Source organism: Kitasatospora sp. NPDC059722, from assembly GCF_042733235.1.
Taxonomy (GTDB): Bacteria; Actinomycetota; Actinomycetes; order Streptomycetales; family Streptomycetaceae; genus Kitasatospora.
The window spans coordinates 8,477-62,010 of the sequence record NZ_JBHWGD010000016.1; the positions used below are offsets into that span (position 1 = coordinate 8,477).

65 protein-coding genes and 1 pseudogene (1 of these 66 cut by a window edge) are annotated in these 53,534 nt (G+C 71.0%); 9 read left to right on the forward strand and 57 right to left on the reverse strand.

Translation table 11 applies throughout. From position 1 onward, the window contains the following. The 3 genes and pseudogenes from ACFV4F_RS12980 to groES form a co-directional block, all read right to left on the reverse strand. Positions 1–715, reverse strand: a pseudogene (locus ACFV4F_RS12980) (LysR family transcriptional regulator); the annotation flags it as partial. Between the two features lie 152 nt (positions 716–867). Further along, positions 868–2,502 carry a chaperonin GroEL gene (gene groL, locus ACFV4F_RS12985; protein ID WP_380435955.1) on the reverse strand — a complete coding sequence of 545 codons (1,635 nt, stop codon included), beginning with the start codon at positions 2,500–2,502 and terminating at the stop codon, positions 868–870. A 116-nt stretch (positions 2,503–2,618) separates the two neighbouring features. Further along, on the reverse strand, positions 2,619–2,924 hold the full coding sequence (gene groES, locus ACFV4F_RS12990) for a co-chaperone GroES (protein ID WP_014136232.1): 306 nt from the start codon (positions 2,922–2,924) through the stop codon (positions 2,619–2,621). 278 nt (positions 2,925–3,202) lie between these two features. On the opposite strand from groES, the gene ACFV4F_RS12995 reads away from it, so the two are divergent. Further along, entirely contained in the window at positions 3,203–4,369 is a 1,167-nt protein-coding gene (locus ACFV4F_RS12995; protein WP_380435953.1) for a methyltransferase domain-containing protein, read from the forward strand. Between the two features lie 51 nt (positions 4,370–4,420). On the opposite strand, the gene ACFV4F_RS13000 is transcribed toward ACFV4F_RS12995, so the two are convergent. From ACFV4F_RS13000 to tsaB, 5 genes are all read right to left on the reverse strand, one after another. Then, entirely contained in the window at positions 4,421–5,323 is a 903-nt protein-coding gene (locus tag ACFV4F_RS13000) for a polysaccharide deacetylase family protein (protein ID WP_380435952.1), read from the reverse strand. 74 nt (positions 5,324–5,397) lie between these two features. Further along, complete coding sequence (locus ACFV4F_RS13005) at positions 5,398–5,658, reverse strand: hypothetical protein (RefSeq protein WP_380496074.1); 261 nt, start codon at positions 5,656–5,658, stop codon at positions 5,398–5,400. Beyond that, complete coding sequence (gene tsaD / locus ACFV4F_RS13010) at positions 5,655–6,761, reverse strand: tRNA (adenosine(37)-N6)-threonylcarbamoyltransferase complex transferase subunit TsaD (protein ID WP_380502150.1); 1,107 nt, start codon at positions 6,759–6,761, stop codon at positions 5,655–5,657. Before tsaD ends, ACFV4F_RS13005 begins: the two co-directional genes overlap by 4 nt. Further along, a complete protein-coding gene (gene rimI, locus ACFV4F_RS13015) occupies positions 6,754–7,251 on the reverse strand; it encodes a ribosomal protein S18-alanine N-acetyltransferase (RefSeq protein WP_380435988.1) in 498 nt (165 codons plus the stop codon). Before rimI ends, tsaD begins: the two co-directional genes overlap by 8 nt. A 23-nt stretch (positions 7,252–7,274) precedes the next feature. After that, a complete protein-coding gene (gene tsaB, locus ACFV4F_RS13020; RefSeq protein ID WP_380502152.1) occupies positions 7,275–7,931 on the reverse strand; it encodes a tRNA (adenosine(37)-N6)-threonylcarbamoyltransferase complex dimerization subunit type 1 TsaB in 657 nt (218 codons plus the stop codon). 154 nt (positions 7,932–8,085) lie between these two features. Here tsaB and ACFV4F_RS13025 point away from each other — a divergent pair, with 154 nt between their 5' ends. After that, positions 8,086–8,652, forward strand: a complete 567-nt coding sequence (locus ACFV4F_RS13025; protein ID WP_380435986.1) for a hypothetical protein — start codon at positions 8,086–8,088, stop codon at positions 8,650–8,652. A 54-nt stretch (positions 8,653–8,706) separates the two neighbouring features. On the opposite strand, the gene ACFV4F_RS13030 is transcribed toward ACFV4F_RS13025, so the two are convergent. From ACFV4F_RS13030 to ACFV4F_RS13050, 5 genes are all read right to left on the reverse strand, one after another. After that, the gene (locus tag ACFV4F_RS13030) at positions 8,707–8,901 is read right to left on the reverse strand and encodes a hypothetical protein (protein WP_380435946.1); all 195 of its coding nucleotides are present in this window, start codon (positions 8,899–8,901) and stop codon (positions 8,707–8,709) included. A gap of 129 nt (positions 8,902–9,030) precedes the next feature. Next, complete coding sequence (gene tsaE / locus ACFV4F_RS13035; protein WP_359962313.1) at positions 9,031–9,525, reverse strand: tRNA (adenosine(37)-N6)-threonylcarbamoyltransferase complex ATPase subunit type 1 TsaE; 495 nt, start codon at positions 9,523–9,525, stop codon at positions 9,031–9,033. A gap of 106 nt (positions 9,526–9,631) precedes the next feature. Beyond that, positions 9,632–10,804, reverse strand: coding sequence for an alpha/beta fold hydrolase (locus ACFV4F_RS13040; RefSeq protein WP_380496068.1), 1,173 nt, complete (start codon positions 10,802–10,804; stop codon positions 9,632–9,634). Then, positions 10,801–11,988: an alanine racemase gene (gene alr / locus ACFV4F_RS13045; RefSeq protein WP_380496066.1), complete on the reverse strand. Its 1,188-nt coding sequence runs from the start codon at positions 11,986–11,988 to the stop codon at positions 10,801–10,803. Before alr ends, ACFV4F_RS13040 begins: the two co-directional genes overlap by 4 nt. A 615-nt stretch (positions 11,989–12,603) precedes the next feature. Continuing rightward, positions 12,604–14,079, reverse strand: a complete 1,476-nt coding sequence (locus tag ACFV4F_RS13050; RefSeq protein ID WP_380502154.1) for an NAD(P)H-hydrate dehydratase — start codon at positions 14,077–14,079, stop codon at positions 12,604–12,606. A 105-nt stretch (positions 14,080–14,184) separates the two neighbouring features. Between ACFV4F_RS13050 and ACFV4F_RS13055 the strand changes: the two genes are divergently transcribed. Beyond that, complete coding sequence (locus tag ACFV4F_RS13055; RefSeq protein ID WP_380435938.1) at positions 14,185–14,709, forward strand: Uma2 family endonuclease; 525 nt, start codon at positions 14,185–14,187, stop codon at positions 14,707–14,709. A gap of 30 nt (positions 14,710–14,739) precedes the next feature. Here ACFV4F_RS13055 and glmS read toward each other — a convergent pair whose 3' ends face one another. After that, the gene (gene glmS, locus ACFV4F_RS13060; protein ID WP_380435936.1) at positions 14,740–16,596 is read right to left on the reverse strand and encodes a glutamine--fructose-6-phosphate transaminase (isomerizing); all 1,857 of its coding nucleotides are present in this window, start codon (positions 16,594–16,596) and stop codon (positions 14,740–14,742) included. Between the two features lie 99 nt (positions 16,597–16,695). On the opposite strand from glmS, the gene coaA reads away from it, so the two are divergent. Beyond that, positions 16,696–17,691: a type I pantothenate kinase gene (gene coaA / locus ACFV4F_RS13065; RefSeq protein ID WP_380435934.1), complete on the forward strand. Its 996-nt coding sequence runs from the start codon at positions 16,696–16,698 to the stop codon at positions 17,689–17,691. 86 nt (positions 17,692–17,777) lie between these two features. Here coaA and glmM read toward each other — a convergent pair whose 3' ends face one another. The 41 genes from glmM to rfbB form a co-directional block, all read right to left on the reverse strand. Beyond that, entirely contained in the window at positions 17,778–19,142 is a 1,365-nt protein-coding gene (gene glmM / locus ACFV4F_RS13070) for a phosphoglucosamine mutase (RefSeq protein WP_380435932.1), read from the reverse strand. A 164-nt stretch (positions 19,143–19,306) separates the two neighbouring features. Then, positions 19,307–19,816 carry a 30S ribosomal protein S9 gene (gene rpsI, locus ACFV4F_RS13075; RefSeq protein WP_049649053.1) on the reverse strand — a complete coding sequence of 170 codons (510 nt, stop codon included), beginning with the start codon at positions 19,814–19,816 and terminating at the stop codon, positions 19,307–19,309. Between the two features lie 45 nt (positions 19,817–19,861). Then, positions 19,862–20,305 (reverse strand): 50S ribosomal protein L13, encoded by a 444-nt coding sequence (gene rplM / locus ACFV4F_RS13080; RefSeq protein WP_030055846.1) that lies wholly within the window; start codon positions 20,303–20,305, stop codon positions 19,862–19,864. A 243-nt stretch (positions 20,306–20,548) separates the two neighbouring features. After that, complete coding sequence (locus tag ACFV4F_RS13085) at positions 20,549–22,207, reverse strand: ABC-F family ATP-binding cassette domain-containing protein (RefSeq protein ID WP_380496056.1); 1,659 nt, start codon at positions 22,205–22,207, stop codon at positions 20,549–20,551. 68 nt (positions 22,208–22,275) lie between these two features. Next, a complete protein-coding gene (gene truA / locus ACFV4F_RS13090) occupies positions 22,276–23,187 on the reverse strand; it encodes a tRNA pseudouridine(38-40) synthase TruA (RefSeq protein WP_380435927.1) in 912 nt (303 codons plus the stop codon). Positions 23,188–23,276: 89 nt separating this feature from the next. After that, positions 23,277–23,756: a 50S ribosomal protein L17 gene (gene rplQ, locus ACFV4F_RS13095; protein WP_359962289.1), complete on the reverse strand. Its 480-nt coding sequence runs from the start codon at positions 23,754–23,756 to the stop codon at positions 23,277–23,279. A 129-nt stretch (positions 23,757–23,885) separates the two neighbouring features. Next, entirely contained in the window at positions 23,886–24,908 is a 1,023-nt protein-coding gene (locus ACFV4F_RS13100) for a DNA-directed RNA polymerase subunit alpha (RefSeq protein ID WP_030055844.1), read from the reverse strand. A gap of 131 nt (positions 24,909–25,039) precedes the next feature. Further along, complete coding sequence (gene rpsK / locus ACFV4F_RS13105) at positions 25,040–25,447, reverse strand: 30S ribosomal protein S11 (RefSeq protein ID WP_030232513.1); 408 nt, start codon at positions 25,445–25,447, stop codon at positions 25,040–25,042. Positions 25,448–25,519: 72 nt separating this feature from the next. Continuing rightward, positions 25,520–25,900: a 30S ribosomal protein S13 gene (rpsM, locus tag ACFV4F_RS13110; RefSeq protein ID WP_097237495.1), complete on the reverse strand. Its 381-nt coding sequence runs from the start codon at positions 25,898–25,900 to the stop codon at positions 25,520–25,522. Positions 25,901–26,081: 181 nt separating this feature from the next. After that, positions 26,082–26,195: a 50S ribosomal protein L36 gene (gene rpmJ, locus ACFV4F_RS13115; RefSeq protein WP_003956441.1), complete on the reverse strand. Its 114-nt coding sequence runs from the start codon at positions 26,193–26,195 to the stop codon at positions 26,082–26,084. A gap of 32 nt (positions 26,196–26,227) precedes the next feature. Continuing rightward, entirely contained in the window at positions 26,228–26,449 is a 222-nt protein-coding gene (gene infA / locus ACFV4F_RS13120) for a translation initiation factor IF-1 (RefSeq protein ID WP_003956442.1), read from the reverse strand. Between the two features lie 179 nt (positions 26,450–26,628). Then, positions 26,629–27,054 carry a large conductance mechanosensitive channel protein MscL gene (gene mscL, locus ACFV4F_RS13125; RefSeq protein ID WP_380435925.1) on the reverse strand — a complete coding sequence of 142 codons (426 nt, stop codon included), beginning with the start codon at positions 27,052–27,054 and terminating at the stop codon, positions 26,629–26,631. Between the two features lie 128 nt (positions 27,055–27,182). Next, positions 27,183–28,022, reverse strand: coding sequence for a type I methionyl aminopeptidase (gene map, locus ACFV4F_RS13130; RefSeq protein WP_380496090.1), 840 nt, complete (start codon positions 28,020–28,022; stop codon positions 27,183–27,185). A gap of 109 nt (positions 28,023–28,131) precedes the next feature. Then, positions 28,132–28,785: an adenylate kinase gene (locus ACFV4F_RS13135; RefSeq protein ID WP_380435923.1), complete on the reverse strand. Its 654-nt coding sequence runs from the start codon at positions 28,783–28,785 to the stop codon at positions 28,132–28,134. Next, positions 28,785–30,095 carry a preprotein translocase subunit SecY gene (gene secY, locus ACFV4F_RS13140; RefSeq protein ID WP_380435921.1) on the reverse strand — a complete coding sequence of 437 codons (1,311 nt, stop codon included), beginning with the start codon at positions 30,093–30,095 and terminating at the stop codon, positions 28,785–28,787. Before secY ends, ACFV4F_RS13135 begins: the two co-directional genes overlap by 1 nt. 321 nt (positions 30,096–30,416) lie before the next feature. After that, positions 30,417–30,869 (reverse strand): 50S ribosomal protein L15, encoded by a 453-nt coding sequence (rplO, locus tag ACFV4F_RS13145; RefSeq protein WP_380435919.1) that lies wholly within the window; start codon positions 30,867–30,869, stop codon positions 30,417–30,419. 2 nt (positions 30,870–30,871) lie between these two features. Continuing rightward, positions 30,872–31,054 carry a 50S ribosomal protein L30 gene (gene rpmD, locus ACFV4F_RS13150; RefSeq protein ID WP_030055835.1) on the reverse strand — a complete coding sequence of 61 codons (183 nt, stop codon included), beginning with the start codon at positions 31,052–31,054 and terminating at the stop codon, positions 30,872–30,874. Next, entirely contained in the window at positions 31,054–31,677 is a 624-nt protein-coding gene (rpsE, locus tag ACFV4F_RS13155) for a 30S ribosomal protein S5 (RefSeq protein WP_030055834.1), read from the reverse strand. Before rpsE ends, rpmD begins: the two co-directional genes overlap by 1 nt. Positions 31,678–31,725: 48 nt before the next feature. Then, positions 31,726–32,109 carry a 50S ribosomal protein L18 gene (rplR, locus tag ACFV4F_RS13160; protein WP_030280785.1) on the reverse strand — a complete coding sequence of 128 codons (384 nt, stop codon included), beginning with the start codon at positions 32,107–32,109 and terminating at the stop codon, positions 31,726–31,728. A 3-nt stretch (positions 32,110–32,112) separates the two neighbouring features. Further along, positions 32,113–32,652: a 50S ribosomal protein L6 gene (rplF, locus tag ACFV4F_RS13165; RefSeq protein WP_380435917.1), complete on the reverse strand. Its 540-nt coding sequence runs from the start codon at positions 32,650–32,652 to the stop codon at positions 32,113–32,115. 22 nt (positions 32,653–32,674) lie between these two features. Beyond that, the gene (gene rpsH / locus ACFV4F_RS13170) at positions 32,675–33,082 is read right to left on the reverse strand and encodes a 30S ribosomal protein S8 (protein WP_030280781.1); all 408 of its coding nucleotides are present in this window, start codon (positions 33,080–33,082) and stop codon (positions 32,675–32,677) included. Between the two features lie 268 nt (positions 33,083–33,350). Beyond that, positions 33,351–33,536, reverse strand: a complete 186-nt coding sequence (locus ACFV4F_RS13175) for a type Z 30S ribosomal protein S14 (RefSeq protein WP_030055830.1) — start codon at positions 33,534–33,536, stop codon at positions 33,351–33,353. A gap of 4 nt (positions 33,537–33,540) precedes the next feature. Beyond that, complete coding sequence (rplE, locus tag ACFV4F_RS13180; protein ID WP_030393302.1) at positions 33,541–34,110, reverse strand: 50S ribosomal protein L5; 570 nt, start codon at positions 34,108–34,110, stop codon at positions 33,541–33,543. Further along, positions 34,110–34,421 (reverse strand): 50S ribosomal protein L24, encoded by a 312-nt coding sequence (rplX, locus tag ACFV4F_RS13185; RefSeq protein ID WP_030055828.1) that lies wholly within the window; start codon positions 34,419–34,421, stop codon positions 34,110–34,112. The genes rplE and rplX overlap by 1 nt, the downstream gene beginning before the upstream one ends. 15 nt (positions 34,422–34,436) lie before the next feature. Continuing rightward, positions 34,437–34,808, reverse strand: coding sequence for a 50S ribosomal protein L14 (rplN, locus tag ACFV4F_RS13190; protein ID WP_030055827.1), 372 nt, complete (start codon positions 34,806–34,808; stop codon positions 34,437–34,439). A 102-nt stretch (positions 34,809–34,910) separates the two neighbouring features. Beyond that, positions 34,911–35,183 carry a 30S ribosomal protein S17 gene (gene rpsQ / locus ACFV4F_RS13195; RefSeq protein ID WP_030055826.1) on the reverse strand — a complete coding sequence of 91 codons (273 nt, stop codon included), beginning with the start codon at positions 35,181–35,183 and terminating at the stop codon, positions 34,911–34,913. Continuing rightward, positions 35,183–35,407: a 50S ribosomal protein L29 gene (rpmC, locus tag ACFV4F_RS13200; protein ID WP_063348970.1), complete on the reverse strand. Its 225-nt coding sequence runs from the start codon at positions 35,405–35,407 to the stop codon at positions 35,183–35,185. The genes rpsQ and rpmC overlap by 1 nt, the downstream gene beginning before the upstream one ends. Beyond that, positions 35,407–35,826, reverse strand: coding sequence for a 50S ribosomal protein L16 (gene rplP / locus ACFV4F_RS13205; protein WP_030055824.1), 420 nt, complete (start codon positions 35,824–35,826; stop codon positions 35,407–35,409). Before rplP ends, rpmC begins: the two co-directional genes overlap by 1 nt. Before the next feature lie 5 nt (positions 35,827–35,831). Continuing rightward, positions 35,832–36,656 (reverse strand): 30S ribosomal protein S3, encoded by an 825-nt coding sequence (rpsC, locus tag ACFV4F_RS13210; RefSeq protein ID WP_188301636.1) that lies wholly within the window; start codon positions 36,654–36,656, stop codon positions 35,832–35,834. Next, positions 36,656–37,003 (reverse strand): 50S ribosomal protein L22, encoded by a 348-nt coding sequence (gene rplV / locus ACFV4F_RS13215; protein WP_030055822.1) that lies wholly within the window; start codon positions 37,001–37,003, stop codon positions 36,656–36,658. Before rplV ends, rpsC begins: the two co-directional genes overlap by 1 nt. A 50-nt stretch (positions 37,004–37,053) precedes the next feature. Continuing rightward, a complete protein-coding gene (rpsS, locus tag ACFV4F_RS13220; RefSeq protein ID WP_030055821.1) occupies positions 37,054–37,335 on the reverse strand; it encodes a 30S ribosomal protein S19 in 282 nt (93 codons plus the stop codon). 11 nt (positions 37,336–37,346) lie between these two features. Further along, the gene (gene rplB / locus ACFV4F_RS13225; protein WP_063348968.1) at positions 37,347–38,183 is read right to left on the reverse strand and encodes a 50S ribosomal protein L2; all 837 of its coding nucleotides are present in this window, start codon (positions 38,181–38,183) and stop codon (positions 37,347–37,349) included. A gap of 43 nt (positions 38,184–38,226) precedes the next feature. Then, a complete protein-coding gene (rplW, locus tag ACFV4F_RS13230) occupies positions 38,227–38,547 on the reverse strand; it encodes a 50S ribosomal protein L23 (protein ID WP_063348967.1) in 321 nt (106 codons plus the stop codon). After that, complete coding sequence (gene rplD / locus ACFV4F_RS13235; protein WP_380435914.1) at positions 38,547–39,224, reverse strand: 50S ribosomal protein L4; 678 nt, start codon at positions 39,222–39,224, stop codon at positions 38,547–38,549. Before rplD ends, rplW begins: the two co-directional genes overlap by 1 nt. Positions 39,225–39,228: 4 nt before the next feature. After that, positions 39,229–39,876 (reverse strand): 50S ribosomal protein L3, encoded by a 648-nt coding sequence (gene rplC, locus ACFV4F_RS13240; RefSeq protein ID WP_380435912.1) that lies wholly within the window; start codon positions 39,874–39,876, stop codon positions 39,229–39,231. Positions 39,877–39,890: 14 nt separating this feature from the next. Beyond that, the gene (gene rpsJ / locus ACFV4F_RS13245) at positions 39,891–40,199 is read right to left on the reverse strand and encodes a 30S ribosomal protein S10 (RefSeq protein WP_012785157.1); all 309 of its coding nucleotides are present in this window, start codon (positions 40,197–40,199) and stop codon (positions 39,891–39,893) included. A gap of 391 nt (positions 40,200–40,590) precedes the next feature. Continuing rightward, positions 40,591–42,402, reverse strand: a complete 1,812-nt coding sequence (locus ACFV4F_RS13250) for a hypothetical protein (protein ID WP_380435910.1) — start codon at positions 42,400–42,402, stop codon at positions 40,591–40,593. 211 nt (positions 42,403–42,613) lie between these two features. Further along, positions 42,614–43,393 carry a glycosyltransferase family 2 protein gene (locus ACFV4F_RS13255; RefSeq protein WP_329927667.1) on the reverse strand — a complete coding sequence of 260 codons (780 nt, stop codon included), beginning with the start codon at positions 43,391–43,393 and terminating at the stop codon, positions 42,614–42,616. Next, entirely contained in the window at positions 43,390–43,791 is a 402-nt protein-coding gene (locus tag ACFV4F_RS13260) for a DUF2304 domain-containing protein (RefSeq protein ID WP_359962256.1), read from the reverse strand. The genes ACFV4F_RS13255 and ACFV4F_RS13260 overlap by 4 nt, the downstream gene beginning before the upstream one ends. 111 nt (positions 43,792–43,902) lie before the next feature. Next, positions 43,903–45,219: a hypothetical protein gene (locus ACFV4F_RS13265; protein ID WP_380502157.1), complete on the reverse strand. Its 1,317-nt coding sequence runs from the start codon at positions 45,217–45,219 to the stop codon at positions 43,903–43,905. Further along, positions 45,216–46,190 carry a dTDP-glucose 4,6-dehydratase gene (gene rfbB, locus ACFV4F_RS13270; RefSeq protein WP_380435905.1) on the reverse strand — a complete coding sequence of 325 codons (975 nt, stop codon included), beginning with the start codon at positions 46,188–46,190 and terminating at the stop codon, positions 45,216–45,218. The genes ACFV4F_RS13265 and rfbB overlap by 4 nt, the downstream gene beginning before the upstream one ends. A 93-nt stretch (positions 46,191–46,283) precedes the next feature. Here rfbB and rfbA point away from each other — a divergent pair, with 93 nt between their 5' ends. The 5 genes from rfbA (at position 46,284) to ACFV4F_RS13295 (ending at position 51,054) form a co-directional block, all read left to right on the forward strand. Beyond that, complete coding sequence (gene rfbA / locus ACFV4F_RS13275) at positions 46,284–47,159, forward strand: glucose-1-phosphate thymidylyltransferase RfbA (protein WP_359962247.1); 876 nt, start codon at positions 46,284–46,286, stop codon at positions 47,157–47,159. Further along, a complete protein-coding gene (rfbC, locus tag ACFV4F_RS13280; protein ID WP_380435903.1) occupies positions 47,156–47,755 on the forward strand; it encodes a dTDP-4-dehydrorhamnose 3,5-epimerase in 600 nt (199 codons plus the stop codon). Before rfbA ends, rfbC begins: the two co-directional genes overlap by 4 nt. A gap of 152 nt (positions 47,756–47,907) precedes the next feature. Further along, entirely contained in the window at positions 47,908–48,810 is a 903-nt protein-coding gene (locus ACFV4F_RS13285; protein ID WP_380435901.1) for a glycosyltransferase family 2 protein, read from the forward strand. Between the two features lie 26 nt (positions 48,811–48,836). Then, positions 48,837–49,793, forward strand: a complete 957-nt coding sequence (locus tag ACFV4F_RS13290; protein WP_380435899.1) for an NAD-dependent epimerase/dehydratase family protein — start codon at positions 48,837–48,839, stop codon at positions 49,791–49,793. A 154-nt stretch (positions 49,794–49,947) separates the two neighbouring features. After that, positions 49,948–51,054: an acyltransferase family protein gene (locus tag ACFV4F_RS13295; RefSeq protein WP_380435897.1), complete on the forward strand. Its 1,107-nt coding sequence runs from the start codon at positions 49,948–49,950 to the stop codon at positions 51,052–51,054. Here the strand turns inward: ACFV4F_RS13295 and ACFV4F_RS13300 are convergent. Beyond that, positions 51,044–51,505: a GtrA family protein gene (locus ACFV4F_RS13300; RefSeq protein ID WP_380435895.1), complete on the reverse strand. Its 462-nt coding sequence runs from the start codon at positions 51,503–51,505 to the stop codon at positions 51,044–51,046. The two genes, ACFV4F_RS13295 and ACFV4F_RS13300, sit on opposite strands and share 11 nt — an antisense overlap. A 29-nt stretch (positions 51,506–51,534) precedes the next feature. After that, positions 51,535–53,534: the 3' portion of a hypothetical protein gene (locus ACFV4F_RS13305; RefSeq protein WP_380435893.1), read on the reverse strand. The gene runs 430 nt beyond the window's last position; only the last 2,000 of its 2,430 coding nucleotides appear in the window; its start codon lies beyond the right edge, outside the window; it ends in the stop codon at positions 51,535–51,537.

Genomic DNA, 53,534 nt, shown 5'->3' on the forward strand with positions numbered 1-53,534 from the left:
CGGGGGCGCGGGCGACGGGCGCGCCGCCGCCCCCCCCCGCCCCCCCCGCCCGCCCCCCCCCCCCCCCCGCGCCGCCCCCCCCCCCCCGGGGGGGCGCCCCCGGCAGCAGGCCCACCAGCGGGTCGTCCAGCAGCGGCGTGACCACCAGGTCGGACCAGTCGGTGCCGGCGCTCAGCTGCTGCGCCTCCAGGTTCGCCTCGGCCCGCGCCTCGCGCGGCGTGCCGTGCGCGGGCACCGGGAGAGCGGTGGCGCCCTCGGACTGCGGGTAGCGGAAGGCCAGCGCGATCTCGCACTCGCCGCCGCGCAGCATCGCCAGCGACTCCGGCGGCTCCGCCTCGACCAGCGACACGCGCACCCCCGGATGGCTGTCCCGCAGGCGGGCGACGGCGGGCGGCACCAGGGTGGAACTCGCGGTCGGGAAGGACACCAGCCGCACCCGCCCGGCCCGCAGCCCGGCGATGGCCGCGACCTCCTCCTCGGCCGCCGACAGCCCGGCCAGGATCCCGGTGGCGTGCTTGAGGAGCACCCGTCCGGCCTCGCTCAGCTGCATGCCCCGGCCCGAACGGACCACCAGCGGGGTGTCCACGGACTTCTCCAGGGCCTTCATCTGCTGGCTGATGGCGGGCTGGGTACAGCCCAGCTCGCGCGCGGCGGCGGAGAAGGAGCCGGTGCGGGCGACGGCCCGCAGGACGCGCAGGTGGCGGGCCTCGATCATGCCTCAGTTATAAGGCAATCTTTGCCGAACGCAAAATTTCACTGATAGTTGAGTCTTCAAGCGGACTCGCGGACCCCCGGGCCCGAACGCCGGAGGCCCGGCCCGCCTCCCAGGATGGGGGCGGACCGGGCCTCCGGTCCACTTCAGGGGCCTCAGTGCGAGTGGCCGTGACCGCCGTGCGAGTGGCCGTGACCGGCGTCGGCGGCCTCCTCCTTCTTCTCCACCACGAGGGTCTCGGTGGTGAGCAGCAGGGAGGCGATCGAGGCGGCGTTCTCCAGGGCGGAGCGGGTGACCTTGACCGGGTCGATGACGCCGGCCTTCACCAGGTCGCCGTACTCGCCGGTGGCGGCGTTGTAGCCCTGGCCGGCCTCCAGCTCGGCGACCTTGGAGGTGATGACGTAGCCCTCCAGGCCGGCGTTCTGGGCGATCCAGCGCAGCGGCTCGTGCAGCGCCTTGCGGACCACGGCGACACCGGTGGCCTCGTCGCCCGACAGGCCCAGGCCGCCGTCCAGCACCTTGGCGGCGTGGACCAGGGAGGCGCCACCGCCGGCGACGATGCCCTCCTCGACCGCGGCGCGGGTCGCCGAGATGGCGTCCTCCAGGCGGTGCTTGCGCTCCTTCAGCTCCACCTCGGTGGCGGCGCCGACCTTGATGACGCAGACGCCGCCGGCCAGCTTGGCCAGGCGCTCCTGCAGCTTCTCGCGGTCCCAGTCGGAGTCGGTGCCGGCGATCTCGCCCTTGATCTGGGCGACGCGGCCGGCCACGGCCTCGGCGTCGCCGGCGCCCTCGACGATGGTGGTCTCGTCCTTGGTGATGGTCACGCGGCGGGCGCTGCCCAGCACGTCCAGACCGGCCTGGTCGAGCTTGAGGCCGACCTCCTCGGAGATCACGGTGCCGCCGGTCAGGGTGGCCAGGTCGCCGAGGATCGCCTTGCGGCGGTCGCCGAAGCCCGGGGCCTTGACGGCGACGGCGTTGAAGATGCCGCGGATCTTGTTCAGCACCAGGGTCGACAGCGCCTCGCCGTCGACGTCCTCGGCGATGATCAGCAGCGGCTTCGAGGCACCGCCCTGCAGGATCTTCTCCAGCAGCGGCAGGAGCTCCTGGATCGAGGAGATCTTGCCCTGGTGGATCAGGATGTACGGGTCCTCCAGGACCGCCTCCTGCCGCTCCGCGTCGGTGACGAAGTACGGCGACAGGTAGCCCTTGTCGAACTGCATGCCCTCGGTGAACTCGAGCTCGACGCCGAAGGTGTTCGACTCCTCGACGGTGATGACACCGTCCTTGCCGACCTTGTCGATCGCCTCGGCGATCAGCTCGCCGACCTGGGTGTCCTGGGCGGAGAGGGACGCGACGGCGGCGACGTCGTCCTTGCCCTCGATCTCGCGGGCCACCGAGAGCAGGTGCTCGGAGACGGCGGCGACGGCCTTGTCGATGCCCTTCTTCAGGGCGGCCGGGCCGGCACCGGCGGCGACGTTGCGCAGACCCTCGTTGACCAGGGCCTGGGCCAGCACGGTGGCTGTGGTGGTGCCGTCGCCCGCGACGTCGTTGGTCTTGGTGGCGACCTCCTTGACGAGCTGAGCGCCAAGGTTCTCGTACGGGTCGTCCAGCTCGACCTCACGGGCGATGGTGACACCGTCGTTGGTGATGGTCGGGGCGCCGAACTTCTTGTCGATGACGACGTTGCGGCCCTTGGGGCCGATGGTCACCTTGACGGTGTCGGCCAGCTTGTTGACACCGCGCTCCAGCGAGCGGCGGGCGTCCTCGTCGAACTGCAGGATCTTCGCCATGTTCCCTATTCCCTCGGGGCTGCGGCCGGCCCACCGGCCGCCGAACTACGTGAACCAACAACCACGCCCCGGGCCCCTGTCACTTGGGACACGGATCCGGGGCGGGTCGGAACGACTTACTTCTCGATGATGGCGAGAACGTCGCGGGCGGAGAGGACGAGGTACTCCTCGCCCTGGTACTTCACCTCGGTGCCGCCGTACTTCGAGTACAGGACGATGTCACCGACGGCGACGTCGAGCGGCAGACGCTGGCCGTCCTCGAAGCGGCCCGGGCCGACGGCCAGGACGACACCCTCCTGGGGCTTCTCCTTGGCGGTGTCCGGGATAACCAGGCCGGAGGCCGTGGTGGTCTCGGCGTCGAGCGGCTGGACCACGATGCGGTCCTCGAGCGGCTTGATGGCAACCTTGCTGCTGGTGGTCACGTCCGAGCTCCCCTTCGGAGATTACGGGGTTTTCTAACGGGTAAGGGGCGAACCTGCGCACCTGCCGTCGCGGGGGTCAGGCACGCGTCTTCGCGTTAGCACTCCCCAGGTGGAGAGTGCCAAGGACGACCATAGGCCCGTGTTAGCACTCAGTCAACCAGAGTGCCAACGACGCGCCCCGCCGTCCCGGCCCGCGGACGCGCGGCCGCCGTCCCGCGCGGCCCTGCACGACCGCCCGGGACCGGCCACCACACCGCCCGACCGGCGAGAATGGCCCCGTGGACACCGAGAACCTCCAGCCGCTGCTGACCCCCGAAGGACAGGACCTGCTCGCCGCGTTGCGCGAGTTCACGCCCGAGGAGGAGCTCGCGCTGGCCACCCGGCTGCGGCGCGAGCACCCGGCCGACCTGGTGTCGGCGGCGTTCGGGCAGGCGCGGCTGCGCCAGCGCGCCCGCGCGAAGTTCGGGGCGGACGCCGACCTGATGTACTTCACGCCCAACGGCGTCGAGCAGTCCACCCGGCGCAGCGTCGCCGAGTGGCGCGCGCAGCGCTTCGCCGGGCTCGGGGTGCGGCGGCTGGCCGACCTGTGCTGCGGGATCGGCGGGGACGTCCTGGCGCTGGCCCGGGCCGGGATCGAGGTGCTGGCCGTCGACCGGGACCCGGCCGCCTGCGCGGCCACCGCCGCCAACGCCGCCGCGCTGGGCCTCACCGACCTGGTCGAGGTGCGCTGCGCGGACGTCGCCGACGTGGACGTCACCGGCTACGACGCGGTGTTCACCGACCCGGCGCGACGGACGGCGCGCGGCCGGGTGTTCGACCCGGAGGCGTACGCCCCACCGCTCTCGTGGGCCGTCGAGGCCGGCCGCCGGACCCCGATCGGCGCGCTGAAGGTCGCGCCGGGCATCCCGCACGAGGCCGTCCCCGAGGACGCCGAGGCCGAGTGGGTCTCCGACCACGGGGACGTGAAGGAGGCGGTGCTCTGGTTCGGCACCAAGGCCGCCCACCCGCACCGCGCGACGCTCCTGCCGCACGCCGCGAGCCTCACCGGCGGCGATCTGCCCGACCCGGCGGCCGGGCCGGTCGGCCGGTACCTGTACGAGCCGGACGGCGCCGTGATCCGCGCCCACCTGGTGGCCGAGGTGGCCGAGCAGGTGGGCGGACGGCTGATCGACCCGAAGATCGCCTACCTGACCTCGGACGAGCTGGTCCCGACGCCGTACGCGCACGCCTTCGAGCTGACCGACGTGCTGCCCTTCCACATCAAGAAGCTGAAGGCCCTGCTGCGCGAGCGCGGGGTCGGCACCGTGGTGATCAAGAAGCGCGGGATGGCGATCACCCCGGAGGAACTGCGCCGCCAGCTCAAGCCCTCCGGGCCGAACTCCGTCACGGTGATCCTCAGCCGCACCGACAACGGCCCGCTGATGATGCTCGGTCAGCCGGTCTGATCGACCGCGCCTGACGGACGGAGCGGCTGACCGGACGGACGGACCGGACGGCTACGCCGGCGGCTGGATGTAGTCGTCCAGCCGGGCCACCGAGAAGCCCTGCTCCTGGATCCGGGCCAGCAGCTCGCCGAACATCTGGGTCATCGTGGCGCCCTTGAGCTCCTTCGGCCCGCGGAAGTGGGCCAGGATGATGTCGCCGGGCTTCAGCTTCTTGTCCGCCGCCTGGTACTGCATGTCGTGGATCTGCATGGACTCGCGCCACAGCACGACCGCCCGCGGACCGCACTCCTGCACCGAGGTGTTGAGCGTCGGCGTGTTGGCGCCGTCCCCGAACGGCGGGCGGAACAGCAGCGGCGCGGTGCCGTACTGCTGGGTGAGCGCGCTCTGGTCGTCGCAGATCTCGGACTTCTGCTTGTCCGGCGTGAGCTTGCTCATCACCGGGTGGGTGACGGTGTGGTTCTGGATGTGGTTGCCGAGCGCCTGGAGTGGCTTGAAGTAGCCGTAGTCGTTCTTGACGATGTCCTTGGTCAGGAACATCGTGATCGGCACCTTGAGGTCGGTCAGCATCTCGACGAACTTCGGGTCCTTCTCGGCACCGTCGTCGATGGTGATGAAGACGACCTTGTCGCTCGTCTTCACGTCGCTGAACACCGGTACGGTGCCGGTCCGTTCGAGCTTGACGGGCTTGTCCGCGGGCGGCGCGGGGGCCGGGGCCAGCGGCTTGAGGTTCCACTTCGCCCACGCGGCGTCGCCCGCGGCCTGCGCCGCCGCGGGCGTGGTCGCCGCGGCGGTCGGTGCGGCGCCGCCGGCGGGCTGGCCCCCGGCCGGGGCCGCGCTCGTCGGTGCCGGGGCGGCGGCGCCGTCCCCGTTGCCGCCGCACCCGGTGGCGAGGGCCAGCAGGGCCAGCGCCCCCGCCGCGTACGCCTTGGTCCTGTTCCGGCCGTCCTGCTTCACCGCGCGCGCTCCTGGTCCGTCCGCCGTTTCTCAGCTAGCACGGTAGTGGCCCGGCTCGCGGTTCCCGTACCGGCCTACTCGACGTGCTCGCTGGTGAAGGACCAGCGGTGCACCGGACGGCCGAGCAGCTCGGCCGGCGGCTCGGCGACGGGCACCGGCTCGCCGCTCCACCAGGCGATCAGCAGCACCCGCTCACCGGGGGCGCCGAACAGTTCGAGGCGCTCCAGGCCCGCCGAGCCGCGCAGCGCCGGGATCGCCGTCTCCCGTGCCCAGGAGGCGAGTTCGGCCCCGCGGCCGTCGGCGGCGCGGGCCTCCCACATCATGGCGACGGTCACCCGGCACCGCCGCCGAGGGCGTCGTACGCCTGGCCGTGGACGTCGCCGTGGTGCAGGTCAGCGGCCGGGACGTGGACGTCGGTGACGGGCAGCGAGGAGTCCGCCGACAGGTCGAAGGCGGACGGCGCGCGGTCGCGCCACACCATCTCGGAGCCCAGCGCGGCCACCATCGCGCCGTTGTCGGTGCACAGGCCGGGGCGCGGCACCCGCAGCATGATCCCGGCCCGGTCACAGCGCTGCTGGGCCATCTCGCGCAGCCGCGAGTTGGCCGCGACCCCGCCGCCGATCATCAGGTGGTCGACGCCGTTGTCCTTGCACGCCTTGACGGCCTTGCGGGTGAGCACGTCGGTGACCGCCTCCTGGAAGGACGCCGCCACGTCGGCGACCGGCACCTCCTCGCCGGCCCGGCGCTTGGCCTCCACCCACCGGGCGACGGCGGTCTTCAGGCCGGAGAAGGAGAAGTCGTACGCGGGGTCGTTCCGGCCGCTCAGGCCGCGCGGGAAGGCGATCGCCTTGGGGTCGCCCTCGCGGGCCGTGCGGTCCACGATCGGGCCGCCGGGGAAGCCCAGGCCGAGCACCCGGGCCACCTTGTCGAAGGCCTCGCCGGCCGCGTCGTCGATGGTCGCGCCGAGCGGGCGGACGTCGGTCGTGATGTCCTCGCTGAGCAGCAGCGAGGAGTGCCCGCCGGAGACCAGCAGCGCCATGGTCGGCGAGGGCAGCCGACCGTGCTCCAGCTGGTCGACGCAGATGTGCGAGGCGAGGTGGTTGACCCCGTACAGCGGCTTGTCGAGCGCCCAGGCGTACGCCTTCGCGGCGCTGACGCCGACCAGCAGCGCGCCGGCCAGGCCGGGGCCCGCCGTCACGGCGATGCCGTCCAGGTCGCTCGTCTTGACCCCGGCGGTGTCCAGGGCGCGCTGGATGGTCGGGACCATCGCCTCCAGGTGGGCCCGGCTGGCGATCTCCGGGACGACGCCGCCGAAGCGGGCGTGGTCGTTGACGCTGGAGGCGACCGCGTCGGCCAGCAGCGTGGTGCCGCGCACGATGCCGACGCCGGTCTCGTCGCAGGAGGTCTCGATGCCGAGGACGAGCGGTTCGTCAGCCATGGCGGGTGTCCTCAATGTCCTTCGGGTCGGTGCTGTCGGTGCTGTCGGTGCTGGGGTGGTCGAGGCGCATCACCAGCGCGTCGACGTTGGCGGGCTGGTAGTAGCCGCGCCGGATGCCCACCGGCTGGAAGCCGTGGCGCTCGTACAGCCGCTGGGCGCGCGGGTTGTCCACCCGCACCTCCAGCAGCAGTTCGGCGCAGCCCCGCCGGGCGGACTCCCGGATCAGGTCGGTGAGCAGCGCCGCGCCGAGGCCGGCGCCCTGGTGGCGCTCGTCGACGGCGATGGTCTGGACGTCGCCCTCGCCGGCGATCGCCATCAGTCCGGCGTAGCCGACGATCGTGCCGTCCGCGGCGGTGGCCACGGTGTAGTGGCGGGTGCCGCCGGGGTGGGTCTCGGCCAGCTCGGACCAGTACATCCCGTGGGACCAGGCGTCCTCGGGGAAGAGCCGCAGCTCCAGTTCCATCACCGGCTCGATGTCCCACCAGCGCATCGGGCGCAGGGTGGTGCCGTGGTTCACGCCGGGAGCACCGCCTTGTAGCCGGCCGGCACCTGGGCGTCCGGGCGGCGCAGGTACAGCGGCACGTTCGGCAGCAGCTCGCGCCCGGCGGCCAGCTCGGCGGCGGCGAAGCCGGCCAGGGCGCCGGCCGAGACGTGCTCGGGGCCGTGCGCGCCCGGGAAGGCGTCGGGGTAGAGCAGCGCGCCGGCGCCGACCGAACGCGGCTGCGGCGACAGCTCGGCCGGGCGGTCCACGCCGGGGCCCTCGGTGCGGCGGCCGTCGGCGTCGTAGGAGGCCCAGTAGACCTCCTTGCGGCGCGCGTCGGTGGCCACCGTGAACGGCTGCCCGGCCAGGCCCTCGGCGCGCGCCTGGAACGCGATCGCGTCCAGGGTGCAGACGCCGTGCACCGGCAGGCCCAGCGCGTGGCCGAGCGCGGCGGCGGTCACGAGGCCGACCCGCAGGCCGGTGTACGGGCCGGGGCCGACGCCGACGGCGATGCCGGTGAGCTGCTGCTTGTCGACGCCGGCCGTCCGCAGCACCCGGTCGATGGCGGGCAGAAGCAGTTCGCCGTGGCGCCGGGCGTCGACCTGGTCGGTCTCGGCGAGGACGGCCGTGCCGTCGTGGACGGCGGCGGTGACGGCGGGGGTAGCGGTGTCGAACGCGAGCAGCAGCACGGGTCAAGGTTAGACCGACGTTGGGCCGACCGGCCGATCGATACGGCGTACCACTGCGGAACACACGTCCGAGCCGCTGCGGAGCGGCCCGCGGGACCTGGCACGATTAGGGCGGTACGTACAGCGGACGGCGGCGGGAGCGGCAGTGGCGAAGATGGGTCCTGGAGTGGTGGTCACGGGGCTGACCCTGGGAGCCCTGGCGGTCGTGAGCCTGCTGGCCTTCCAGGCGAACGGCGCCCAGGACCGCGCGGGCGCCGCCCGGCCGACCGCCACCGCGACGGCCGGCGGCCCGGCCACCTCGGCGGCGCCGAGCACGACCCCGACCCCGACGGCACCGACGCTGCCGGCCTCCTCGGGCACCGGCACGCGGGTCGTCTACTCGGTCTCCGGCCACTACGTGTGGCTGATCGAGCCGAAGAAGAACCCGCAGGTGGTCGCGGCGTTCCCGGTCACCCCGGGCACGGTCGAGCCGACCCCCGGCGCGTACCCGGTGTACAGCCGCACGGCCACCACCACCGGGACGGACGGCAAGCAGATCGAGCACGTGGTGCGCTTCGCGCAGCAGAACGGCGTGGTCTTCGGCTTCAGCGCGGCCGTGGACGGCGCGACGCCGACCGCCGACCCCAAGACCAAGACCGGCGGCATCCGCAGCTCCCGCCAGGACGGTCAGCTGCTGTGGGACTTCGCCCCGAAGGACACCAAGGTGGTCGTGGTCGCCTGAGGCGTGCCCGTCCGACTCGTGGTCACCCGGCGCGCGCGCGTCCGACCAGGGCCGTCAGGCCGCGCGGGGCGTGTCCGTCCCGGCGTCGTCGGCCCGGCGCGGCGCCGGTTCGGGCGGGGTGGACACCGCCTCGGCCGCGGCGCACGCGGCCAGCAGCGCCCGCATCGGCTCCCCCGGAGCGCGACGGGCGGACTCTCCGGCCCCGGTGGTGCGCACGGCGCGCTCCGGGGCGGGGGTGGTGCTCGACATGGCGCCTCCCTAGTTAGGCAGACCTAACCGCAGCACCCATCCCATCACGCCCGGCGCCCCCCTCGCAACACTTTCCCGACAGCCTGTCGGCAAACGGACGGCGAAGCCTCCGCACGGTCCGACGGGCCGTCACGCCAGCTTCGCCAGCTCGACGTCCTCCCAGCGCGCCCCGATGCCGGTCAGCAGCACGCGGCGCGGGTCGTGGTCCTCGCCCGCGGTGTCGCCGATCGCCCGCTCGATCCGCACCTCCAGGCGGTCCTCGGACAGCCGCTCGACCTTGCCCTCGCCCCACTCGACCACCACCACCGACTCGGGCAGCGACACGTCGAGGTCGAGGTCCTCCATCTCGTCCAGGTCGCCGCCCAGCCGGTACGCGTCCACGTGCACCAGGGCCGGACCGCCCACGAGCGACGGGTGCACCCGGGCGATCACGAAGGTCGGCGAGGTCACCGCGCCGCGCACCTGCAGGCCCTCCCCCAGGCCCCTGGTCAGCGTGGTCTTCCCCGCGCCCAGCTCACCCGAGAGGAGCACCAGGTCCCCCGGCCTCAGCAGCGCGGCCAGCTCCCGGCCGAGCCGGCCCATCCGCTCCGGGGTGGGGACGGTGAGAGTGGCGTGCGAGCCCATGCGCGTGTCTTGCCCTTCGGTCCGTACCGGGCGCGCCGACCACCGGCCGCCCCCGCTACCGTGCCACATCCGCGGCCGGGCGCGCGCCGCGGTCCCCGGCCGTCCCTCAGACCGGATCGAGGACGGACGGCGGCGGCTCGGCGGCCCCGCCGAACGCCGCGGCCCGCCTGAGCAGCGCGGCCAGGTGGTGGTCCACCAGCTCCGGGCGCTCCAGCATCACCAGGTGGCCGGCGCCCTCGACGATCACCAGCTCGGCGCCGGGCAGTTGCTCGGCCATCGCCTCGCTGTGCGCGGGCGGCGTCAGGAGGTCCTTGGTGCCGGCCAGCACCAGCGCCGGCAGGCCGCGCAGGGCTGCCAGTGCGGCGGTCTTCTCGTGCGCGCCGAACACCGGGTAGAACTCGGCGACGACGTCGATCGGCGTGGCGTCCAGCAGCTGCTCGGCGAAGCGCACCACGCCCGGGTCGACGTCCTTCGAACCGAAGGAGAACTTTCGGTAGAACACGGCCGCGACGTCCGAGCCGAACCGGCGGGTCGCCTCCACCAGCTCCACCTGACGGCCCAGCAGCTTGACCACCCCGGGCGCGACCCGCTTGAACAGCTTCGCGCCCGCCGACGGCAGGCCCAGGCTGACCTGGTCCCAGTTCCCCGCCAGCGTGCCCACCAGCGCTACGCCGGCCACGCGCTCGCGGAACAGCTCCGGGTGCTGGTCGGCCAGCGCCATCACCGTCATGCCGCCCATCGAGTGGCCGACCAGCACCAGCGGCCCGGTCGGCGCGACGGCGTCGATCACCGCCTTGAGGTCCCCGCCCAGCTGGTCGATGCTCGCGGGCTCCCCGGCCAGGTAGGAGCGGGAGCGCTCCGAACGGCCGTGGCTGCGCTGGTCCCAGAAGACCAGCCGCAGGCCGTCGCGCAGCGCGGCCCGCTGGAAGTGCCAGCTGTCCTGGTTCAGGCAGTAGCCGTGGCTGAAGACCACGGTCAGCGGCTCGGCGGCACCGCCCGCGTCGTCCCAGCCGGTGCCGTCGAGCTCGACGTACAGCTCGGTGCCGTCCGGTGCGGCCACCGTCCGCGGGCGCCCGCGCAGCGAACCGTACGGCGCACCGGCGTCCAGCTCGGCCCGGGCCCGGCGGCGGGTCGCCCGGCCGACCGTCAGCCGTTCGATCGCCACGCCGGCCGCGGCCCCCGCCGCCAGCACGCCGACCGAGATCCCGATCACGCCCGCCCGGCTCACCCCGGACGCCGCCTTCGCGACCGCCCCGGCCGGGCCGTCGGACTCCGTCATGCGCGGACCGTGCCGTCCAGGTGGCGCCGGGGCACCCGGGCGCCGATCCGGGTCACGATCTCGTACGCGATGGTGCCGCAGGCCCGGGCCCAGTCCTCCGCGGTCGGCTCGCCGCGCTCACCGCTGCCGAACAGCAGCACCTCGTCGCCGACCTGCGGGGTGTCCCCGCCGAGGTCCACGACGAACTGGTCCATCGCCACCCGGCCCGCCACCGTGCGCCACTTGCCGCCGATCTGCACCGGCCCGGTGCCGCTCGCGTGCCGCGGGACGCCGTCTCCGTAGCCCACCGGGACGAGCCCCAGCGTGGTCGGCCCCGGGGTGGTGTAGTGGTGGCCGTAACTGACCCCGTGCCCGCCCGGCACGTGCTTCACCAGCGCCAGCCGCGCCGTCAGCGACATCACCGGGCGCAGCCCGAAGTCGGCCGGCGAACCCACCTCGGGCACCGGCGACAGCCCGTACGCGGCCAGGCCCGTACGGACCAGGTCGAAGTGCGACTCCGGCAGCAGCAGCGCGGCCGGCGAGTTCGCCAGGTGCCGCACCTCGGGGCGCAGCCCGGCGGCCTCCGCGTACGCCAGCGCGGTGTGGAAGGCGTCCAGCTGGGCCTGGATCGACGGGTGCCCGGGCTCGTCCGCGGCGGCGAAGTGCGACCAGACGCCGACGACCGTGAGCAGCCCCTCGGCCTCGGCGCGACGGGCGGCGTCGACCAGGGCCGGCCAGTCGTGCGGCTGGCAGCCGTTGCGGCCGAGGCCGGTGTCCGCCTTCAGGTGCACGCGGGCCGGGATGCCGGTCTCGCGGACCGCGGGGAGCAGCTCGTCGAGCGCCCACTGCCCGCTGACCGAGATGTCCAGGTCGGACAGGAGCGCCTGCCGCCACGGGCCGCCCGGCGTCCACAGCCAGCACAGGACGCGGGCCTGCTCCGGGCCGATGCCCGCGGCCCGCAGCGCCAGCGCCTCCTCGGGCGTCGCGCAGCCCAGCCACCCGACCCCGTTCGCGACCGCCTCGCGGGCACACGCGACCGCGCCGTGGCCGTAGGCGTCCGCCTTGACCGCGAGCATCACCGCCGCGCTTGCGACGCGTTCGCGCAGCGCGGCGAGGTTGCCGCGCAGGGCGCCCAGATCGATGGTCGCCTCGGCCCGTACGCCGTCGGTGAGGGTGGCCGAGCCGGCCGTCTTCGCAGTTGTCATCAGGGTCAGTCTCCCAGACGTCCCGGAGTCCTCGCCGAACGCCCCGTCGGCGCGGCGCCCCACGGCCGCCGTCCACCCGCTGCTCCGACCTGCACCGGACCGGCTCTCCGCTACCACGGACGCCCCGGCCCCACCCCCGGTTCCGCTCCCCTCCACACACGAGACGTCGGCCGAACCGACTTCCCACCGGAGCGAACGGTCCAACCCCGACACGAGAGCACCACACCAAAAGTCGGCCCACCCGACTTCCCGCGCCTCATCCTCAGCCCCGCATACCCGCCCGCACATCTCGCCGCACCCAGGACGTCGCCGCCGCCCACGGAGGGCACCGCTCGCCGCCCCACCCGGGCGTCCCTCCACGCCATCCAGGGCCGCCGACTGCGCCGCTTCATGGTGGCCGACCCGACCTGAGAGCATGCGCGCGCCACCTCACCTGCACGCCCTGCCTCGCCACCGCCGACGCCGCGTGTGCCGCCCCGGAGACAGGCCGCGCCACACCCCCGGCAACGCCTCGGCCACCGGCCCGGAGGCAGGCCGCGCCACACCACCACCAGCGCACCCACCACCCGGCAGCCGGCCAGGTCAAGCGAGCACGCCACCGCCCCTCGCCCCGCCCTACCCCGCCCGCACGGCCCGCCACACCACCGGCAACGCCTCGGCCACCGCCATGGCCGTCGTCGGGGCGCCCGGTGTGCCCGCTGCCCGGCGGCCGGCCAGGCCGTGGAGGTAGGCGGCGACCGAGGCGGCGTCCAGTGGGGTCAGACCGGCCGCGAGGAGGGAGCCGGCCAGGCCTGCCAGGACGTCGCCGCTGCCGGCGGTCGCCAGCCAGGAGGTGCCGGTCGGGTTGACGCGGACCGCGCCGCCGGGGTCGGCGATCACCGTCGTGGAGCCCTTGAGCAGGACGGTCGCCCGGTAGGCGGCGGCGAGGCGGCGGGCGGTGGTCAGCCGGGTGGCGGCCAGGTCGTCGGCGGCCGGGGGTGGTGTGCCGTCGGCGCCGGCGAGCAGCCGGGCGGCCTCGCCGGTGTGCGGGGTGAGCAGGGTGGGCGCGGTGCGGCCGGCCAGGGCGGCCGGGCCGAGGCGGCCGAGTTCGGTCAGCCCGTCCGCGTCGACCAGCACCGGGACGTCGCTCGCGAGCGCCTCGGCGAGGGTCTGGCGCGCCGTTTCGCCGCCGCCCGGGCCGACCACCCACGCCTGCACCCGTCCGGCGCCGTGCGGCCCGCCCTCGGTGACGAGCGTCTCGGGGAAGCGCCGCACGACCTCCTCGGCCGCCGCGCCGACGTACCGGACCGCGCCGGCGCCGCCGCGCAGCGCCGCGGCGACGGCCAGCACCGCCGCACCGGGGTACGTCGCCGAGCCGGCCGCCACGCCGACGACGCCGCGCCGGTACTTGTCGCTCTCGACGCCCGGCTCGGGCAGCAGCGCCGCCACGTCCGCGTGCTGGAGGGCGGTCACGTCCGCCTCCGGCAGTTCCAGCCCGATCCCGACGAGTTGGAGCGTCCCCGCGTACGAGGCGCCCGGGTCGACGAGCAGGCCGGGCTTGTACGTGCCGAAGCACACGGTGACGTCGGCGCGCAGCGCTTCGCCCGGCACCTCGCCGGTGTCGGCGTCGACCCCGCTCGGCAGGTCCACGGCCACCACCAGGCCGCGCCGGGCGGCCTGCGCGTACGGCAGCGCCCCGGACCGCAGCCCGCCGCGGCCGCCGATGCCGACGATCCCGTCCAACACCAGGTCCGCGCGCGAGAAGCCGGCCAGGCCGACTTCCTGGTCCACGACCACCCGTCCGCCCGCCGCCCGCACCGCGGCGAGCCCGCCCGCGTGCGCTCGCTCGGGCGCGAGCAGCACCGCCGTCGCCCGCGCACCGCGCCGGGCCAGCGCGGCGGCGGCGTACAGGGCGTCACCCCCGTTGTCCCCACTGCCCGCGAGCACCACCACCCGGCTGCCGTACACCCGGCCCCGGCGGCCCGTCAGCAGCCGCGCGCACGTCACCGCGAGCCCCGCGGCCGCCCGCTGCATCAGAGTTCCGTCGGGCAGCCGGGCCATCAGCTCCCCCTCGGCGGCCCGGACGACTTCCACACGGTGTGCATGACGCATTCGGAAGCTCCTTCAGCAGACGCCGACGTCGGCCCGCGGCACACTTTCGAGTGACCCTACTTCGATCCCCCGCCGGCACCGGTCCGTACGCCTACGGTGTCGCACGTGGACCTGCTCCAGACGTTCCTGAGGCTGCATGTGCCTCAGTTCTTCAAATCCGAGCTCTTCCAGCCCGAAGAGGAGATCGTCCTCGCGCCATCAGCGGGCGGCACTCACGAGCACGCGGTCGCGTGGTTCGCCCGGACCGTGGCCCGGGAAGCGGTCGAGGAGCTGTACGTCAGCACGGCCAGGGGGCTGATCACCCCGGCGGGCCGGTTCGTCCCGGCCGCCACCGTGGCCCCGTTGGGCCACTTCCGGGATCAGGCTCCGTGGGCACCGTCCGCCGGCGTCGCGCTCGTCCTCGAACTCCCGTCGACCTGTCCGCACAGGGCGCGCGAGCCGAAGCGCCTCGGCTACGCAGCCGCAGCCATCCCCTGCTATCTGCTGGTCGACCGCACTGCGGGCAGGGTCACGCTGTTCACGGACCCGGAGAACGGCGACTACACAGCCCACACCCAGACCGACTTCGGCAAGCCGATCGACCTGCCCGCCCCGTTCTCCTTCACGCTCGACACGGCGCCCCTGCGGTAGCCGCAGGGGCGCCGTGGAGAGGGGCCGGGACTACTCGACCGTGACGGACTTCGCCAGGTTCCGCGGCTGGTCGACCTCGTGGCCCTTGGCCGTGGCCAGCTCGCAGGCGAAGACCTGCAGCGGGACGGTGGACACCAGCGGCTGGAGCAGCGTCGGGGTCGCCGGGATGCGGATCAGGTGGTCGGCGTACGGCACGACCGCCTCGTCGCCCTCCTCGGCGATCACGATCGTCCGGGCGCCACGGGCGCGGATCTCCTGGATGTTGGAGACGATCTTGTCGTGCAGGATCGAACGCCCGCGCGGCGAGGGCACGACCACGACGACCGGCAGCCCCTCCTCGATGAGCGCGATCGGGCCGTGCTTCAGCTCGCCGGCCGCGAAGCCCTCGGCGTGCATGTAGGCGAGCTCCTTGAGCTTGAGCGCGCCCTCCAGGGCCACCGGGAAGCCGACGTGGCGGCCGAGGAACAGCACCGAGCGGGCGTCGGCCAGCGAGCGGGCCAGCTCGCGCACCGGCTCCATCGTCTCCAGCACCTGCTCGACCTGCTTCGGCGCGTCGCCGAGCTCGCGGATGATCGTGAAGATCTCGTCGCCCCACTTGGTGCCGCGGACCTGGCCCAGGTACAGGGCGACCAGGTAGCAGGCGACCAGCTGGGTGAGGAACGCCTTGGTCGACGCGACGGCGACCTCGGGACCGGCGTGCGTGTACAGCACCGCGTCCGACTCGCGCGGGATCGTCGAGCCGTTGGTGTTGCAGATCGCCAGCACCTTGGCGCCCTGCTCGCGGGCGTGCCGCAGGGCCATCAGGGTGTCCATGGTCTCGCCGGACTGCGAGATCGCGATGACCAGCGTGCCCGGGCCCATGATCGGGTCGCGGTAGCGGAACTCCGAGGCGACCTCGACCTCGCAGGGGATGCGGGTCCAGTGCTCGATCGCGTACTTGGCGATCATGCCGGCGTGGAACGCGGTGCCGCAGGCGACGATGACGACCTTGTCGACGGAGCGCAGGTCGGCGTCGGAGATCCGCAGCTCGTCGAGGGTCAGGCGGCCGTCGGTGCCGATCCGGCCGAGGAGGGTGTCGGCGACGGCCTTCGGCTGCTCGGCGATCTCCTTGAGCATGAAGTAGTCGTAGCCGCCCTTCTCGGCGGCGGAGGCGTCCCAGTCGACGTGGTACTCGCGCACGTCGGCCGGGGTGCCGTCGAAGTTGGTGACGGTCACGCCGTCGTGGCGCAGCTCGACGACCTGGTCCTGGCCCAGCTCGATCGCCTCGCGGGTGTGCGCGATGAAGGCGGCGACGTCCGAGGCGAGGAAGTTCTCGCCCTCGCCGCGCCCGACGACCAGCGGCGAGTTGCGGCGGGCGCCGACGACGACGTCCGGCATGTCGGCGTGCACGGCGACGAGGGTGAAGGCGCCGTCCAGCCGGCGGCAGACCACTCGCATGGCCTCCGCGAGGTCGCCCTGGTAGGCCTCGCCGAGCAGGTGCGCCACGACCTCGGTGTCGGTCTCGGAGCGCAGGGTGTGGCCGCGCTCGGCGATCTCGGCGCGCAGCTGGGCGAAGTTCTCGATGATGCCGTTGTGCACGACGGCCACGCGGCGGTCGTCGTCCAGGTGGGGGTGGGCGTTGGCGTCCGTCGGGCCGCCGTGGGTGGCCCAGCGGGTGTGGCCGATGCCGGTGGTGCCGCCGGGCAGAGGGGACTCGGCGAGCGACTTCTCCAGGTTGGCGAGCTTGCCGGCCCGCTTGTCGGTGACGAGGCTCCACTGCCCGTCGGAGCCCTGGACCTGCACGGCGACACCGGCGGAGTCGTAGCCCCGGTACTCCAGTCGCTGCAGGCCTGCGATTACTACGTCGAGGGCGGACTGCGCGCCCACGTATCCAACAATTCCGCACATGCGTGCCAGCATAAGGGCGGGTCTGGGCCCGTTTTCCCACCTTTCGCGAACAGTGCGTGACCGACACCACAACCACCGTGAACGCCGCCACCGCTCACAATGGAGGACGTGCTGACCGAACTCTGTACCCGGGGCGCGACCGCCCCCGGCCCCTCGCCGTCCCCCTACGTGGACCTCAGCCGGGCCGAGTGGAGCGCCCTTCGCGAGCGTACGCCGCTGCCACTGACCGCCGAGGAGGTCGAGCGGCTGCGCGGTCTCGGCACGGCGCTCGACCTGGACGAGGTCCGGGACGTCTACCTGCCGCTGTCCCGGCTGCTGAACCTGTACATCCACGCCACGCACGACCTGCGGGGCGCGCTGGGCACGTTCCTGGACACTCCGGACACCGAGCGCACCCGCACGCCGTTCATCATCGGCGTGGCCGGCTCCGTCGCGGTCGGCAAGTCGACCACCGCACGGCTGCTGCAGGCCCTGCTGGCCCGCTGGCCCGAGCACCCGCGGGTCGAACTGGTCACCACCGACGGCTTCCTGCTGCCCAACGCCGAGCTGCGCCGCCGCGGCCTGATGGCCCGCAAGGGCTTCCCCGAGTCCTACGACCGCCGCGCGCTGATGCGCTTCGTCGCGGACGTGAAGGCGGGCAAGGACCGCGTCAGCGCCCCGGTCTACTCGCACCTGGTGTACGACATCGTGCCGGACGAGCGGCTCACCGTGGAGCGCCCGGACATCCTGATCGTCGAGGGCCTGAACGTCCTCCAGCCCGCCCTGCCCGGCACCGACGGCCGGACCCGCCTCGCGGTGGCCGACTACTTCGACTTCTCGATCTACGTCGACGCCCGCACCGACGACATCGAGCACTGGTACCTGGACCGCTTCCGCAAGCTGCGCGAGACCGCCTTCCAGGACCCGAACTCCTACTTCCGCCGCTTCACCGAGGTGCCGGAGGAGGAGGCGATGGACTACGGCCGCCAGGTCTGGCGCACCATCAACAAGCCCAACCTGCTGGAGAACGTGCTGCCGACCCGGGGCCGGGCCACCCTGGTCCTGCAGAAGGGCCCGGACCACAAGGTCCGCCGGGCCCTGCTGCGCAAGCTCTGACGCCCCCTCGGAGCAGACCGCGAAGGCCCCCGCCGCGCCCCCCTGATGTCCAGGGGCCGCGGCGGGGGCCTTCGTCACGTCCGGGCTCAGCCCAGGTGCGTCCGCACGGCCTCGGCCAGCTTGGCGGCGACGCCCTCGGCCTGGACGGCGTCCGCGGCCTCGACCATGACGCGCACCAGCGGCTCGGTGCCCGACGGGCGCAGCAGCACCCGGCCGGTGGAGCCCAGCTCGGCCTCGGCCTCGGCGACCGCGGCGGCCAGCTCGGTGCTGGTCTTCACGCGGCCCTTGTCGACGCCCTTGACGTTGATCAGGACCTGCGGCAGCCGGGTCATCACGGCGGCCAGGTCGGCGAGCGGCTGCTTGGTGGCGGCCAGGCGGGCGCCCAGCATCAGGCCGGTCAGGGTGCCGTCGCCGGTGGTGGCGTGGTCCAGCAGGATGACGTGGCCGGACTGCTCGCCGCCGAGCGCGAAGCCGTGCTCCTTCATCGCCTCCAGCACGTAGCGGTCGCCGACGGCGGTCTCCACCAGGTCGACGCCCTCGCGCTCCATCGCCAGCTTGAAGCCGAGGTTGGACATCACGGTGGCGACCGCGGTGTTGCGGCGCAGGGTGCCGGCCTCCTTCATGGCGACGGCGAGGATGGCGATGATCTGGTCGCCGTCCACCTCGTTGCCGTCGGCGTCGGCGGCCAGGCAGCGGTCGGCGTCGCCGTCGAGGGCGATGCCGAGGTCGGCCTGGTACTCCTTCATCGCCGTGCGCAGCCGGTCCAGGTGGGTGGAGCCGACGCCGTCGTTGATGTTGAGGCCGGTGGGCTCCGCGCCCAGGGTGTGGACGACCTCGGCGCCGGCCCGGGCGAAGGCCTCGGGGGCGACGTAGGCGGCGGCGCCGTGGGCGCCGTCGATGACGACCTTGATGCCGTCCAGGCGGTTGGGCAGGACGCCGATCAGGTGGGCGACGTACTTGTCGAAGCCCTCGGTGTACTCGCGCACCCGGCCGACGGCCGCGCCGGTCGGACGGTTCCACTCCTCGCCGCCGAGGGCGTGGGCGCGGTAGTGGGCCTCGATCGCGTCCTCGATCGTGTCGTCCAGCTTGTGGCCGCCGCGGGCGAGGAACTTGATGCCGTTGTCCGGCATCGCGTTGTGGCTGGCGGAGAGCATCACGCCGAAGTCGGCGCCGAGCGCGCCGGTGAGGTACGCCACGGCCGGGGTGGGCAGCACGCCGACGCGCAGCACGTCGACGCCGGAACTGGCCAGGCCCGCGATGACCGCGGCCTCCAGGAACTCGCCCGACGCCCGCGGATCGCGACCGACCACCGCGACCGGCCGGTGGCCGTCGAAGGCGCCGGCCTCGCCGAGCACGTGGGCCGCCGCGACCGACAGGCCGAGCGCGAGCTCCGCCGTCAGGCCCACGTTGGCCACTCCGCGCACGCCGTCCGTACCGAAGAGTCGTCCCACTGTCCCGTCCTCCATCAACCAGTCCCGGAAGTCCACTCGGTCCCCGGCCGCCGCACAGTAGCCGGGGAACGCGTCGCCCCGGAGTACACGTGGTACTCCGGGGCGACGGTTGCGCAAACCAGGGGGCGGCGCCGCCAGGGCGGTACGCACCCCCTGGGACGCGATTAGCGCTTGCTGTACTGCGGCGCCTTGCGGGCCTTCTTCAGACCGGCCTTCTTGCGCTCGACGGCGCGGGCGTCACGGGTCAGGAAGCCGGCCTTCTTCAGCGCGCCGCGGTTGTTGTCCACGTCGGCCTCGTTCAGGGCACGGGCCACGCCGAGGCGCAGCGCGTAGGCCTGGCCGGAGACGCCGCCACCGCTGATGCGGGCGACGACGTCGTAACGGCCGTCCAGCTCGAGGAGCTTGAAGGGCTCGTTCACGGTCTGCTGGTGCACCTTGTTGGGGAAGTAACCCTCGAGGGTGCGACCGTTGATCTTCCACTGGCCGGTGCCGGGGACGATGCGCACGCGGGCGATCGCCTCCTTGCGACGGCCCAGGCCGGCGCCGGGGACGGCCTCGCCGAAGCGGCCGGCCAGCGACTCGGAGGTGTAGCTCTCCTCGGAGGTGTACTCGCCCTCGACGGCCTCAACGGCCTCGTCGAAGTCGACCTCAAGGGTTTCAGTGGTCTCGGCCACGGTGTTCCTCAGCTCTTTTCAGTGTTGGGGGGCTTGGTGGCCGAATTACTGCGCGACCTGGGTGATCTCGAACGGCACCGGCTGCTGGGCAGCGTGGGGGTGCTGGTCGCCCGAGTAGACCTTCAGCTTCGAGAGCATCTGACGGCCCAGGCTGTTCTTGGGGATCATGCCCTTGATGGCCTTCTCGACGGCCTTCTCCGGGTTGTTCGCCAGCAGGTCGTCGTAGCGCACCGAGCGCAGACCGCCCGGGAAGCCCGAGTGGCGGTAGGCCAGCTTCTGGGTCTTCTTGTTACCGGACAGGTGCACCTTGTCGGCGTTGATGATGATGACGAAGTCACCAGTGTCAACGTGCGGCGCGTAGATCGCCTTGTGCTTGCCCCGGAGGAGGTTGGCGGCCTGGGAAGCCAGGCGGCCGAGCACGACGTCGGTCGCGTCGATGACGTGCCACTGACGCTGGACGTCGCCGGGCTTGGGGCTGTACGTACGCACGGTCGTAGCCTTCGCTTTTCAGTGAGTGAGTCCTGACAGGAGCACCCGGACGGAAGAGCAGCCTGATCACCCTTGGACGCAATTCAAGGGTGACCGCTGGTCGTCGACCTGATGTCTCCGGCGTACCGACCTCTCACGTGAGATAGAGCGAGCCAATACGCACATCAAGCGTCCAGGTTACCGGGCGGGCGGGGAGGGGTCAAAATCCCGCTCCCACCGGCCGCGGGACCGGCCGCCCGTCACTCAGCGTTCGCGCTCGACCCGGGTGACGTCCCAGACCGGCTCGGACGACTCAAACACCCGGCCGTCGGCCCCGAACACCAGGTAGCGGTCGAAGGTCCGGGCGAACCACCGGTCGTGGGTGACGCACAGCACCGTGCCCTCGAAGGCCTCCAGCCCGGCCTGCAGCGCCTCGGCGCTCTCCAGGTCCAGGTTGTCGGTCGGCTCGTCGAGCAACAGGGCCGTCACGCCGGAGAGTTCGAGCTTGAGGATCATCAGCCGGGCCTGCTGGCCGCCGGACAGCGACTCGAACTTCTGCTCCTCCTGCCGGTCCAGCTCGTAGCGGCGCAGCGCGCCCATCGCGGCGCCGCGGCTGAGCGCGTGCTCCTCCTCCACGATCGAGCGGACGGTGCGCCCGAACAGCTCCGGGTGGGCGTGCGTCTGCCGGAAGTGGCCCGGGACGACCCGGGCGCCGAGCTTCCACGCCCCCGTGTGCGCGACCGTCTCGTCGCCGGCCAGCAGCCGCAGGAGGTGCGACTTGCCAGCGCCGTTGGCGCCGAGCACCCCGACCCGCTCGCCGTAGAAGACCTCCAGGTCGAAGGGCTGCATCAGGCCGGTGAGCTCCAACTGCTCCATGGTGAAGGCCCGGACGCCGGTGCGCCCGCCCTTGAGCCGCATGGTGATGCTCTGCTCGCGCGGCGGCTCCTCCGGGCGGCCGGCCTCCTCGAACTTCTTCAGCCGGGTCTGGGCGGCGGCGTAGCGGGTGGCGAGCGCGTGGCTGACGGAGGCGGCCTGGCGCAGGGTGACGACCAGCTTCTTGAGCTTGGCGTGCTCCTCGTCCCAGCGCCGGCCGAGCTCCTCGAAGCGCGCGAAGCGGTCCTTGCGGGCCTCGTGGAAGCTGTCGAAGCCGCCGCCGTGCACCCAGACGCTGCTGCCGGCCGCGCCGGACTCGACGGCGATGATCTTGTCCGCGGTCTTCGAGAGCAGCTCGCGGTCGTGTGAGATGTACAGCACGGTCTTCGAGGTGGCCTTGATGGCCTCCTCCAGCCAGCGCTTGCCCGGGACGTCCAGGTAGTTGTCCGGCTCGTCGAGGAGGAGCACCTCCTCCGGGCCGCGCAGCAGCGTCTCCAGGACGAGCCGCTTCTGCTCGCCGCCGGAGAGGGTGTTCAGGCCGCGCCACTGGGCCTTGTCGAAGGGCACGCCGAGGGCCGCCATGGTGCAGACGTCCCAGTCGGTCTCGTAGTCGTAGCCGCCGACGTCGGCCCAGTCGGAGAGCGCCTGGGCGTAGGCCATCTGGGTCTTCTCGTCGTCCTGCGCGATCATCGCGAGCTCGGCGGCGTCCACCGCGCGGGCGGCGGTGGCGATCCGCTCGGGGGCGACGGAGACCAGCAGGTCGCGCACGGAGGCGTCGGCCGGCAGCGCGCCGGGAGTGGCCGACCGGTCCTCGCGGCCGGTGGTGCCGACGAACTGGCGCATCACGCCGAGCCCGCCGCTGATCGTCACCGAGCCGCCGTGCGGCTGGATGTCGCCCGCGATCATGCGCAGCAGCGTCGTCTTGCCGGCGCCGTTGGCCCCGACCAGGGCGACCGCGGCGCCCTCGCCGACCCGGAAGGACGCGTCGTCGAACAGCACCCGTCCGTCCGGCAGGTAGTACTCAAGGTGCGAAATCTCGACGTGTCCCATGGGAGCGATTGTCCCAAGCCGACGCCTCCGGCCAAAACGGATTTGGGGCCGGCCTCCGGAGACGGGCCCTAACCGGCCGCCGGCTGCCCGGGCAGGGTCCGCATGCGCCGGGCCTGGCGGTTGCGTTCGGCCAGCTGGTCGTCGGCCGGGTAGCCGACCTCCTCCAGCGTGAGCCCGTACGGCCGGATCACGTTGACGGCCGAGTTGCGGACGCCGCCGGCCAGCACCTCGCCGGGGAACTCCACCGGCCGGTGCCCGTCGCCGACCAGCAGCATCGCGCCGACCAGCGCCCGGACCATGTTGTGGCAGAACGCGTCGGCGCGGACGGTGGCGACCGCGAGCGAGCCCTCCTGGGCGGCGTAGGGGTCCACCGGGACGCGGTCCCAGTGGAGCTCCAGCAGGGTGCGGATGGTCGTCGCGCCCTCGCGCTTCTTGCAGTACGCGGCGAAGTCGTGCTCGCCGAGCAGCAGCTTGGCGGCCTCGTTCATCCGGTCGAGGTCGAGCGGCCGGTCGTGCCAGAGCACGTGCCCGCGCAGCAGCGGGTCCACCCCGCCCTGGTGGTCGGCCACGCGGTACGCGTAGCGCCGCCAGATCGCCGAGAAGCGCGCGTCGAACCCGGGCGGCGCCTCGCCGACCCGGTAGATCCGGACGTCCCCGGGCAGCCGCCCGGCCAGCCGGCGCAGCAGCTTCTCGCGGTGCGCCTCCCACAGCTCGGCCGGCAGGTCGACGTGCGCGACCTGGCCGCGCGCGTGGACGCCGGCGTCGGTGCGGCCGGCCACGGTCAGCGGGAACAGCTCGCCGCTGCGGGTGACGACCTGCAGCGCGCTCTCGATCTCCTCCTGGACCGTCCGGCGGCCGCCCTTCTGGCGGGCCCAGCCGGAGAACTCGGCGCCGTGGTAGGCGAGGTCGAGCCGGACCCGGACGTAGCCGTCGGCCGGGCCGTCCTTCACCGGCGGCTGCTCGGCGCAATCGTTGACCACTGCTTCTCTTCTCCCGGGGACCTCGAAGACAAGGAACGGGCCCGCTCCCCCATCGCTGGGAGAACGGGCCCGCGGTACACCTAGAGGTGTCAGGCCTGCTCGGCGGCCTCGGCCTCGTCGGCCTTGGTCTCGACGGCGGCGGCCTCGTCGGCCTCCTTGACGGCGCGCTTGGTGGCGGCCTCGGCCTCGCCGACGGCGGTCTGCGCGACGGTCAGCGCCTCGACCAGCTCGATCACGGCCATCGGGGCGTTGTCGCCACGACGGGGACCGACCTTGGTGATGCGGGTGTAGCCACCCGGGCGGTTCTCGTAGCGCGGCGCGATCTCGGTGAAGAGGGTGTGCAGCACGGCGATGTCGGTGATCGTCTTGCGCACCAGGCGACGGTTGTGGATGTCGCCCTTCTTCGCCTTGGTGATCAGCTTCTCCGCCAGCGGGCGCAGGCGGCGGGCCTTGGCCTCGGTGGTGGTGATGCGGCCGTACTGGAACAGCTCACGGGCCAGACCGGCGAGCAGCAGCGGCTCGTGGTGCGGGCCACCGCCGAGGCGGGCACCCTTGGTGGGACGCGGCATGGAATTACTCCTTGGATCTCCGACTGCGGCCGTACCAGGTACCGCAGCGGGCGTACGGGCACTGTGCCCGCACGACTTTCACGACGACGGGGACGGTCCTCGCGAGAACCGCCCCCGCGGCCAAATCTCTTAGTACTGCTCGGTCTCGGCGTAACCCGCGTCGTCCAGGTCGTCGGCGCCGAAGGCGTCGGCGGCCGCGGTCGGGTCGAACCCGGGCGGGCTGTCCTTGAGGGCCAGGCCCATGCCGGCCAGCTTCGCCTTGACCTCGTCGATCGACTTCGCACCGAAGTTGCGGATGTCGAGCAGGTCGGCCTCGGAGCGGGCCACGAGCTCACCCACGGTGTGGATGCCCTCGCGCTTGAGGCAGTTGTAGGAGCGGACCGTGAGCTCCAGCTCCTCGATCGGCAGCGCCAGGTCGGCGGCCAGGGCGGCGTCCGTCGGGGACGGGCCCATGTCGATGCCCTCGGCGTCGATGTTCAGCTCGCGGGCGAGGCCGAACAGCTCCACCAGGGTCTTGCCGGCCGAGGCCATGGCGTCGCGCGGACGCATGGCGGGCTTGGTCTCGACGTCGACGATCAGCTTGTCGAAGTCGGTCCGCTGCTCGACACGGGTGGCCTCGACCTTGTAGGTGACCTTCAGCACGGGGCTGTAGATCGAGTCGACCGGGATGCGGCCGATCTCCTGGCCGGAGGCCTTGTTCTGGACGGCGGAGACGTAGCCGCGACCGCGCTCGACGGTCAGCTCCATCTCCAGCTTGCCCTTGCCGTTCAGCGTGGCGAGGACCAGCTCCGGGTTGTGCACCTCGACACCGGCCGGCGGCGCGATGTCGGCGGCGGTGACGACACCCGGGCCCTGCTTGCGCAGGTACATCACGACCGGCTCGTCGTGCTCCGAGGAGACGACCAGCTGCTTGATGTTGAGGATGAGGTCGGTCACGTCCTCCTTGACGCCCGGCACGGTGGTGAACTCGTGCAGGACGCCGTCGATGCGGATGCTGGTGACAGCGGCACCCGGGATCGACGACAGGAGCGTGCGGCGCAGGGAGTTGCCGAGGGTGTAGCCGAAGCCCGGCTCCAGCGGCTCGATCACGAACCGCGAGCGGAACTCGTCGACGACCTCTTCGGTCAGCGAGGGGCGCTGAGCGATAAGCATGGGGGGTAATCCTCCGGTTGTCTTCGGCACCCACTATTTGATGCCGACAGGACCAAGCGTACGGGGTCTCGCACAAAACGAGACCCCGTACGTGGTTTAAAGCAGGACCCAGCGTGCCCGAAGGCGCTGCGTCAGACGCGGCGGCGCTTCGGCGGACGGCAGCCGTTGTGCGGGGTGGGGGTGACGTCCTGGATCGAGCCGACCTCCAGGCCGGTGGCCTGGAGCGAACGGATCGCGGTCTCGCGGCCGGAGCCCGGACCCTTCACGAAGACGTCAACCTTGCGCATGCCGTGCTCCTGCGCGCGACGGGCAGCGGCCTCGGCGGCCATCTGCGCGGCGAACGGGGTGGACTTGCGCGAGCCCTTGAAGCCGACGTGGCCGGCGGAGGCCCAGGAGATCACGTTGCCCGCGGGGTCGGTGATCGAAACGATGGTGTTGTTGAACGTGCTCTTGATGTGCGCGTGGCCGTGAGCGACGTTCTTCTTTTCCTTGCGGCGGATCTTCTTCGCGCCGGCAGCCTGACGACCCTTGGGGGGCATAAGTCTGTTCTCCTACTGAGGTGGTCGGTCCGCTGACCCGCGGGCCGGAGGGATGTCCGGTTACGGGACGGACTACTTCTTGCCCGGCTTCTTCTTGCCGGCGATCGCGCGACGCGGGCCCTTGCGGGTACGCGCGTTGGTGTGGGTGCGCTGGCCGCGGACCGGCAGGCCACGGCGGTGACGCAGACCCTCGTAGCAGCCGATCTCGACCTTGCGGCGGATGTCGGCGGCCACCTCACGGCGGAGGTCACCCTCGACCGTGTAGTTGGCGTCGATGTACTGGCTCAGCTTGACGAGGTCTTCCTCGGAGATGTCGCGAACGCGGACATCCGGGTTGACACCGGTCTCGGCCAGGGTCTGCTGGGCGCGGGTACGGCCGATGCCGTACACGTAGGTAAGGGCGATCTCGATCCGCTTCTCACGGGGGAGATCAACGCCGGCGAGGCGTGCCATTCAAGGCTCCTGTGTTTCTTCAGAGGTCTTGCGTGCTACCTACTCCGACATCTCACGATGAGGGAGCCCCGGCCTCTGACCGGGGGCGGCAGTCCGTCCGGTGTCCCGTAGACGGATCGGGTAGCCCGCTTATGACGTTTTTCGCGTCGCGCGAAGTACTACGAGAAATGCTGGGGAGAGATCAGCCCTGGCGCTGCTTGTGGCGCAGGTTGTCGCAGATCACCATGACCCGGCCGTGGCGGCGGATCACCTTGCACTTGTCGCAGATCTTCTTGACGCTCGGCTTGACCTTCATGTTCAGGTTCTCCGGGTCTAGATCTGACGTTCTTACTTGTAGCGGTAGACGATCCGGCCGCGCGTGAGGTCGTAGGGGCTGAGCTCCACGACGACCCGGTCGTCCGGCAGGATGCGGATGTAGTGCATGCGCATCTTGCCACTGATGTGCGCGAGGACCTTGTGACCGTTCTGCAGCTCGACCTTGAACATCGCGTTCGGCAGAGACTCGATCACGGTGCCCTCGATCTCAATGGCGCCTTGCTTCTTAGCCATGAACTGCGAGATCCACCTTCCGGGACCGGCTACCGTATGCGGAACGCTCGTGCGAACCTGGGTTCACCCCGTCCCCGAGGGGAAGAGGGCGCGCTGAAGCACGCTACGAGTGAGCCGACGGTCCATCCTACGCCAGCGCGTCCGATGGGCCAAAACGAGGCTCCCGCGGGACGGCCGCGTCACACCCCGGCGGACACCGCCAGCGGCTCGACGTGCGCGGTGCAGGCCGAGCAGCGGCGGGCCGCCTCGGGGATGTCGGTCAGGCACTCGGGGCACGGACGCTTCGGGGTGGCCGGCTTCTTGGGCATGTACCGGGCGGTGGCCTTGCTCACCGGCAGGACGACGCAGAAGTAGAGCACCGCGGCGGTCATCACGAACGCGATCACCACGTTGAGGAACTGCCCGTACGGGAAGGTCACGTTGGCGACCGTCGCCTTGTACGAGCTGAAGTCGCCGGCCGCGCCGACGACCACGCCGACCAGTGGGGTGAGGAACGCGGACACGAAGCCGGTCACCACCCCGGTGAACGCGGCCCCGATGACGACACCGACCGCCATGTCGACGACGTTGCCGCGCATCATGAAGTCGCGAAATCCCTTGAGCACGTGCTCTCTCCTCGCTCTGAGCCCACAAGTAGCCACTGCCAGCCGATAAAAATAGGACAAAAGCCCTGGAGGTCCAAACCTCCAGGGCTCCGGTGCCTTGTCGGCGACGGCAGTCGGCCGCCGGGCGACTACGCGAGCGGGTCCGGCGCGGCCGTGACGCCGAGCTTCGCGAGCTCCGCCTTGCCGCCGTCGAAGGCGGTCAGGACCAGCGGGCCCTGCTCGGTGACGGCGACGGAGTGCTCCCAGTGCGAGGCCCAGGTGCCGTCGTTGGTGACGACCGTCCAGTCGTCCTCCAGCACGGTGGTGTGCGGGGTGCCCAGCGAGACCATCGGCTCGATCGCCAGCACGGTGCCGGGGATCAGCTTCGGGCCCTTGCCGCGGCCGCGCTCGACGTAGTTCAGGACGTGCGGCTCCATGTGCATCGCGGTGCCGATGCCGTGACCGCCGTAGCCCTCGGTGATGCCCCACTTGCCCTTCGGCGGCAGCGGCTGGCGGCGGATGAAGCCCTCGATCGCCTTGGAGACGTCGACCAGGCGGTTGCTCTTCTTCATCTGGGCGATGCCGGCCCACATCGAGCCCTCGGTCACCCGGCTCAGCATCTCGACCTCGGGGCGGACCTCGCCGACGGCGACGGTGATCGCCGCGTCGCCGTGCCAGCCGTCCAGGATGGCGCCGCAGTCGATCGAGATGATGTCGCCCTCCTGCAGCACCCGGTCACCGGGGATGCCGTGCACGACCTCGTTGTTCACCGAGGCGCAGATCACGCCCGGGAACCACAGGCCGCCGTGGTGCGCGCGGAAGTTGGAGGTGGCGCCGTGGTCGGTGATCACCTTGTCCGCGACGTCGTTCAGCTCCTGGGTCGTCACCCCCGGGGCGACCGCCTCACGGCAGGCCTTCAGCGCTTCGGCGACGACCAGCCCGGCCGCTCGCATCTTCGCGATCTGCTCGGGGGTCTTGATCTCCACCATCAGGGTCACGCCTTCCACGTTCCGTTTGCCACTGCGTACCACCGTACGACGCCGTACGGCCGCGCTGCCCGGGATAGGGAGCGCGGCCGTACGTACGTCGCTAAAAAACTCAGCTGTCCTGCTTCAGCGCCTCGATCGCGCGCTGCGTCACCTCGTCCACCTTGCCGAGCGCCGAGATCGTCGCCACCAGGCCCTGCTGGACGTAGTAGTCGATGATCGGCTCGGTCTCCGTGTGGTAGACCTCCAGGCGCGTGCGCACCTTCTCCTCGGTGTCGTCCGAGCGCTGGTACAGCTCGCCGCCGCACTCGTCGCAGACGCCCGCGACCTTCGGCGGGTTGTAGTCCACGTGGAACACGTGGCCGCCGTCGTTGCGGCACAGGCGCCGGCCGGCGATCCGGCGGACGACCTCGTCCTCGGGGACCTCCAGGTCCAGCACGCCGTCGAGCGTGATGCCCTGCTCGACGAGGAACTCGTCCAGCGCCTTCGCCTGGCCCAGGTTGCGGGGGAAGCCGTCGAGCAGGAAGCCGTTCGCGGCGTCCGCCTGCAGCATCCGGTCCTTGGCCATCCCGATGGTCACCTCGTCCGGCACCAGGCGACCCGCGTCCATGTAGCTCTTGGCCTCGAGCCCCAGCGGGGTGCCCTGGCCGATGTTGGCGCGGAACAGGTCTCCGGTGGAGATGTGGGGGATGGACAGGGTCTTGGCGAGCAGGTGCGCCTGAGTACCCTTCCCGGCCCCGGGAGGACCAACGAGGACGATACGCATCAGCGGAGGAACCCTTCGTAATTGCGCTGCTGGAGCTGGCTCTCGATCTGCTTCACAGTTTCGAGTCCGACGCCGACGACGATGAGAACGCTGGTGCCGCCGAACGGGAAGTTGGTCTGCTGTCCGAAGGCGACCAGGGCGATCATCGGGATCAACGCGATCAGGCCCAGGTAGAGCGAACCCGGCCACGTGATCCGGGTCAGCACGTAGTTCAGGTACTCGGCCGTCGGCCGGCCGGCCCGGATGCCCGGGATGAAGCCACCATACTTCTTCATATTGTCGGCAACTTCTTCGGGGTTGAAGGAGATCGCGACGTAGAAGAAGGCGAAGAAGACGATCAGCAGGAAGTAGGTGGCCATGTAGATCGGGTGGTCACCCTTGACGAAGTTCGTCCGGATCCAGGTCGCCCAGCCGGCCTGGCTGTTGGTCAGCTGGACCACCAGGGCGGGGATGTACAGCAGCGACGAGGCGAAGATGACCGGGATGACACCGGCCTGGTTCACCTTGAGCGGGATGTAGGTCGAGGTGCCGCCGAACGCGCGGCGGCCGATCATGCGCTTCGCGTACTGCACCGGGATCCGGCGCTGGGCCTGCTCGACGAAGATGACCAGCATCACAACGATGACGCCGACGGCCACGACGGAGAGGAACTCGACCCAGCCGCCACCGATGGTGCCGGACTGCTTGATCGCCCACATGTTGGAGGGGAACTGCGCCGCGATCGAGGTGAAGATCAGCAGCGACATGCCGTTGCCGATGCCGCGGTCGGTGATCAGCTCGCCCAGCCACATGATGACGGTGGTGCCGGCGGTCATGGTGAGCACCATGACGGCGACCCGGAACACGCCGGTGTCCGGCACGATCTGGTTCGCCAGCGGGCAGCCGGAGAACAGCGCACCGCTGGAGGCCGTCGCGACGATGCCGGTGCCCTGGAGCACGGCGAGCGCGATGGTCAGGTAGCGGGTGTACTGGGTGATCTTCGCCGTACCGGCCTGGCCCTCCTTCTTCAGCGCCTCGAGTCGCGGGATCACGACGGTGAGGAGCTGGAGGATGATGCTGGCCGTGATGTACGGCATGATGCCGAGCGCGAAGATCGTGAGCTGAAGAAGCGCGCCACCACTGAACAGGTTGACGAGCCCGAAGAGGCCGCTGTTCTTGGTCTCCTTCACGCACTCGTTCACGGCCGTGAAACTCACGCCGGGAATCGGGATGTGCGAGCCCAGCCGGAACAGCACCATGATGCCCAGCGTGAACAGCAGCTTCTTGCGCAGGTCGGGCGTCTGGAACGCCCGCGCGAACGCACTGAGCACGGTGCCTCCTGCGCCTCCCGCACGTCGTCGGCGGGAGGGTCGGTCCTGAATGGGGAGTTTGCGGTTCGGGCCCCCGTACAGACGGCACAGGCGAGCCTACGCGCAGCCTACAAGGGAACTCCACGGACTCTAACAGTGCGCAGCCACTCGGAAGAAGCGCGTACGGCCCCTCCCCCACTCACGGGGTACGGGATGCCCGGATTTGCCACACAAAAGAACGAGGACCACTCCGGCCGGTTTTCGGTCCGTGGCCGAACCGGAAAAGCGCGAACCCCGCACTTCCCGGAGGAAGTGCGGGGTTCGGAGCTGTGATCAGCGGGCTCAGACGAGCTCGGTGACCGTACCGCCGGCGGCGGTGATCTTCGCGGCGGCGGAGCCGGAGACGGCGTCGACCGTCACCTGCAGCGCGACCGAGATCTCGCCGGTGCCGAGCACCTTGACGAGCGAGTTCTTGCGAACCGCGCCCTTGGCGACCAGGTCCTCGACCGTGACCTCTCCACCCTGCGGGTAGAGCTCGGCCAGCTTGTCGAGGTTGACGACCTGGAAGGTGATCTTGAACGGGTTCTTGAAGCCCTTCAGCTTCGGCAGGCGCATGTGGAGCGGCATCTGGCCACCCTCGAAGCGCTGCGGAACCTGGTAGCGGGCCTTGGTGCCCTTGGTGCCACGACCAGCGGTCTTACCCTTGGAGCCCTCACCACGACCCACGCGGATCTTGTCGGTCTTGGCACCCGGGGCGGGACGCAGGTTGTGGATCTTGATCGGGTTGTCGCCCATGATCAGTCCACCTCCTCAACCGTCACCAGGTGACGGACCGTGTGGGCCATCCCGCGGATCTCGGGACGGTCCTCCTTCACCACGACGTCGTGCATGCGCTTGAGACCAAGCGAACGCAGGGTGTCACGGTGATTCTGCTTGCTGCCGATGTACGACTTGGTCTGCGTGATCTTCAGGCGAGCCATCAGGCGCTCACCCCAGCAGCACGCGCCCGCAGCAGAGCGGCGGGGGCCACGTCCTCCAGCGGCAGGCCACGACGGGCGGCGATCTCCTCGGGGCGCACGAGGCCCTTCAGAGCAGCCACGGTGGCGTGCACGATGTTGATCGCGTTGTCCGAGCCGAGCGACTTCGACAGGATGTCGTGGATGCCGGCGCACTCCAGGACGGCGCGCACCGGACCACCGGCGATAACACCGGTACCGGGGGCGGCGGGCTTCAGGAGCACGACGCCGGCGGCCTTCTCACCCTGGATGGGGTGCGGGATGGTGCCCTGGATACGGGGGACCTTGAAGAAGTTCTTCTTGGCCTCCTCAACACCCTTGGCGATGGCGGCCGGAACCTCCTTCGCCTTCCCGTAACCAACACCCACGGTGCCGTCACCATCGCCCACCACGACCAGCGCGGTGAAGGAGAAGCGACGACCACCCTTGACAACCTTGGCGACACGGTTGATCGCGACAACGCGCTCGACGTAAGCGGTCTTCTCGACGGCGGGGGCGTTGCCCCGGTCGTCACGCTTACGGTCGCGCCGCTCGCCACCGCCGGTGCCACCGCCGGCGCCGCTACCGCGGCGCTGGGGTCCAGCCATTGGAATTACCTCTCTCGATTACGTCCGTCGACTGAGTCGACGAGCGGCTTAGAAGTCGAGCCCGGCCTCGCGGGCCGCGTCCGCCAGGGCGGCGATGCGGCCGGCGTACCGGTTGCCCGCGCGGTCGAAGACGACCGACTCGATGCCGGCGGCCTTGGCGCGCTCGGCGACCAGGCTCCCGACCTTCTTGGCCAGCTCGGTCTTGTCGCCCTCGGCGCCCTTGATGGACACGTCGAGGGTGGACGCCGACGCCAGGGTGTGACCCTTGGCGTCGTCGATGACCTGGGCGACCATGTGACGGTTCGAACGCGTCACGACGAGGCGCGGACGCACCTCGGTGCCGACGACGCGCTTGCGAACGCGGATCGCGCGGCGCTTGCGAGCGGCGCTCTTGTAGGCGTTGCCCTTGCCGATCTTGACAGAGACACTCATCGCTTACTTACCACTCTTTCCGACCTTGCGGCGGATGACCTCGCCCGCGTACTTGACACCCTTGGCCTTGTACGGGTCCGGCTTGCGCAGCTTGCGGATCTTCGCGGCGACCTCGCCGACCTTCTGCTTGTCGATGCCGTCCACGTGGAACTTGGTGGCCGACTCGACGACGAAGGAGATGCCCTCGGGGGCCTCGACCAGGATCGGGTGGCTGTAGCCCAGCTGGAACTCCATGTCGGAGCCCTTCGCCAGAACTCGGTAGCCGACACCGCTGATCTCCAGCGACTTGCGGTAGCCCGCGGTCACGCCGGTGATCATGTTCGCCACCAGCGTGCGGGAAAGACCGTGCAGGGCCTTCGACAGACGCTCGTCGTTGGGGCGGGTGACGAGCAGCGTGCCGTCCTCGCCCTTACCGATCTCGATCGGCGCGGCGACGACGTGAGTGAGGGAACCCTTGGGGCCCTTCACCGAGATCGCCTGGCCATCGATGGTGACGTCCACGCCAGCGGGGACCTGGATGGGCAGCCGTCCAATGCGCGACATTGCTGTACCTCCGTTTCCCGAATTACCAGACGTAGGCGAGAACTTCTCCGCCTACGCCCTTCTTGGCGGCCTGCTTGTCGGTGAGGAGACCCGAGGACGTGGAGATGATCGCCACGCCCAGGCCGCCGAGCACCTTCGGCAGGTTGGTGGACTTTGCGTAAACGCGCAGACCCGGCTTGCTGATGCGCTTGATGCCGGCAATGGAGCGCTCACGGTTGGGACCGAACTTGAGCTCGATGGTCAGCTTCTTGCCGACCTCGCCCTCGGCCGGCTCCTCAACCTTGTAGGAGGAGATGTACCCCTCCTGCTGCAGGATCTGGGCGACGTGCGCCTTGATCTTGCTCGCCGGCATCGCCACGGAGTCGTGGTACGCCGAGTTCGCGTTACGCAGACGAGTGAGCATGTCTGCGATGGGGTCGGTCATGGTCATGATGGCCTCAGGCCTCTCTCGCCGTGGTTTCTCCGCGCCAGGTCCCCCCGCCGCACTCCGAGGAGTGCGGCGGGGGCACAGACGCAGGGGACCTGCGGCGTCGTAAGACTGGGTGCGAGCCCTCCCAGAGAAGGGCCACGGGCATCCATGGGGAAGCCGTGGCAGGGGGCCCGACCCCACAACCTTACGGGAATCCGTACGGGAGCCCAAAACGGGCTGATGTGGGGCCGGGCACCTCTGCGTCGCTAGCGGTGCCTAAAGCTCTGGACTACCAGGAGCTCTTGGTCACGCCCGGCAGCTCGCCGCGGTGCGCCATCTCACGAAGGCAGACACGGCAGAGGCCGAACTTGCGGTACACCGAGTGCGGACGGCCGCAGCGCTGGCACCGGGTGTAGGCCCGGACGCCGAACTTCGGCTTGCGCTCGGACTTCGCGATGAGGGACTTCTTCGCCATTGGCTCACGCCTCCTTGAACGGGAAGCCCAGAGCGCGCAGGAGCGCCCGGCCCTCGTCGTCGGTCTGAGCGGTGGTCACGACGGTGATGTCCATACCGCGCTGACGGTCGACCTTGTCCTGGTCGATCTCGTGGAACATGACCTGCTCGGTCAGACCGAACGTGTAGTTGCCACGGCCGTCGAACTGCTTCGGGGAGAGGCCACGGAAGTCACGGATACGCGGCAGGGCCAGCGACACCAGACGGTCCAGGAACTCCCACATGCGGTCACCGCGGAGGGTGACGTGGGTGCCGATCGGCTGGCCCTCGCGCAGCTTGAACTGCGCGATGGACTTACGGGCCTTGGTCACGGCCGGCTTCTGACCGGTGATCGCGGTCAGGTCGCGGATCGCGCCCTCGATCAGCTTGCTGTCACGGGCGGCCTCGCCGACACCCATGTTGACGACGACCTTGACCAGGCCGGGCGTCAGCATGACGTTCTCGTACGAGAACTGCTCCTGCAGCTGACCCTTGATCTCGGAGTTGTAACGCTCCTTGAGACGGGGGGTCACCTTCTCAACAGTCGTCTCAGACATCAGATGTCCTCACCGGTTCGCTTGGCAACGCGGATCTTGTTGCCCTCGTCATCGAAGCGGTAGCCAACGCGGGTGACGACCTTCTTGCCGTCCTTCTCCACGACCAGCTGGACGTTGGAGACGTGCACCGGGGCCTCGACGGTGACGATGCCACCCTGAGTGCCCGGGCCCGGCTTGGTGTGCTTCTTGACCCGGTTCACACCCTCGACCAGGACCTTGTTCTCGGCGGGCATGGCCTGGATGACCTTGCCCTGCTTGCCGCGGTCCTTGCCGGTGATGACCTGAACCAGGTCACCCTTCTTGATCTTCATGCTGTTCGCCATGGGTTAGAGCACCTCCGGCGCAAGCGAGATGATCTTCATGAACTTCTTGTCGCGCAGCTCGCGGCCCACCGGGCCGAAGATGCGGGTGCCACGGGGGTCACCCTCGGTGTTCTTGAGGACGACGGCGGCGTTCTCGTCGAACCGGATGTACGAACCGTCGGGACGACGGCGCGACTTCACGGTACGGACGACGACGCACTTGACGACGTCACCCTTCTTCACCGAACCGCCGGGGATCGCGTCCTTGACGGTCGCGACGATGACGTCCCCGATGCCGGCGTAGCGGCGACCGGAACCACCGAGAACGCGGATGCAAAGGATTTCCTTCGCGCCCGTGTTGTCGGCGACTCGCAGTCGCGACTCCTGCTGGATCACAGCTTTCTCCTGATCGTCAACGAGAGCTGACGGGCCGGCCGCTGCTCACACCAGCGCCCGCACGGGGCCTGGTGCACATACGGCCGTACCGCATCAACTTCGTTACTTGGCCTTCTCGAGGATCTCGACGACGCGCCAGCGCTTCGTCGCGGACAGCGGGCGGGTCTCCGCGAGGAGGACCCGGTCGCCGATGCCGCAGGCGTTCGCCTCGTCGTGCGCCTTCAGCTTGTTCGTACGGCGGATGACCTTGCCGTACAGAGCGTGCTTGACGCGGTCCTCGACGGCGACGACGACGGTCTTGTCCATCTTGTCGCTGACGACGAGACCCTCACGGGTCTTGCGGAAACCGCGCGTCTCGTTGGTGTTCTCAGTCATCAGGCGTTCTCCACCGTCTCGATGCCCAGCTCGCGCTCGCGCATCAGGGTGTAGATCCGCGCGATGTCCTTACGGACGAGCTTGAGCCGTCCGTGGTTGTCGAGCTGCCCGGTCGCCGCCTGGAAGCGGAGGTTGAACAGCTCCTCCTTGGCCTCACGGAGCTTGGCAACGAGACCCTCGTTGTCCAGCTCGCGGAGGTCAGCAGCCTTGGTGCCGGCCGACATCAGCTCTCACCTGCCTCGCGCCGGATGATCCGGCACTTCATCGGGAGCTTGTGAGCAGCGCGGGTCAGCGCCTCACGAGCCACCTTCTCGTTGGGGTACGACAGCTCGAACATGACCCGACCCGGGTGCACGTTCGCGATCCACCACTCGGGCGAACCCTTACCGGAACCCATGCGGGTCTCGGCCGGCTTCTTGGTGAGCGGACGGTCCGGGTAGATGTTGATCCAGACCTTGCCGCCACGCTTGATGTGACGGGTGACGGCGATACGAGCGGACTCGATCTGCCGGTTCGTCACGTAGGCCGGGGTGACGGCCTGGATGCCGTACTCGCCGAACGCGAGCTCGGTGCCACCCTTGGCAGCGCCGCGGCGCTTGGGGTGGTGCTGCTTGCGGTGCTTGACCCGACGGGGGATCAGCATGACGGTCAGGCCTCCGTTCCGGTGTTCTCGGCAGCCGGAGCCTCGGCGGCCGCGGCCGCGGGGGCCTCGGCAGCGGCGGGGCGACGGCCACGGCCACCGCGCTCGCCACCACGGCGCTCGCCACCGCGGGCGGGACGACCACCCTCGGGACGGGCCGGGCGGTTGCCCGAGCGGGCAGCGGCGTTCTCAGCGCGGACCTCGGCGATGTTCTTGACGTCGCCCTTGTAGATCCAGACCTTCACACCGATGCGGCCGAAGGTCGTCTTGGCCTCGAAGAAGCCGTAGTCGACGTTCGCGCGCAGGGTGTGCAGCGGCACACGGCCCTCGCGGTAGAACTCCGAACGGCTCATCTCGGCGCCGCCGAGACGACCGGAGCACTGGACCTTGATGCCCTTGGCGCCGGACTTCATGGTGCCCTGCATCGACTTGCGCATGGCACGGCGGAAGGAGACGCGGGAGGACAGCTGCTCCGCGACGCCCTGAGCCACGAGCTGGGCGTCCAGCTCGGGGTTCTTGACCTCGAGGATGTTCAGCTGGACCTGCTTGCCGGTCAGCTTCTCGAGGTCGCCGCGGATGCGGTCGGCCTCGGTGCCACGGCGGCCGATGACGATGCCGGGGCGAGCGGTGTGGATGTCAACGCGGACGCGGTCGCGGGTGCGCTCGATCTCGACCTTGGAGATGCCGGCGCGCTCCATGCCCTTCGTCATCATGCGACGAATGGCGACGTCTTCCTTGACGTAGTCCTTGTACAGCTTGTCGGCGTACCAGCGGGACTTGAAGTCCGTGCTGATGCCGAGGCGGAACCCGTGCGGGTTAACCTTCTGGCCCATTACCGGGTCCCTTCCTTGCTGCTGACGACCACGGTGATGTGGCTGGTCCGCTTGCGGATCCGGTAGGCACGACCCTGCGCACGCGGACGGAACCGCTTCAGGGTCGGGCCCTCGTCAACGTACGCCTCGCTGATGACGAGGTCGTCCACGTTGGAGTGGTTGTAGTTGTGCGCGGCGTTGGCAATGGCGCTGTCGAGCACCTTGCCGACGGGCACGGTGGCGGCCTGCGGAGCGAAACGCAGGACGGCCTGGGCCTCCGTGGCCGGCAGGCCACGGATGAGGTCCACCACGCGGCGGGCCTTCATGGGCGTGACGCGGATGTACCGCGCCTGGGCCCTGGCTTCCATGGTTGTCCCCTTGCTGGTGTAAGTCATTGAGTCGGTAATCTCGCTGGCGACTAGCGACGCTTCGACTTGCGGTCGTCCTTGACGTGACCGCGGAAGGTACGCGTCGGCGCGAACTCGCCGAGCTTGTGGCCGACCATCGACTCGGTGACGAACACCGGGACGTGCTTACGGCCATCGTGCACCGCGATCGTGTGGCCGAGCATGGCCGGGAAGATCACGGAGCGACGGGACCAGGTCTTGATGACGTTCTGGGTACCCGCCTCGTTCTGCGCGTCCACCTTCTTGAGAAGGTGGCCGTCGATGAAGGGGCCCTTCTTGAGACTGCGCGGCATCTGACCTGCTCCTAGCGCTTCTTGTTGGTCTTGCGGCGGCGCACGATGAGGGCGTTCGAAGCCTTCTTCGGGCTACGAGTGCGACCCTCCTTCTGGCCCCACGGCGAGACCGGGTGGCGGCCACCAGAGGTCTTACCCTCACCACCACCGTGCGGGTGGTCGATCGGGTTCATGGCGACACCACGCACGGTCGGGCGGACGCCCTTCCAGCGCATACGGCCGGCCTTGCCCCAGTTGATGTTCGACTGCTCGGCGTTGCCGACCTCGCCGACGGTGGCGCGGCAGCGCGCGTCGACCAGGCGGATCTCGCCGGAGGGCATGCGCAGGTGCGCCATCTTGCCCTCACGCGCGAGCAGCTGGATGCCGGCACCGGCGGAGCGGGCCATCTTGGCACCGCCACCGGGACGCAGCTCCACCGCGTGGATGGTGGTACCGACCGGGATGTTGCGAAGCGGCAGGTTGTTGCCCGGCTTGATGTCGGCGCCAGCGCCGTTCTCGATCCGGTCACCCTGCGCGATGCCGCGCGGCGCGATGATGTAGCGCTTCTCGCCGTCCGCGTAGTGCAGGAGCGCGATGCGCGCGGTGCGGTTCGGGTCGTACTCGATGTGCGCGACCTTGGCCGGCACGCCGTCCTTGTCGTGACGACGGAAGTCGATCACGCGGTAGGCGCGCTTGTGACCGCCACCCTGGTGGCGAACGGTGATCCGACCGGCGTTGTTACGGCCGCCCTTGCTGTGCAGGGGGCGAACCAGCGACTTCTCCGGCGTGGACCGCGTGATCTCTACGAAGTCGGCCACGCTGGAGCCACGACGGCCCGGCGTAGTCGGCTTGTACTTGCGGATGCCCATTTGGCTCTCTCGTCCTCGTCCTTATCGACGATCACGATCTCCGTTAGGAGACCGGACCACCGAAGATGTCGATGCGGTTGCCCTCAGCCAGCGTCACGATGGCGCGCTTGGTGTCCTTGCGCTTGCCAAAGCCCGTCTTGGAGCGCTTGCGCTTGCCCTGACGGTTGAGCGTGTTGACGGACTCGACCTTGACCGAGAAGACCGCCTCGACGGCCTGCTTGATCTGGGTCTTGTTGGCACCGGGCGACACGACGAACGTGTACTTGTTCTCGTCGAGGAGCGAGTAGCTCTTCTCCGAGATGACCGGCTTCACCAGGACGTCACGGGGGTCCGTGAACGTCTTGCTCGTGATCTCTGCAGCCATCAGGCGGCGCTCCCTTCGAGCTCGCCCTCAGCAGCCACGGCCTTGGCGGACGCGGCGGGACCCGCCACGAAACGCTCGAAGGCGGCCTGGGTGAAGACCACGTCGTCGGAGACGAGCACGTCGTAGGTGTTCAGCTGACCGGCGTCCAGGATGTGCACGTGCGGCAGGTTCCGGGCGCTCTTCAGACCCAGCTCGTCGGCACGCTCGACGACGAGGAGGATGTTCTTGCGCTCGGTGATCTTGCCGAACAGACCCTTGGCGGCCTTGGTCGACGGCGCCTCGGTCGCGACCACGTCGGTGACGACGTGGATGCGGTTGTGGCGGGCCCGGTCGGTGAGCGCACCGCGCAGGGCGGCGGCGATCATCTTCTTCGGGGTCCGCTGCGAGTAGTCGCGCGGCACGGGACCGTGCACGACGCCACCGCCGGCGAACTGCGGGGCGCGGGTCGAGCCCTGACGGGCGCGGCCGGTGCCCTTCTGGCGGTACGGCTTCTTGCCGCCACCGCGGACCTCGGCACGAGTCTTGGTCTTGTGGGTGCCCTGACGGGCCGCAGCGAGCTGCGCCACGACGACCTGGTGCATCAGCGGAACGCTGACCTTCGCGTCGAAGATCTCGGCCGGCAGCTCGAGGCTGCCGGTCTTGTCGCCCGAGGGCGACAGGATGTCAATGGTGCTCATATCCTCACAGCCCCTTCGCCGCGGTGCGGACGAGGACGAGGCCGCCGTTCGGGCCCGGGATTGCGCCCTTGATCAGGAGCAGCCCCTTCTCCGCGTCAACGGCATGGATGGTCAGGTTCTGGGTGGTCACACGCTCGTGGCCCATCCGGCCGGCCATCCTCACGCCCTTGAACACGCGACCCGGGGTGGCGCAGCCACCGATCGAGCCGGGCGAGCGGTGCTTGCGCTGCACACCGTGACCGGCGCCGAGGCCCCGGAAGTTGTGGCGCTTCATGACACCGGCGAAGCCCTTGCCCTTGGAGGTGCCGGTCACGTCGACCTTGACACCCGCCTCGAACAGCTCCGCGGTGATCTCCTGGCCGAGGGTGTACTCGGAGGCGTCCGCGGTACGGAGCTCGACCAGGTGGCGGCGGGGGGTGACACCGGCCTTGGCGAAGTGACCCGCGAGGGGCTTGTTCACCTTGCGCGGGTCGATCTCGCCGAAGCCGATCTGGACGGCGTCGTAGCCGGCCGGGCTGTCGGCGGTGTGGACCTGGGTCACGACATTGGGCCCAGCCTTGACGACGGTCACCGGAACGATCCGGTTGTTCTCGTCCCAGACCTGGGTCATGCCGAGCTTCTCGCCCAGGATGCCCTTAATCTGCTTAGCCATCTTCGGTGCGCCTCTCAGAGCTTGATCTCGATGTCGACGCCCGCCGGCAGGTCGAGACGCATGAGCGAGTCAACCGTCTTCGGCGTGGGGTCGAGGATGTCGATCAGACGCTTGTGAGTGCGCATCTCGAAGTGCTCGCGCGAGTCCTTGTACTTGTGCGGCGAGCGGATGACGCAGTACACGTTCTTCTCAGTGGGCAGCGGCACCGGGCCCGCGACCTGCGCACCAGTACGAATCACCGTCTCGACGATCTTCTTCGCCGAGGAGTCGATGACCTCGTGGTCGTAGGCCTTGAGCCGGATGCGGATCTTCTGTCCCGCCATGGCTACTCAGTAGTCCTTTGTCCTTAGTTGCCGCACGACTCCCTCTCCGACCCCCGCGCTCGGGCGTGTCGCACTCGCGCTTGCAAAAAACCGGCGAAGAACTCGTCGGTTTCAAGATTTCGGGGTGGGGGAGCCGGGCCGAGACCCCGCTCACGCTTCCCGGAAGATTCCCGTACTTTCGCCCCGCAGCTGCCGTGGCGTAGAACTCACGCTTGACGGCCATCACGGGAACGACGAGTACCTGGGACTCGCTTCCGGTCCTCCCGGCGGGAGGCGCGCAGCATCGGCACTCAACCGAGCAACTTGGACATACTGCCACATGGAGCAGCCCGGATGCCAATCGGGGCCGGTGAGGTGTACCTCACCGGCCCCGATCGTCACCCGTTGGGGGTCAGTCCTTCGGCGGGCGGCCGCACACGACGTCGTACTCCTTCGAGGTCGCGTTGGCGCAGTAGAGCTTCTTCTGGTCCGGCCCGAAGGTGTACTCGGACAGGTTCATGTTGATCGGGTTGCAGGCCTGCTTCCCGTTGTACGGCGAGTACTTGGGGCACTTCCCGTTGTCCAGCTGCTGCAGGTGGGCACGCAGCGCGTCCAGGCCCATGTCCTCGACGCCCGGGTTGGTGGACGGCATGAAGCGGTTGGCCGACCACGAGCCGCCCATGGTGGCGAACAGGGCGATCGCGCAGATCAGGCCGGCGGCCAGCTGGGACAGCACGCGCGGCGAGATCCGGGCGGCCCGGGCCGGGGCGACCTCCTCCAGCGTGCCGCGGATCCAGCCGAAGACGCGCTCGTACGTGAGCATCACGCCGAGGACGGCCAGGATGATCAGGCAGTAGAAGATGATCCAGGTGGTGCGCGGGTACAGCTGGACGGCCTGGGTGTGCTCCATGTGGGAGGCGAACCAGAAGCGCAGCAGCCAGGCGCCGGCGAGCACGAAGCCCGCGGTGCGGACCACGACGTTGCGCAGGCCGAGGCCCACGCCGATGCCCACGCCCAGGAGCAGCAGGACGCCGAAACCGGTCTGGCCGGCCAGCTCGCCCGATGCCGGGTAGTCGTGGTAGGTCAGGTCTCCGGCGCGGTCGGAGGCCCAGCCCATGACGTACGCCGGGTCGATGTAGGTGTTGATGTACGCGTAGCGGTCCATCGTCGTGGCGCCCAGGCGGACCAGCTGGTACAGCAGCGGCGCGCCGATCACGGCGGCGGTGACCAGCAGGGTGCCGAGGAACACGAGCGCGCGCTTGATCGCGACCCGGCCCCGCCGCCACGGGAACAGCATCAGGCCGAGGATGAACGAGCCGGGCGCGGCCCACAGGTACCAGCCCGAGTACCAGAGGAACATCACGCCGAACGCGGCGCCGAAGCCGAGGCCGCGCAGCACCGCGGAACGGACCGAGAGCTCGTCGGCGCGGCGGATCTCACGGAAGCAGGCCGCCAGCAGCGGCAGCAGCACCAGCATCGAGCCGTGGCTGTACGGGCGGATCGGGTCGAGGAAGACGATCGAGGTCGGCACGGCGACGGCCATCGCCCAGAACGGGCGCAGCAGCATCCGCCACGAGAGGTAGGCCATCGGCCCGACCAGCGCGCTGAGGATCAGCTGCAGGTCCTTGAGCGCGTGGCCCACGCCGGCGACGCCGTGGTGGAAGAGCTTGGCCCAGACCGCGAGCAGGGCGGGGAACAGCGGGGGGTAGACCCCCGGCAGGCCCTTGCCGCGCATCATGTCGTTGGCCATGCCCATGAGGTTGCCGGGGTCGCCCTCCTGGCCGCCCAGGCCCCACGGGGTGCCGTGCAGCGCGACCACGATGCCGCCGGCGACGACACCGGTGCCGAGGCCCGCGACGGCCGCGCACGCCAGGCGCTGCGCGACCTGGTAGTAGCGCAGCGTGCCGCGGTAGGCGAGGAACAGCAGCACCGCGAGGACGGGGATGCCGAGCAGCGCCGCGTACTGCTGGATCTTGGCGAGGCCGCTGACCTGGCCGATCCGGGTGACGGGATTGACGCTGATGTGCGTGCACAGCAGCATGAACCCGAGGGCGACGACGACGCTGACCACGCCCTCCCCCAGCGGGAGGAACCAGCGCTTCTCGGTCCAGCGCTCGAAGCGGCCGCCCGCCCGGGCCGTCGTCGTCTCTCCGGACGACGCGCCTCTGGCGCCGCCGGGCGTGCTGGAGGGGGCGCCGACGACGTCCGGTGCCAAATCCGTCATGTCAATTCGCTTCCGTGAAGCGGCACTCTGCCGCAGGTCGGGCCGGCTCGCCGGGCGAGCGGGGTCGGCGGGCGCCGGCCGGGGGGCACCCGGTCGCCACGGAACGTCCCCGGAAAGCCGACGGGACGTCCACGCCCGACACGCTAGCAAGCCGATGCCGGGCCCCACCCGTTCGGTCACGGGGTACGGGCCCGGCGGTCACGCGCCGTGATCAGCTACGGCCGGCCAGTTCGCGGCGCGGTGCCGCGGCCTTCTTGGTGGCCGGCTGGATCAGCTTGAGGTGCTTGGGCATCCGGCGGATCATCGCCAGCAGCAGGACCAGGCCGGCCCGGGCGAGGTAGATCGTCGCCTTGATCGGGGAGGCGCTGGGCGTGCCGGTGGTCCGCTCGCGCATCGCGACCGGCACCTGCCGGATCACGAAACCGCAGCGGGCGGCGCCGACCATGCTCTCGATCGTGTCGCCCAGGTACTCGACCGGGTACCACTGGGAGAAGAACTCGATCATCGGCTTGTTGCAGGCCTTGAAGCCCGAGGTGGTGTCGGTGAGCCGCGTGCGGGCGACCCGGGACAGCACCACGGAGAGCAGCTTCATCGCCCAGGAGCGCGGGCCGCGCACCTTGTACGAGCCCTCGCCGGCGAAGCGGGCCCCGATGACCAGGTCCGCCTCGTCCAGCTTGGCGATCAGCGTCGGCACGTACGACGGGTCGTGCTGGCCGTCGGCGTCGCACTGCAGCGCGATGTCGTAGTCGTGCAGGTGCGCGTAGCGGTAGCCGAAGCGCATCGCGCCGCCGACGCCCAGGTTGTAGGGCAGCTGGGCGACCTTGGAGCCGTGCGCGGCGGCGACGGCCGCGGTGTCGTCCACCGAGCCGTCGTCGACGACCAGGGTGTCGACGCCGGGCAGCTTCTGCTGGATCTCCCGCAGGATCTTGGGCAGCCCCTCGGCCTCGTTCCAGGCCGGGAGGATGATCAGTACCCGCTTGCCGTCGATCATGCCGTCACCCCGGGGTCGTTCGCCTTGGCGGCGTCGTTGTTGCTGCGCGCGATCGGGTAGTCGTGGTGCTCGGCCAGGTACGCGCGCATCATCGCGACGTCCTCGGCCAGCGTGCGGGTCTCGGCCTCCAGCCGGGAGGCCTCCCAGCTCAGGTGCAGCGAGACCATCAGCACCAGGATGAAGCCCGCGAACAGGACCAGGCTGACGCCGGAGGCGATGCCGAGCCGGCGGGCGGTGGAGTCCAGGATCGTCGGGAAGAACCCGAGCGGCGCGACGACGACGCCGATCGCGAGCCAGATCGCCGCGTACTTCTCCCGGAGCTGCTGTCGGCGCAGCAGCTCCAGGATGTAGACGAGCACCAGCACGCCGGTGATCGAAGTGATGACGGTGAGATGCACGACGGGGAGCGCCTTTCAGCGGCTGTGTGGCGTGGCCAGAGTAATGACAGTTTAAAAGGCGCGGCGGAACGGACTGCCGCCGCCGGTTGTACGGGGCCCGCGCAGATGGTGTCAGACTTCTGACGACTGACGCGCCGCCATGGTTGCACCCGGTTCCACGGCGGTCGCGGCCGGAGCCGTCAGGGACCGCGCGAGCGCCCACAGCATGGCAGCAGCGCTCACCGCGGCACCAGCCAGGTAGGCCAGTTCGACGCGGGTCGCGATCGCCCCCGGCACCGCGGTGACGGCGACGAGCACCACCGTGCCGGCCAGCCAGGACAGCAGCTGCCGCTGGTGGCGGCCGAGCGAGAGCAGCGCCTGGCCGAAGACGGTCGCGAGCATGTAGCAGAGCGTGCCGAGCGACAGCCACAGGAAGTCGGCCGAGCCGAGCACGTCCTGCGCCTTGAAGAACAGCCGGATCGCCCACGGGCCGAGGATCACCGTCGGCACGCCGGCCGCGGTGCACATCAGGGCGACGATGCCGCCGGTGCGCAGCAGGACCTTGCGGAACTCCCCGTGGTTGCCGGCCGCCGCGGCGCCGGACAGCGAGGAGACCAGCGAGGCCTGGATGGCCGCGTACGCGAAGAGCGGCACCCGGGCCAGCACCACCGCGTTGAGCAGCGCGGCGATCAGCGCCTTGGAGGAGGGCGAGAGCGCGCCCACGCTCACCACCGCGGCGTTGACCATGAGCTGCGCGAGCAGCGTCGAGCCGGTCAGCAGGCCGAGCCCGGTGACGACGTCGCGCCAGGCCGGGGCCGGGCCGCCGCGCCGGTCGGCGAGCACCGAGCGCATCCCGATCACCGAGGCGGCGAGCGGCGCCACGACGAGGATCAGGCTGAACGCGAACGCCGAGTGCACGCCGAACAGCGGGATCAGCGCGGCCAGACCGATCCGCAGACCGCCGTCGACGCCCAGCTGGAGGCCGTAGGAGCCGAACCGGCCGAGGCCGGCCAGCGCGCCGCGGGCCACCGAGCTGACGGCCAGGCCGACCAGGGCGCCGCCCATGCCGGCCACCAGGCCGATGTCGCCGGAGAAGAAGCGGTCCGCGATCGGGCGGGCCGCCACCGCGACGCCGGCCAGCACGACGGCCAGCACGGCGGCGGTGGCCAGCAGCACCCGGCGGATGGCCGGGCCGGGGCCGTGGCCGGCCACGTCGCGGGCGGCCACCAGCCGGTTCAGCTCCAGCTCGACCGGCGAGAACAGGCCGTACCCGACCGACATGACCAGCGTCCACAGCATGGAGACGCCGGCCACCTGCGTGGTGTCCAGGCCGTGCCCGGCGAGCGCCAGGAAGATGTACGAGGAGGCACCGAGCACGACGGTGCCCCCCGCGACGAGCCGCACGCCGGGGGGCAGCGCCCCCAGCAGCCTGGCCACCGGGTTCGTCATCGCAGCGCGGCCTTGGCCTTCAGCGGCTCCCACCAGGCGCGGTTCTCGCGGTACCAGGCGATGGTGGCCGCGAGGCCGTCCTCGAAGCGGACCTGCGGGGCGTAGCCGAGCTCCTCGCTGATCTTGGTGATGTCCAGCGAGTAGCGCAGGTCGTGGCCCTTGCGGTCGGCGACCGGCTCCACGGACGACCAGTCGGCGCCCGCGGCCTGGAGCAGCAGCTCGGTGAGCTCCTTGTTGGTCAGCTCGGTGCCGCCGCCGATGTTGTAGACCTCGCCGGCGCGGCCCTTGCGCATGGCGAGCTCGATGCCGCGGCAGTGGTCGGAGACGTGCAGCCAGTCGCGGATGTTGCCGCCGGTGCCGTACAGGGGCACCTTCTTGCCGTCCAGCAGGTTCGTGGTGAACAGCGGGATGACCTTCTCCGGGAACTGGTAGTGCCCGTAGTTGTTGGAGCAGCGGGTGACCACCACGTCCATGCCGTGGGTGCGGTGGTAGGCGAGCGCCAGCAGGTCGGAACCGGCCTTGGAGGCGGAGTACGGGGAGTTCGGGGCGAGCGGCCACTCCTCGGTCCACGAGCCCTCGGAGATCGAGCCGTACACCTCGTCGGTGGAGACGTGGACGAAGCGGGCGACGCCGTGCTTGCGGGCCGCGTCCAGCAGCACCTGGGTGCCGAGGACGTTGGTCACCACGAACGGGCCGGCGCCCTCGATCGAGCGGTCGACGTGCGACTCGGCCGCGAAGTGCACGACCACGTCGTGTCCGGGCATCACCTGGTCGACGGCGTCGGCGTCGCAGATGTCGCCGCGCACGAAGGCGTAGCCGCTGTGGTCGGCGACCGGGGCCAGGTTGGCCTCGACGCCCGAGTAGGTGAGCTTGTCGAAGACGGTGATCTGATCCGTTGCGTCGGCGCCGAGCAGCTGGCGGACGAACTCTGAACCGATGAAGCCGGCGCCGCCGGTGACGAGGATGCGCATAGTGCGGGCAGTCTACCGGGGTGAATCGAACCCCGGACCCCGGGCCGACGGGGGCTTCCGGAGCGCCCCCGGACCTCACATAAGCTGCTCGGCATGCGTGGAATCCTCTTGGCCGGCGGCACCGGCTCCCGACTCTGGCCGCTGACCCGGGCTGTCTCGAAGCAGCTCCTCCCGGTCTTCGACAAGCCGATGATCTACTACCCGCTGTCGACCCTGGTCATGGCGGGGATCAGCGAGATCCTGATCATTACCACCCCCCAGGACCAGGAGCAGTTCCAGCGCCTGCTCGGCGACGGCTCCCAGTTCGGCCTGAAGCTGGAGTACGCCGTCCAGGAGAAGCCCGAGGGCATCGCCCAGGCCTTCGTCCTCGGCGCCGACTTCATCGGCGACGAGCCGGTCGCGCTGATCCTGGGCGACAACATCTTCCACGGCAGCGGCCTCGGCACCCGGCTCGCCCAGCGCACCGACCCCAAGGGCGGCATGGTCTTCGCCTACCCGGTCGCCGACCCGACCGCCTACGGCGTCGTCGAGTTCGACGACAACGGCCAGGTCATCTCCATCGAGGAGAAGCCGGACGCCCCGAAGTCCCGCTACGCCGTGCCCGGCCTCTACTTCTACGACAACCGCGTCGTGGAGATCTCCCGCGGCCTGACCCCGAGCGCCCGCGGCGAGCTGGAGATCACCGCCGTCAACGAGGAGTACCTCAAGCTCGGCGAGCTGCACGTCACCGTCCTCGACCGCGGCACCGCCTGGCTGGACACCGGCACGTTCGTCTCGATGGTCCAGGCCTCGGAGTTCGTCCGGGTCATCGAGGAGCGCCAGGGCTTCAAGATCGGCTGCATCGAGGAGGCCGCCTGGCGGGCCGGCCTGATCGACGCCGAGCAGCTGCGCGAGCTGGCCGAGCCGCTGCGCAAGAGCGGCTACGGCGACTACCTGGTCGCGCTGCTCGACGAGGAGGCGGCCAAGTGAAGTTCCGTGAACTGTCCATCCCCGGCGCCTTCGAGGTCACCCCGCAGCAGCACGGCGACCCGCGCGGCCTGTTCATGGAGTGGTACCGCTTCGACCGCCTGGAGGAGGTCGTCGGCCACCCGCTGCGGCTCGCCCAGGGCAACCTGTCGGTGTCGGCCAAGGACGTCGTGCGCGGCATCCACTTCGCCGACGTCCCGCCCGGCCAGGCCAAGTACGTCAGCTGCGTGCGCGGCGCCGTCCTGGACGTGGTCGTCGACCTGCGGGTGGGCTCCCCCGCCTTCGGGAAGTGGGAGTTCGTCCGCCTCGACGATGCCGAACGCAAGTCCGTCTACATCCCCGAGGGCGTCGGCCACGGCTTCTGCGCGCTGACCGACGACGCCACCCTGTCGTACGTCTGCTCCGAGACGTACAACCCGACCGGCGAGCACGCGGTGCACCCGCTCGACCCGGACCTCGGCATCGAGTGGCCCGCCGACGCCCCCCAGCTGTCGGCCCGCGACGCGGCCGCGCCCACGCTCGCCGAGGCGATCGCGAGCGGCCTTCTGCCTGACTACCGGCAGTGCCTGGCGTACACCGAGGGCCTGCGCACCAACTGAACCGACCGGTGCCCGGACCGGCCGCCCGCAGCGGCCCCGGTCCGGGCATCGCCGTCGGCGGGGGGCCGCGCGGGGCTCAGTATGATGGGCCCGCCGCGGGGTCGTGCTCCCGCCCGCAGGCCCCGAACCCGACCACCGGATGTGCCTCCACCATGACCACTCTGGAAATCCTGCTTCCGTACTACGGCGACGTCGCACTGATGCAGGAGGCGGTCCGCAGCGTCCTGGCCCAGACCGACCCGGACTGGCGGCTGACCGTCGTGGACGACGGCAAGGAGCCCGGGGTCCCGGAGTGGTTCGCGGAGCTCGGCGACCCGCGGGTGCGGTACTTCCGCAACGAGCAGAACCTCGGCGTCACCGGCAACTACCGCAAGTGCCTGGGCATGGCCGAGCACGAGCACATGATGTTCATGGGCACCGACGACGTGATGCTGCCCAACTACGTGGCCACGATCCGCTCGATCCTCGCCCAGCACCCCGGCGTCGCGATGATCCAGCCCGGCGTCCAGGTCATCGGCAGCGACGGCCGGCCGAGCACCTCGCTCGCCGACGAGTCCAAGCGCCGCATCTACGCGCCCAAGGCGCAGGGCCGCGTCCTGATGGACGGCGAGGAGCTCGCCGTCAGCCTGCTCAAGGGCAACTGGCTCTACTTCCCGTCCATCTGCTGGCGCACCGAGGCCGTGCGGACCACCGGCTTCCGCGACAACCTGGAGATCATCCAGGACCTCGCCCTGGTCATCGACCTCCTCCAGGCCGGCGAGCAGATGGTCATCGACGACGTCCGCGCCTTCCAGTACCGCCGGCACGCCGTCAGCATCTCCTCCTCGTCCGCGTTCAGCGGCACCCGCTTCACCGAGGCCCGGCGCTACTTCCTCGACGCCGCCGACCGCCTCGACGCGCAGGGCTGGCCGCGGGCGGCGCGCGCCGCCCGGATCCACCTGTCCGCCCGCATCCACGCCCTCACCCTGGTCCCGGGCGCGATGCGCGCCGGCCAGTGGGACGGTGCGAAGGCCCTGCTGCGCAACGCCACCAGCACGGCCCGCCGTCCCCGCTGACCCACGAACCCCCTGGAGTCCCCGCAATGACCGCTCCGCACACGGCACCGGCCCGGGTGGCCGTCCTCGGTGGCACCGGCTTCATCGGCCGGGTGCTCGGCGCCCGCCTCCTGGCGCAGGGCGCCGAGGTGCTCAGCCTCGCCCGCAAGGCCCCGGCCGAGCCGGCGCCCGGCCGGTTCGTCGCCTTCGACCTCTCCAACGGCGACCCCGCCGAGCTCACCGCGCTGCTCGACCGCGAGCGGATCGACACCGTCGTCAACGCGGCCGGCGGCATGTGGGGCCTGAACGACGAGCAGATGTACCAGGCCAACGTCGTCCTCACCGAGCGGCTGATCGAGGCCGTCGCCGCCATGGCCTCCCCCGCCCGCCTGGTCCACCTCGGCACCGTCCACGAGTACGGCATGGCCCCGGTCGGCACCAGCCAGCGCGAGAGCGACCCGGCCGCCCCGGTCATGGAGTACGGCAAGCTCAAGCTCGCCGCCACCGAGGCCGTCGTGCGCGCCGTCGAGGCCGGCCGGATCTCCGGCGTCGTGCTGCGGCTCGGCAACGTCGTCGGCGCCGGCCAGCCCGGCCACAGCCTGCTCGGCGTCATGGCCGCCAAGCTCGACGCCGCCCGCGCGGCCGGCGAGACCGCGCAGCTCTCGCTGCAGCCGCTCACCGCCCTGCGCGACTTCGTCGACCTCACCGACACCCTCGACGCCGTCCTGCTGGCCGCCGCCGACCGCTCGGCCCCGCCGGTCGTCAACGTCGGCACCGGCTCCGCCTCCACCGCCCGCCACCTGGTCGAGCTCCTGATCGAGGAGAGCGGCGTGCCCACCGAGATCACCGAGGTCCCGGCCCCCGACGGCACCGGCCCGGAGACCGAGTGGCAGCAGCTCGACGTCACCGTCGCCCGCGACAGCCTCGGCTGGACCCCCCGCCGCACCCTGCGCGAGGCCGTCCGCGAGCTGTGGACCGCCCAGAGCACCGCGCCGGTCGCATAACGGCCGACCCGTCGTCCCGCGGCGCCCGGAGCACGGCTCCGGGCGCCGCACCCGCATCCGCGCACGAGGGGGAGCCATCGGAGAGCGTTTCCGGCGCGGGACCTTCGCCGACCTGACCGCCGGCCGGGCGAACGCCTTCGGGGCGCTGCGCCTGGTGCTCGCCGCCACCGTGGTGGTGTCGCACGTCTACCCGCTCGGCTGGGGCCGCCAGGACCCGCTGTGGTCCTGGAGCGGGCAGCAGACCGACCTGGGCAAGAGCGCGGTCCTCGGCTTCTTCGCGATCTCCGGTTTCGTCATCACCGGCAGCGCCCGGCGCCTCGGCACCCTGCGGTTCGTCTGGCACCGCGCCCTGCGGATCGTCCCCGGGCTCTGGGTCTCGCTGCTCCTGTCCGCCGCCGTCCTGATGCCCGTGCTCTACCGGTGGCAGCACGGCACCCTCACCGGCTTCTGGGACCGCTCGGACGGACCGCTCAGCTACGTCACCAGCCTCGGCAGCAGCAGCCCGACCGCGGGCTGGGACGTCTCCGGAGTCATCGCCACGGGCATCCGCGCCGGGACGAACTTCGACGGCAGCCTCAACGGCGCCCTGTGGTCGCTCAAGTACGAGCTCCTGTGCTACCTCCTGGCCGCCCTGCTCGCCCTGGCCGGGCTGCTGCGGCGGCCGGCCGCCGTCCCCGCGCTGGCGCTCGCGCTCTGGGTACTGATCCTCTCCGGCGCCACCGACCTGCCCCCGGACGTGCCCCCGGCCGGCGGACCGGGCGCCACCCTGCCGCTCCTCGGCCGGCTCACCTGGCACCTCGCCGCCGTCCTGGCCTTCACGTTCCTGCTCGGCACCGCCTGCCGGCTCCACGCCGAACGCATACCGGTGGACGACCGCCTCGCCCTGGCCTCCGCCGTGGCGCTGGCCGCCACGCTCCGCTGGGGCGGCTTCGGCGCCCTCGGCCAACCGGCCCTGGTCTACCTGCTGTTCTGGGCCGCGGCCCGGCTCCCCCGCTGGTGCCGGCGCCTCGACGGGATCGGCGACTACTCGTACGGGGTCTACATCTACGGCTTCCCCGTCGAGCAGGCCCTGGCCCTGGTCGGCTGCGCCGCGTACGGCCGGCCAGGCTTCCTGGCCTGCGCGCTCACCGTGACGGGCGTGCTGGCCGCCCTCTCCTGGCACCTCGTCGAGGAACCGGCCACGCGGCTGCGCGGCTGGACGCCCCGGCCGCTGCGCCGCAGCGCCGACCGGGACGGCTCGGCCGCCCGCATCACTTCTTGAAGACCCACACCTTCATCAGCAGGAAGCGGACCACGGTGGCCAGGCCGTTCGCCACGATCAGGCCGCCGACCTCGACGACCTTGGAGGCGTGCGGGGCCGCCACGTCGAGCAGGGCGAGCACGCCGGAGCTCAGCGCGAGCCCGATCACGAACGCGACGGCCCCCTGCAGCTGGTGGCGCAGCGCCCCCTCGCTGCCGGTGATCCCGAAGGTGAACCGCCGGTTGGCGGCGGTGTTGGCGACGGCGCTCACCGCGAGCGCGATCAGGTTGGCGGCCTGGGGGTTGACCACCATCCGGGCCACGACGTACAGCCCGAGGTAGAACAGCGTGCTCAGCACCCCGATGACCAGGAAGGACGGGATCTGGCGGTTGGCCTTGCCGCCGCCGGCGGAGCCCTGCTCCGCGGCGTCCGGCACCGTGGCCGCGTCGGTCGACTCGTTGGTGGAAACCATGTGGGAACCCATGCGATCTGCTTGTCGGGTCAGGAGAGCTCGTACACGGCCACCCGGCCGTTGTCGAAGACGGGGGTGGCGAGGGACTTCAGGAGCGGCGACTCCGGAGCCGGCTTGCGGTCCGCCACCAGGTACCGGACGTGGTACCGGTCCCGCAGCTCCCGGAGGATGTCGGCGGTCGGGTGGTGGATCGCGTCGTCGTTGAACTTGAGCAGCGGCTGGTCCCAGAAGCTGGCGGACTTCTCCGACATCAGCCGCGGCGAGTACGCCCAGCCCTCCACGAGCACCGAGCGCTCGGAGTAGGCACTGAGCCAGAACGAGAGCGAGTTCCAGCAGTTCTGGCCCGGGACCGCCCAGTCGTTCTCGGAGCGGCAGTGGTCGTTGGTGACCAGGACGTCGGTCGGGCGGCTGTGCGCACGCACCCAGCGCGCGGCCTCGACCTGGCCGGCCGGCAGCGGCCAGGCGCCGTCCCAGACGACGTGCTTCGACTGCTGGACGTCGAGCAGCAGCGACGGCGCACCGGCCACGAGCGCGCCCGTGAGGAGCACCAGCCCGCCGCGCCGGCGCAGCCCGGGCAGCGCCCGCCCGGCCGCCCGCCAGAGCAGTCCGACGACGACGGCGACGGCGGCGAGCGCGGCCGCGGCGGCCAGTGCGGGCACCAGCGGGGTGTACGACTTGGTGCCCTTGGCGTCGCCGACCGCCTTGAGCGCGAAGGCCGCCCAGTCCCCCGCGTAGTGGTAGATGCCGTACGTCAGCAGGCCCACGAAGGAGAGCGTGCCGACCGCGAGCGCGGCCTTGCCCCGGGCGGGCAGCGCGGCCCGCTCGAAGACCTCGCAGTAGCCCCAGGCCGACAGCAGCACGCCGAACGGCAGCCCGGCCAGGGTGAAGTAGCTGGCGTTGAAGCCGTTGACCACCAGGTAGACCGCCGGGCCGGCCAGGGCGCCGCCGAGCAGGAACCACTGGGACTGCTCCAGCCGCAGCCGGCGCCGCCAGATCAACGGGACCATGCCCACCAGGCGGAGCTGGTGGTTGAGCAGGAAGGCGATCAGGGTCGCCGCGACGACCACCGCCTGCGTCACCGCGGTCCTGGTGTGCGCGGGGTCGGCCCAGTACTTCTGGACGTTGCCGAAGGGCACGACCTCCAGGCCGTAGCTCTCGAACTTGAACAGCACGGCGGTGGCGAACAGTTGGGCTCCGGCCACGATCGCGCCGAGCCGGACGATCGCCCACGGGATCCGCCGGGTGCCGATGAGCACCATCAGGCCCGCGAAGGCCAGGCCCGCCAGGGTGACGGGCAGTGAGCTCGCCTTGGCCGCGCTGGAGGCCAGCGCGAACAGCGCGACCAGGACGTAGGCGCCCCGGCCGAGCAGCGGCGCCCGGTCCCGCGCGGCACCGCCGGCGTCCCCGTCCGCGTCCTCGTTCGCGTCGCTCGCGTCCTCGTCGCCGCGGCCGCGCAGCACGTCCGCGATCACGCCGATCAGCGCCATCAGCAGCGGCTGGCTGTAGGTCAGCGACAGGCTCGCCCAGGACATCAGCGGCACCAGCGGCGCGCCGAAGGTCCAGTTGGGGGTGTTGTTCGGGTAGACCGCGTTGAACTCGCCGACCGCGAACACCAGCAGCGCCGCGACCGGCCCGGCCCAGGCCCGGCCGGACAGCCGGTGCCCCACCACCGCGGTGATCACCATCGCGAGGGCGACCAGCGCGGGCACCATCAGCCGCATCTGGACCACCGGCAGGTCGATGTGGCCGACCAGGTCGGTCATCGCCATGTGCGCGAAGGTGAACCAGTGGTAGTGCAGCGGCTCCCCCGCCGCCTGCGGGAAGGTCAGCGGGAAGTTGTTCTTCGCGTTGCCGGCCAGCGAGAGCAGGTACGGCAGGTCGATGTACTGCCGGGTGGTCTCGGTGTCCGGGATGATCGGGTTGCGGCTGAGGACGGCCGCGTAGAGGTAGGCGCTCGTGAGGCCGACGATGCCGGCGACGGACCAGTTCCAGCCCGTCGAGGTCCGCCGGTACCCGCGCGGGAACCAGT

What these genes read in the sequence shown, in the direction of transcription:
- groL (WP_380435955.1), bottom strand. Translation starts at nt 2,502, where the DNA reads ATGGCGAAGATCCTGCAGTTCGACGAGGACGCCCGCCGCTCGCTGGAG.
- tsaD (WP_380502150.1), bottom strand. Translation starts at nt 6,761, where the DNA reads ATGGCTGACGAACCGCTCGTCCTCGGCATCGAGACCTCCTGCGACGAG.
- rimI (WP_380435988.1), bottom strand. Translation starts at nt 7,251, where the DNA reads ATGCGCTGGTGGGACATCGAGCCGGTGATGGAACTGGAGCTGCGGCTC.
- ACFV4F_RS13025 (WP_380435986.1), top strand. Translation starts at nt 8,086, where the DNA reads ATGGGTCCTGGAGTGGTGGTCACGGGGCTGACCCTGGGAGCCCTGGCG.
- ACFV4F_RS13030 (WP_380435946.1), bottom strand. Translation starts at nt 8,901, where the DNA reads ATGTCGAGCACCACCCCCGCCCCGGAGCGCGCCGTGCGCACCACCGGG.
- tsaE (WP_359962313.1), bottom strand. Translation starts at nt 9,525, where the DNA reads ATGGGCTCGCACGCCACTCTCACCGTCCCCACCCCGGAGCGGATGGGC.
- ACFV4F_RS13040 (WP_380496068.1), bottom strand. Translation starts at nt 10,804, where the DNA reads ATGACGGAGTCCGACGGCCCGGCCGGGGCGGTCGCGAAGGCGGCGTCC.
- alr (WP_380496066.1), bottom strand. Translation starts at nt 11,988, where the DNA reads ATGACAACTGCGAAGACGGCCGGCTCGGCCACCCTCACCGACGGCGTA.
- ACFV4F_RS13050 (WP_380502154.1), bottom strand. Translation starts at nt 14,079, where the DNA reads ATGCGTCATGCACACCGTGTGGAAGTCGTCCGGGCCGCCGAGGGGGAG.
- glmS (WP_380435936.1), bottom strand. Translation starts at nt 16,596, where the DNA reads ATGTGCGGAATTGTTGGATACGTGGGCGCGCAGTCCGCCCTCGACGTA.
- coaA (WP_380435934.1), top strand. Translation starts at nt 16,696, where the DNA reads ATGGAGGACGTGCTGACCGAACTCTGTACCCGGGGCGCGACCGCCCCC.
- ACFV4F_RS13085 (WP_380496056.1), bottom strand. Translation starts at nt 22,207, where the DNA reads ATGGGACACGTCGAGATTTCGCACCTTGAGTACTACCTGCCGGACGGA.
- rplQ (WP_359962289.1), bottom strand. Translation starts at nt 23,756, where the DNA reads ATGCCGCGTCCCACCAAGGGTGCCCGCCTCGGCGGTGGCCCGCACCAC.
- ACFV4F_RS13100 (WP_030055844.1), bottom strand. Translation starts at nt 24,908, where the DNA reads ATGCTTATCGCTCAGCGCCCCTCGCTGACCGAAGAGGTCGTCGACGAG.
- rpsK (WP_030232513.1), bottom strand. Translation starts at nt 25,447, where the DNA reads ATGCCCCCCAAGGGTCGTCAGGCTGCCGGCGCGAAGAAGATCCGCCGC.
- rpsM (WP_097237495.1), bottom strand. Translation starts at nt 25,900, where the DNA reads ATGGCACGCCTCGCCGGCGTTGATCTCCCCCGTGAGAAGCGGATCGAG.
- rpmJ (WP_003956441.1), bottom strand. Translation starts at nt 26,195, where the DNA reads ATGAAGGTCAAGCCGAGCGTCAAGAAGATCTGCGACAAGTGCAAGGTG.
- infA (WP_003956442.1), bottom strand. Translation starts at nt 26,449, where the DNA reads ATGGCTAAGAAGCAAGGCGCCATTGAGATCGAGGGCACCGTGATCGAG.
- map (WP_380496090.1), bottom strand. Translation starts at nt 28,022, where the DNA reads ATGGTGGAGATCAAGACCCCCGAGCAGATCGCGAAGATGCGAGCGGCC.
- ACFV4F_RS13135 (WP_380435923.1), bottom strand. Translation starts at nt 28,785, where the DNA reads ATGCGTATCGTCCTCGTTGGTCCTCCCGGGGCCGGGAAGGGTACTCAG.
- rplO (WP_380435919.1), bottom strand. Translation starts at nt 30,869, where the DNA reads ATGGGCGACAACCCGATCAAGATCCACAACCTGCGTCCCGCCCCGGGT.
- rpmD (WP_030055835.1), bottom strand. Translation starts at nt 31,054, where the DNA reads ATGGCTCGCCTGAAGATCACGCAGACCAAGTCGTACATCGGCAGCAAG.
- rpsE (WP_030055834.1), bottom strand. Translation starts at nt 31,677, where the DNA reads ATGGCTGGACCCCAGCGCCGCGGTAGCGGCGCCGGCGGTGGCACCGGC.
- rplR (WP_030280785.1), bottom strand. Translation starts at nt 32,109, where the DNA reads ATGAGTGTCTCTGTCAAGATCGGCAAGGGCAACGCCTACAAGAGCGCC.
- rplF (WP_380435917.1), bottom strand. Translation starts at nt 32,652, where the DNA reads ATGTCGCGCATTGGACGGCTGCCCATCCAGGTCCCCGCTGGCGTGGAC.
- rpsH (WP_030280781.1), bottom strand. Translation starts at nt 33,082, where the DNA reads ATGACCATGACCGACCCCATCGCAGACATGCTCACTCGTCTGCGTAAC.
- ACFV4F_RS13175 (WP_030055830.1), bottom strand. Translation starts at nt 33,536, where the DNA reads ATGGCGAAGAAGTCCCTCATCGCGAAGTCCGAGCGCAAGCCGAAGTTC.
- rplE (WP_030393302.1), bottom strand. Translation starts at nt 34,110, where the DNA reads ATGTCTGAGACGACTGTTGAGAAGGTGACCCCCCGTCTCAAGGAGCGT.
- rplX (WP_030055828.1), bottom strand. Translation starts at nt 34,421, where the DNA reads ATGAAGATCAAGAAGGGTGACCTGGTTCAGGTCATCACCGGCAAGGAC.
- rpsQ (WP_030055826.1), bottom strand. Translation starts at nt 35,183, where the DNA reads ATGACTGAGAACACCAACGAGACGCGCGGTTTCCGCAAGACCCGTGAG.
- rpmC (WP_063348970.1), bottom strand. Translation starts at nt 35,407, where the DNA reads ATGTCGGCCGGCACCAAGGCTGCTGACCTCCGCGAGCTGGACAACGAG.
- rplP (WP_030055824.1), bottom strand. Translation starts at nt 35,826, where the DNA reads ATGCTGATCCCCCGTCGGGTCAAGCACCGCAAGCAGCACCACCCCAAG.
- rpsC (WP_188301636.1), bottom strand. Translation starts at nt 36,656, where the DNA reads ATGGGCCAGAAGGTTAACCCGCACGGGTTCCGCCTCGGCATCAGCACG.
- rplV (WP_030055822.1), bottom strand. Translation starts at nt 37,003, where the DNA reads ATGGAAGCCAGGGCCCAGGCGCGGTACATCCGCGTCACGCCCATGAAG.
- rpsS (WP_030055821.1), bottom strand. Translation starts at nt 37,335, where the DNA reads ATGCCGCGCAGTCTCAAGAAGGGCCCCTTCATCGACGGCCACCTTCTC.
- rplB (WP_063348968.1), bottom strand. Translation starts at nt 38,183, where the DNA reads ATGGGCATCCGCAAGTACAAGCCGACTACGCCGGGCCGTCGTGGCTCC.
- rplW (WP_063348967.1), bottom strand. Translation starts at nt 38,547, where the DNA reads ATGGCTGCAGAGATCACGAGCAAGACGTTCACGGACCCCCGTGACGTC.
- rplD (WP_380435914.1), bottom strand. Translation starts at nt 39,224, where the DNA reads ATGAGCACCATTGACATCCTGTCGCCCTCGGGCGACAAGACCGGCAGC.
- rplC (WP_380435912.1), bottom strand. Translation starts at nt 39,876, where the DNA reads ATGGCTAAGCAGATTAAGGGCATCCTGGGCGAGAAGCTCGGCATGACC.
- rpsJ (WP_012785157.1), bottom strand. Translation starts at nt 40,199, where the DNA reads ATGGCGGGACAGAAGATCCGCATCCGGCTCAAGGCCTACGACCACGAG.
- ACFV4F_RS13250 (WP_380435910.1), bottom strand. Translation starts at nt 42,402, where the DNA reads ATGACGGATTTGGCACCGGACGTCGTCGGCGCCCCCTCCAGCACGCCC.
- ACFV4F_RS13255 (WP_329927667.1), bottom strand. Translation starts at nt 43,393, where the DNA reads ATGATCGACGGCAAGCGGGTACTGATCATCCTCCCGGCCTGGAACGAG.
- ACFV4F_RS13265 (WP_380502157.1), bottom strand. Translation starts at nt 45,219, where the DNA reads ATGACGAACCCGGTGGCCAGGCTGCTGGGGGCGCTGCCCCCCGGCGTG.
- rfbB (WP_380435905.1), bottom strand. Translation starts at nt 46,190, where the DNA reads ATGCGCATCCTCGTCACCGGCGGCGCCGGCTTCATCGGTTCAGAGTTC.
- rfbA (WP_359962247.1), top strand. Translation starts at nt 46,284, where the DNA reads ATGCGTGGAATCCTCTTGGCCGGCGGCACCGGCTCCCGACTCTGGCCG.
- ACFV4F_RS13285 (WP_380435901.1), top strand. Translation starts at nt 47,908, where the DNA reads ATGACCACTCTGGAAATCCTGCTTCCGTACTACGGCGACGTCGCACTG.
- ACFV4F_RS13290 (WP_380435899.1), top strand. Translation starts at nt 48,837, where the DNA reads ATGACCGCTCCGCACACGGCACCGGCCCGGGTGGCCGTCCTCGGTGGC.
- ACFV4F_RS13300 (WP_380435895.1), bottom strand. Translation starts at nt 51,505, where the DNA reads ATGGTTTCCACCAACGAGTCGACCGACGCGGCCACGGTGCCGGACGCC.